A 57329-nucleotide genomic window follows, 5' to 3' on the forward strand; every position below is an offset into this window, starting at 1 on the left:
GCTCATATCAGATACGTTATGAGCTGGACGGGCCGGCAGACGCGCCCGCCTATGTTCTGGTGAACGGGCTCACGCAATACTCCGAACTGTGGGCTACCTATCGAGAGGCGCTGTTGGCGCGTGGTTTCCGCGTCGCGACCTTCGACCTCCTCGGCCAGGGCGTCTCCGATAAACCTGCGCTCTTCATCAGCCAGGATGACCACGTAGCAGCGCTCCACCTGTTGATCGGCGAGCTCGGCGGCGGCCCCATTTTCCTCAGCGGCATCAGCTTCGGCGGGCTGATTGCGCTGCGCTACGCCATCGAGCACGGCGACCGGCTCGTCGGCCTTGTGCCGATGAGCTGCTTTGCGGAGCTGTCGCCGCAGCTCCTTCTGCTCGGCAATGCGCTGCGGACCGGTCTGATCCTCGGCGGCACCAGCTATCTCCAGGATCTCCTGCTGCCGATGAACCTGTCCGATCAATGGTTGAAGCCGCTGCTCGACACGCTTGACAGCGTCAAGCGGCAGGGCTGGCTGGTCAACGACCTCTATGCGCTCCAGAATCTGATGGAGTCGTTTCTCGCCTTCCAGCCATTGACGCCGCGCCTGTCCTCGATCGCCGTGCCGACCATGATCCTGAACGGCGAATTCGACTTCCTGACGCCGCGATCCCTGCATGAGACCCTGCGCGTCGAAATCCCCGACAGCTCGCTCGTGATCATTCCGAAAGCCTATCATGCCTTCACGCTCGAGAAGAGCGCGCTCACGGCCGACCTGCTCGCGCGCTTTGCGGACGACGTGCTGGCCGGTCGCTGGCAAGGCAACAGGTCCGTCTGGATCGCGCCGGAAGAGGCCGGCGGCGAGCTCACGCCATTTCCCCCCGGCTATGATCATTTGCGGGCCATTCCTGTCCGGGCAGCGCTGCCATGAGCCGATTTCTCGGACCGCTCGATTCGGAGGGCCGTATTCCGTCGCACCAGCAGACACGCGTCGCCGCGTTCCTGGTCTCGGCGCACGGCGCATTAGCGCGGCAGTACGCCATGGCCCTACCCATCCGTATCGAGGCCGCCTGGCAGGCCGAGTTGAACGCGCAATTCTACCGGGAGTCCGAGATCGTCTCGCTATTGCAGCGCGCGACGTCCTGGGTACCCGACATTGCCTTGGGTTACATGGCGGCGACGTGGGAGACGGCCTGGTTTCCCAAGCCGTTCGAGGGGGTAACCAATCAACCTCTGGCCCTTTCCATCGAGCTTGCGACGCGGGCTCATGCCATTCACGCCGGCATCCGCCCAGCGGCCCTGCTGCCGGTGGACGCCAATGCCAACGATCCCTTCGTATTGGCATTGCGCCGCATCGAATTCGAGAGCGGCCGGCTGTTGCAGGCGCAAATTCTGTTTCTGAAGAGTGAGAGCCTCGTGCCGTTTCGGGACGCCGTCAGCACGGCCCTTGAACGGCGCCACGCCGAGGTTCGCACCTTATGGGCGGAAGCGCTTGAAAGCGTCGGCATCGCCATCCGGCGCGGGAACGATAGGAATCCTTGACGCAGATCAAAGGCGCCGGCCGACCGTTCGCCAACTTCGTCTCACAGTCGCCTCCCCTTGGTCGCCTGCTGACTGGAGTTCCAATCATGAAGGCCGTTTCCGTCGAAGAAGCAGTCGCGATGATCCCGGCCGGCGCGAGCGTCATGGTCGGCGGCTTCATGGGTGTCGGAACACCGGAGCGCCTGCTGGACGAAGTTACCCGGCAGCGCAAGACCGGCCTGTCATTGATCTGCAACGACGCTGCCGTCCCGGGGAAAGGCGTCGGAAAACTGTTCGACGCTGCGCTGGTCTCGCGCCTGACCGCGACGCATATCGGGCTTAATCCGAAGGCGCAGCAGCAGATGCTGGCGAACCAGATCGACGTCAATCTCGTCCCTCAGGGAACCTTCGTCGAGCGCATTCGCGCCGGCGGATGTGGACTGGGCGGCGTTCTGACACCAACCGGCGTCGGTACGCTGGTCGCCGAAGGTAAGCGCCAGATCGAGGTCGACGGCAAACCCTTCCTGCTCGAGACCGCGTTGCGCGCACAGTTCGCGCTGGTTCACGCCTTCCTGGCCGACTACCTCGGCAATCTCAGCTATGCACTGACATCCCGCAACTTCAATCCGATCATGGCGATGGCCGCCGATACAGTGATCGTAACGGCGGAGCACATCGTGCCCGTCGGCGTCATCGCGCCCGACCACGTTGTGACGCCGGCCCCCCTCGTCGATTACCTTATTATGAACGGGTGATTCCATGGACGCACAGACCATCATTGCCCGGCGCGTCGCCAAGGAGCTCAGGAACGGCGATCTCGTCAATCTCGGTATCGGCATTCCGACGCTGGTCGCGAACTACGTTGCTTCCGATCTCAAGGTGTTCTTCCAGTCGGAGAACGGCTTGATCGGCACCGGGCCGATCCCGGAGCAAGGCATGGCCCATCCTACGCTGACGGACGCCGGTGGGCGCCCAATCAGCGCCCTGCCCGGCGCCAGCACTTTCGACAGCGCCATGTCCTTCGGACTGATCCGTGGCGGCCATGTCGATGTCACCGTTCTCGGTGGACTTCAGGTCGATGCGCAGGGTCATCTCGCCAACTGGATGATCCCCGGCAAGATGGTGCCGGGAATGGGCGGCGCAATGGATCTCGTCACCGGAGCCAAGCGGGTCATCGTCGCCATGCAGCACGCGGCGAAGGGCAAATCGAAGATCGTCGACAGATGCTCACTGCCCCTGACCTCGGCGCGGCCGGTGAACCTCGTCGTGACTGACATGGCGGTGATTGGTTTCCCCGACGGCAGGGCTACTCTGCTCGAAACGGCACCCGGTGTCGGCATCGGCGAGGTGATGGCGGTGACGGAAGCCGAGTTGATCGTTCCCGAGAAGGTCCTGGAAATGAAGATCTGAGTGGGTCGGCATCATGCGGATATTCAGCGACTTCAACGAGATCAAATCCGCCGTCGGCACCGAGATCGGCGTCAGCGACTGGATCGAGGTGACGCAAGATCGCATCAACCGGTTTGCGGAAGCGACCTGCGACGAGCAATGGATCCATGTTGACCAGGAGCGCGCGAAGAAAGAGTTGCCGGGCGGAACCACTATCGCCCACGGCCTGCTGTCGCTCGCCCTTGCGCCGATGTTCATCCGCTCGGTGATGGGCCTGAAGGGACTACGCAACACCCTGAACTACGGCGCGGACAGGATACGCTATCTGGCGCCCGTGCCGGCGGGCTCGAAGCTGCGCGGCCGCGTCACGGTTGCCGAGGTGGAGGATGTGCCGCCCGCTGGCCTGCGCGTCAACTACCATCTCGTGATCGAGATCGAAGGTGGCAAGAAGCCCGCCTGCGTCGCCGAGCTGATCGCGCTGCACTATCGCTGAGCTCGCTCAGTCGATAATGTGATACCCGCCATCAATATAGAGAACGCCTCCGGTGATCAGCTTGGCGCCGTCGAGCGCCAGGAACGCCGTGGCGTTGCCGACGTCGTCGATGCTGACCAGGCTGCGCGACGGCGCCTTCGACTGCGCCTTGTCCATCAGCTCGTCGAATTCTGGAATGCCTGAGGCCGCGCGCGTGGCCAACGGTCCCGGCGAGATGGCATGCACGCGGATGCCTTTCGGGCCCAATTCGGCGGCAGCGTAGCGGACGGCGGCTTCAAGCGCGGCCTTCGCCACACCCATGATGTTGTAGTTCTCCACCACCATCTGGCTTCCGTAGTAGGTCATGGTGAACATCGTGCCGCCATTCTTCATCAGTGGTTCGGCGAGGTGCGCCATCCGCAAGAACGACCAGCAGGAAACGTCCATGGTTCTCAGGAAACCGTCGCGGCCAACATCCACCACGCGTCCATGCAACGCTTCTTTCGGCGAGAAGGCGATCGAGTGCAGCATGAAATCGAGCTGCCCCCATTCCTTCGCGATCCGCTCGAACACCTGCTCGATTTGCCCTTCCGTCATGACGTCCAGTGGCAGGAAAATCGGCGCCTCCAGCGCCTGGGCCAGCGGCTCGACGTGCTTCCTGGCGCGCTCGTTGAGATAGGTGACGGCGAGATCGGCTCCCAGCGCACGAAACGCCCTGGCGCACCCCCAGGCGATGGACTGGTCGTTGGCGATGCCGACGACGAGGCCCTTCTTCCCCTTGAGAGCAATCTTGGTATCAGGAAACACGGGAATCATGACACCCTCTCTTGTCTCGGGTTGGTCGTCGGCCTTGTCATCAACAGCGACAGCGTGTGCTTCGCGATCATCAATTCCTCGTCGGTCGGCACGACGTAAATGGGAATGCGGCTGTCGGAGCCCGAGATCAGCCTCGAATTGCGCGAATTCTCGGCCGGATCGAGCGCACCCCCGAGCCATCCGAGCTGCTCGACCACACGGGCGCGAATGTTCGCGGAGTTCTCGCCGATGCCGGCCGTAAAGACGAAGGCATCCAGGCCCTGCAGCGCCGCCGCGAGCATCCCGGCATTGAGACCGATCCGGTAGACGAAATAATCGATCGCCAGCTTCGCCTTGGGGTCTACGCTTGCTTCCAGCTCGCGCATATCGTTGCTGACGCCGGAGAGCCCCTTCAAGCCGCAGTCGCGATAAAGGAAGTTCTGAACGTTCGCCGCAGACATCCCCTTCTCGGAGATCAGATAGAGCACGACGCCGGGGTCGAGCTGCCCCGGGCGCGTTCCCATCGGTAGTCCGTCCAGCGCAGTGAAGCCCATGGTGCTCTCGACGCTCCGCCCCTGGTTCATCGCGCACATCGAAGCGCCGCTCCCGAGATGGGCAACGATGACCCGACGTTTGGCGATTTCCGGCGCGATTTGCGTAAGGGCACTTGCGACATACTCGTAGGACAGTCCGTGGAAGCCGTAGCGCCGAACACCTTCGGCATGAAGCTGATGCGGGATAGCGTAGTGGTCCGCAAGCGGGCTGTGCGTGCGATGAAACGCGGTGTCGAAACAGGCGACCTGCGGAAGCGTCGGGAAGCCCGCAAGGATCGAACGGATCGGCGCCAGGTTGTGCGGCTGATGCAGTGGTGCCAGCGTCACGAAGCGTTCGAGGCGGGCAACAACGCCGTGATCGATCAACACTGGCCGGTCATAATCGGGCCCGCCATGCACGACACGATGCCCGACAGCGATCGGGTGGATGCGAAGCTCGTTCCGCAGCCATTCGCCAGCGGTGCCCATCGCGGCCGGAACATCCGGGATCGCCTCGATCGGATAGGCGCGGTCGGCGATCGGATCGCCATTCGCGCCACTCGCCCGCAGCCGCGGACGACTGCCGATGCCGTCGATCTGGCCCTTGATCTGGCGCCGGAGCCTGCCCTCTCCCTCGACGGAATAGACCTGGAACTTGACGCTGGAGGAGCCTGCGTTGACGACGAGGATCGTATCCATGGCGATCACGCGGCAACTGTTGGAGCGCGTTGGCGCCTGGCGTTGGCATAGAGCGAGGCCACCGCGCAAGAGGCCATGCGGGCACGCGGCGAGTCCGAGCGCGAGGTCAGGACGACCGGAACCCGGGCACCGAGCACAAGGCCGGCACCATCAGCCTTGGCGAAATAGGCCAGATTCTTCGCCAGCATGTTACCGGACTCGAGATCGGGCACGACCAGGATCTGCGCCCGGCCGGCGACCTCGGATTTGATGCCCTTGATGCGCGCCGCCTCGACATCGATGGCGTTGTCAAAGGCCAGCGGTCCGTCGAGCACCCCGCCGGTGATCTGGCCGCGGTCGGCCATCTTGCAGAGTGCCGCGGCTTCGATCGTCGATGGAATCTTGGAGGTCACGGTCTCGACCGCAGAGAGGATCGCGACTCGCGGCGAAGTACCGAAGCCGGCCTGCATGTAGAGATCGATCGCGTTCTGGATGATGTCCCGCTTGGCATCGAGATCGGGAAAGATGTTGATAGCGGCATCCGTCACGAACAGGGTCTCGACATAGGCCGGCACATCCATCACGAACACGTGGCTGATGCGCCGATCGGTGCGCAGACCACCCACTTTTGCGGTGACGGCACGCATCAGCTCGTCGGTGTGCAAGCTGCCCTTCATCAGCATCTCGCCCTTGGCCGCGTGAATGAGCTCGACGCTCTTGGCAGCCGCTTCGTCGCTGTGCGCGGCGTTGACCATCTCGAAGCCGGCGATGTCGAGGCCGTGCCTTCCCGCGATCTCCCTGATCTTGTTTTCGGGCCCGACCAGGATCGGGCGGATGATGCCGGCTTGTGCGCTGTCGACAGCGCCGCGCAGCGAGATCTCGTCGCAGGGATGCACAACGATTGTCTGAACCGGCGGCACCGCCTTGGCGGCTGCGACCAACCGGTCATACTTGCTGGGCGACGATGTTTGCCTTAGTTCGGCTGACATGATGTTGCTCCCGATCCTGCCGGACAGCCTTACGACGCTTTCGCCTTTGGATCGAAAGGGGCAACGTTCGACGCCCCTTCCTCCGCATCGACACCGAACAAGGCGGCAACACGCTGCAGGCGGTTTGCGCGCTCGCCCGTGATCTCGCCGCTGGCCGACAGCACCTCGTGCATTGCCGAGAAGGCTGCGCGCCGCTGGTCGACATCGTCCGGCAGCAGCTTCTGAATGGCCGCCAGGGCGCCCTCCCGATCGATCAGCAGCATGAAGAACTGCTCGCGGACCAGCATCTTGAACTCAGGCAGCGTCATTCGCTGTCCACTGTAGTCGCGGCGGATCCGGCGCAGGGCCTCGATGCTGCGTTCATCGACCATTCCGCGCGCTGATCCGATATAGAGCAGGCTGCGGATGGCCGCCTCGCGCAGGCCGCCGTCGCCGATCGCCGATTTCAGCTGCGCAACCCGCTTCTCCAGCATCGCGCGATGCTCAGACGACATCTCGCGCCAACGCGATGGTTCGGACTTCGGATCGATTCCGACGGCCGCCTGCAACGTGGGCGAGCCGTAGACGTTAAGGAAGATCGTTTCGCTCAGCGTTTCCTGTGCGTCGCGCCAGCTATCCAGGGCATGCACAATCTGCTTGGACATCCGATTCTGGAACGCGACGAAGGGATTGTCCCCGGAAGCCGGCTTGCGGTTGTCCTCGATCTCGCCGGCGGCCGACTTCACCGCCGCCATCCACGGATTTTGGCTGCTCATGGCTTCATATTGCAGTCGCAGCGGATGCAGATTGCGCATCATATCAGCCATCTGCGGCGTCACCATGCCCTTGATCCAGGGCCGGACGAACTTCTGGTAGGCGGCGAGGTTGAGCTCCGAGACGCGCTTGGCGGCGGCAAAGCGCCGCTCATCCTCCGGCGAGTTGCCGCCCATGGCGCGGATGTCGTCGAGCGTCCGTGCCTCGCAGCGCATCACCCACTGGCCGACGACGAGATCGGAGCTCTTGGTCTCATCGTCCTTGGCCTCGAACGTCGCTTCGTAGAGCCCGGGCGGCAGCACGTCGATCAGGTCGATATTGCTGGAGAACTCGGCGTGCTCCTTCTTCGCGACGCCGCCAGACACGAAGATGCCGAGATGGCCGATGCTTTTGTGCACCGTGTAGACGATGGTCTGCCCATAGGCCCTGATCTCGTCGACATCGGCGTAGCAATCCAGGATCCAGTCCAGCGCCTGTTGCGGCGGAGTGACATTGTCGCCTTCGGAGCAGAACACCACGATCGGCGATCTGATGTTGCGCAAGTCCACCTTCTGGCCGTCTGACATCTCGATCTTGCCGGCAGCGAGATTGTTGCCGATGAAGAGCTCATCGACGATGAACTGAATCTCTTCGGCGTTGAGGTTGACGTGCCCACCCCACCAGCGCTCGAACTCCAAATAACGATCGGCCTCGGTGTCGACCTTGGAATAGACGTTGTACTGCTTGGTCCAGAGCGTGTTCGACGGATTCTGGTTCTCGAAATTCTGCACCAGCCATGCGCCGTCGAACTTGCCGGCGCCGAGGTCGCTGGTCAGCGCGGTCAGCCAGCTTCCGCCCAAGAGGCCACCGGAATAGCGCATCGGATATTTGCCATGCACGCCGGCCCAATAGGCGAGCGGCGCGCCGGCAATAATGAGCGGCCCAAACAATTCCGGCCGCAGCGATGCCAGGATCATGACGGCCCAGCCGGCCTGGCAGTTGCCTATTACGCAGGGCTTGCCGTCAGCCTTGGGATGCAGGCCGATGACCTTCTCAATGAACAACGCTTCGGCCCGCGCAATGCGCTCGATGGTCTGTCCCGGCATCGGTTCCGGCAGGAAGCCGATGAAGTAGCAGGGATGCCCGGCCTTCATCGCAACGCCGATCTCGCTGTCCGCCTTGAAGCCGCCGATGCCCGGACCGTGACCGGCGCGGGGGTCGATCACGACGAATGGCCGCCGCTCCGGATCGATCACGACGCCCTTGGGCGGAATGATGCGCACCAGCGCATAGTTGACCGGCTCGTCGAGCTTGCGGCCGTCGACGATCAATTCGGCGGCATATTGCAGGACATGCGGTGCTGTCTGCGCGATATGTTCCCGGTACTGGTCGCCGCGGCGGCGCATGATGTCCAGGAACAGGACGCTCCGCTGCCCCGCATCGACCATGTATTCGAGCGCCGAGGCGACAAGTCCGGACAAAGGGCCGCCTGGCACGCTTGGTTTTTCCATCGACATATTCCGACCTCATCGTCGCGTGGTTTCATCCAAGGCGCTCCGGGATGGCCGACGTTGATTTAGGTCAACGGTCTACGGCCGCTTGCCGCGCCGGGACGGCGCGGTCGGTCCTGATCCAGGCCACCGCGAGCTCCCAGGCCACCGACAGGACGACGGGTCCGATGAAGAGGCCGACGATTCCGTGCCCCAGCGTGCCCCCAATCACGCCGATGAGGATGATGAGTGTCGGCGTCGTCAGGCCGCGCCCCATCACCAGCGGCTTCAATATGTTGTCGAGAATGCTGACGATTCCCAGAAAAAGCGTCAGCAGCAACGCTGTAGTGACGTCCTTGTCGGTCCAGATCCAGATGATCACGGGCAGCATGATGATGGTCCCGCCGATCTGCACGACGGATAGCAGCAGCACGAGGAACGCTAGCAGCCCGGCAATCGGGATGCCCGCCAGCTTGAAGCCGATGCCGGCCAGCAGCGCTTGGATGACGGCGATACCGATCACGCCTTGGGATACCGCACGAATGGTGGCGCCTGCCAGATCCAGGAAGTGCTCGCTCTGCTCGGGCACGATTCGCGACAGAAAAACCCTGACCGCCGCGACGAGCTGCGGTCCATAGGGAAAGAGACAGCCGGCGACCGCGACCGACAGCAGGAACTTGATCGTACCCACGCCGGCGTCGCCCGCGACGCCAAGCAGCGTACCGGCAAACGGCTTCAGATACGGCACAGTCCGTTGCAGAACCGAACGGAGATTGGTCGAGGCCTGATCCCAGAAATCGTAGAGCTGCTCTCCGATCAGCGGCCATGTCTTGATCACCGCGGGCGGCGAAGGAACCGCCAGATCGCCCGCGGCCAGCTCGCCGGCGAAATCCCTGATCCCGTCCACCGCACCGAGTCCGAGCCAGGCCGCCGGTCCGATGACGATGGCGAGATTAATTACGGTGAGAACCACCGCAGCGAGCTTCGGCCGCCCGCCGAGTAGCTTGGCAAACAGGACGAAGACCGGATTGAACGCGACCGCGAGCACGACGGCCCAGACCAGAATCGTGACGAATGGGCGGATCAGATAGAATGTCCAGAAGATCAACAGAGCGAGCAATCCGAGCCGGATCACGAGCTGGATCACGTCCTCTCCGGTGAGAAGCTGGCGAAGTGTCTTCAAGGGCGCGTCCGGTTCCAGACCAAAAGCGAGCGTAGTCGGCGCTTTGACGCTGCGATCTTGATCTGGATCAAGCGTCCCGGGGCGACGTGGAGACCTGATCGGCCGACGCCGGGCGCGATCGGTGCCTGGCCTGCCTGCATGGGAGCCGTGATGTTGGAGGCCGACAGCTACAGCGTACGCGAGCACTTGCGCGACGGCAGCCCGGTCGAGATCCGGGCGCTCCGGTCGGAGGATGAGGTCGGCATGCTCGCCGCGGTGGAAGGGACCAGTGCGCAATCATTGCAGCGCCGCTTCTTCGCGATGAAGCGCCATTTCTCCGACCGAGAACGCGCTTTCTTCGTGGACGTCGACTTCAAGACCCACGTCGCGCTGGTGGCGCTCGCCGGGGAAGCCGGCCAGACTGCCATCGTCGGCGGCGGCCGCTACATCGTCTTCGAACCGGGCCGCGCCGAGATGGCCTTCATGGTAGTCGATGCCTGGCAGGGACGTGGCGTCGGCTCGATCCTGATGCGCCACCTCATCAACCTCGCCGGCGAAGCCGAATTGCGTGAGCTCTCAGCAGAAGTCCTGCCTGAGAATGCGACCATGCTGAGCGTGTTCGGCAAGTTCGGCTTCGAGCCGGCGGCGCGCCGCGACCCGCAGACGGTGCATTTGGTCTTGAAGCTCAATGAGCGGTGACGCCGATACACGTGATGCCACCTTAGGCCATGAGTAGCCGTTCGACGTCCGGCCCGCTTCGCCCGCTTCACGGGACGCTGAAAGCAGCCGCCACGAACAGACATGCAAATGTCGCGACCAGCAGCAACGAGCTGCTGGACGCTATCGCGCGACGACCGTGACGATGGTTCGGCAGAAATCGAAAATGAACCGGCCATAGAGAGCGCCGGATCCTGGATCTGAAGATGCCAGGCGATAGGAGTTGCCGAGAGCACGGGCGATCTCCAGCGCGCCCGTGAGTTCTTGTTGCGCCATCGCCAGATGAATGCCGGCCAGCGGCAGCATCAGGACCTCAATACCGATACTGCTCATGACGGCCCCACTTCGGCGCGAGGCAGCGGCAGGAATTGCGCAAGGTGGGCACTCCTCCATTGATACGGCGTGTCGCCGGCGAAACGCTTGAATACCGTCGTGAAATGCGCCTGTGTCTGGAATCCGACGGTCAAGGCAACGTCGACGAGCGAGACGTCGGCGCGCCTCAGCAGTTCCTGTGCGCGTTCGATCCGCCGATTCAGCAGATAGTCGTGAGGCCGCATGCCGACCGCGACCCGGAACTGCGCGGCAAAGTGCATGCGGCTGAGGCCGGCGACCGCCGCCAGATCCTGCAAGGTGATCTTGCCAGCCAGATTCTCGTCGACATATTGCAGCACGCGCTTGAGGCGCCATTTTTGCAACGATCGCACAGACCGGCAGCGCTCGTCGTCGGCCTGGTCGATCTCGACGGCCGTCGGCCGGCTGGCCCTGCGGGTCAGGATGGCAAGACGCAAGGCGTCCGCAAGGATGGCGGAGTGAGGATGATGGGCCGCTTCGGTTGCAGCGAGCGCATCGGAGAGGTGTCGCATCACCGGGTCCGGGAACTCGCCTGCACCGGCCTCCCGATCGGTCTCAACCGAGACGCGCGCGAGGCGTTTCGCCGATACCCTGAAGCTGGGCCCGTCGCCGGTGGATCTCCGCACACCCGGCTGGGACGTCTCGATGGCCAGAGCCACATCGAGGTGAACGAGGGAAAGCGTCATCGCTTTTTCGCCGGCGCGATCCTGACGTTCCGCAAGCCCCGACTGCCGACCATCGATGGCGGAGACGCCGATCGAGCCGACGACATGATCCTTCGCGCCTAGCGGGTGTGACATCTGTAGCGACATCGTCGAACTCCTTGTCCCGTTTTCGATCCGGCGAGACCCAATTTCTCGTCCGAATGTGGGAGCAGAGTAGTTCGGCGGTCCCCGCGCTCCATTCTACGCGCGGGTGCACCGGATAGGTTCTCGGGTTGATCGCGTCATACCTAGGTATGACCGCGGCGTCGCGGGCCGCGCGGACGTCCCGTTCGCAGCGATGGCGGAACTGGTCTCGCCCTGCGGTATGTTGACGCGCTCGCCAGCGGTCGGAAAGTCACGCAAAACCCTGTTTTGCCGGGGAATGTGCCTCATCGGTACTCGCGCGGGATCGAACCGCGGCAACGTCTTTCAAGAGAGCACGAAAATCATGTTGCCGCATGTTGTCGGCCCGATCAAATCGCGGCATCAACGTGACCGGAAAATGAGCAGAGCGACCACCAGCGACGATGACCAGTCTTGATCGGGCCACGGGTTCATCGATGAGTCGCGGCGGCTTGCGGTTCTGGTCTGCCGTCCTCGCTTTCGCGGTTTTCCTGGTCGATGTGCTGACGCCGCTCGAGGGCGCGGTCGCAGTTCTCTACGTCGTTGCGATCCTGCTCGCGGCGAAGACGCACCGGCGCAACGACATCGTCGCCGCCGCTGCCGGCTGCAGCGTCCTGACCATAACCGCCTATCTGCTGTCGCACGATCTGGAGGCGATCGCCTCGCCTGCCCTTCGTGCGCTGGTGAGCCTCGCCGCCATCGGAATCACGACCTTGCTGGCGCTCCAGAATCACGCGGCGACGAAGCGCCTCGCGGCGCAGGCGCGGCTGCTCAATCTCTCGCATGACATGATCTTCGTCAGGGATCGCCGCGGCGTGATCACATTCTGGAACAGGGCCGCGGAACACGCCTACGGCTGGTCGGCCGACGAGGCGGTCGGGCAACACGCCGACGCGCTGCTGAGAACCGCATATCCCGACCGGCGAGAGGTCATCGAGGCCGGCTTGCTCGACATCGGCCGATGGGAAGGCAGGCTGGAGCAGCGGACGAAGGCCGGCGGCGCACTCACCGTCGATGCTCGATGGGCGCTCCAGCACGACCATCTCGGCAAACCCGTCGGAGTGCTTGAAACGCACACCGACGTCACGGACCGCGTAGCGGCACATAACGCGCTGGTGCTAAGCGAGCAACGATACCGCCGGATGTTCGACGCGAGCCGCGTCGGCGTCGTCGAAGAGGACTGGAGCGCAGTGCGGACCGCGCTGAATTCGCTGGAGACCGGAGGCGCCACCTTACGGGACTATCTTGCACGAAATCCCGAATTCGTGCGGCATGCCCGCCGGCTCGCTGGAATCACCGACGTCAATCCGGCCCTCCAGAAGATGGCGGGAGCAAGCGGCTCTGCGGCCTTCGTGGGGAACGTGGACAGGCTTCTGGGCGAGAACGACCGCAGTTTCCTCGGCGCGCTGGTCGCATTCGCGGAAGGAGAGCGGTTCCACGAAGGCGAGACCGATCTCGTGAGCCTCGACGGACGCAAGGTGCCCGTCCTGTTTACGATCACCTTTCCGGCCGAGCCCGACGGAGATCGCAACGTGCTCGCCTTCGTCATCGACATCACCGAGCGCAAGCAGGCACAGGACGCGCTGCTCGCGGCGCAGGCGGAGCTGGCGCATGCCGCGCGCGTCGCCACGCTTGGCGAACTCAGCGCGTCCATTGCCCACGAGGTGAATCAGCCTCTGGCAGCGATCGTCACCAGCGGCGAAGCTGGCTTACGGTGGCTGCGCCGCGACGTGCCCGATCTCAAGGAGGTTGCGACGACGATCGGTCACGTCGTTGCTCAGGGCCGCCGCGCCAGCGAGATCGTGACCCGCATCCGGACTTTCCTGAAGAAGGCCTCGCCCCAGCAGGATCTGCTGCAGATCGACGAGATCATCGAGGAAGCGACCCTCCTGATCGCGCGCGAGCTCGCCAAGGACGACGTCGCCCTCATCGTCAAGACGGAGCATGGCCTGCCGCCGGTTCGCGGCGACCGGATCCAGCTTCAGCAGGTCCTGGTCAATCTTCTGATCAATGCCGGCCAGGCCATGTCAGGCCGGCCCGGTTCCCGCACCGTCACGCTGCGCGCCGGAACCGTCGACGGTGAAAACCTTGCCATCACGGTCGAGGACAGCGGCCCGGGCATCCAGCCTGACGACCTGCCGCGCCTGTTTGATCCGTTCTTCACCACCAAGGGCGGCGGCATGGGCATGGGACTTGCGATCTGTCGAACGACGGTGGAAGCTCACGGCGGCCGATTGTCCGTGGAGAGCTCTCCGGGATCGGGCGCGACATTCCACCTGACACTGCCATTCAGCCAAGAACACGCCTTGCCATGACACGACCAAACCAAGCGCAACCGCCGGCCCAGTCCTCCAGTTCAGTCGTCATCATCGTTGATGACGACGCGAGCATTCGTGCCTCGCTCGACAGCCTGTTCCGATCCGTCGGTCTCGATACACGCCTGTTCGGCTCGCCGGCCGAGCTGCTTGGCGGCACGATGCCCGACGGCCCGGCCTGCATCGTGCTGGACGTTCGGCTCCCGGGCGTGAGCGGCCTCGATCTCCAGGGTCAACTGACCCGCCAGGGCATCAGATATCCAATCATCTTCATGACCGGTCATGGGGACATTCCAATGTCGGTGCGCGCCATGAAGGCTGGCGCCGTGGATTTCCTGTCCAAGCCGTTTCGCGATCAGGACATGCTCGACGCCGTGACGGCAGCGCTCGAGCGCGATGCGCAGCGCCGCGCGGAAGCCGCGACGAAGGAAGATATCCGCATCCAGTATGAGAGCCTGACGGCGCGCGAACGCGAGGTGATGGGCCATGTGACCGCCGGCTTGATGAACAAGCAGGTGGCAGGCCTGATCGGCCTCAGCGAGATCACCGTCAAGATCCACCGCGGCAACGTCATGCGCAAGATGGAGGTCCGGTCGCTGGCCGACCTCGTTCGCAAGGCCGAAGCGCTCGAGATTTCCCAGAACCGAAAGACTACGGACCAAACCTGAGTATAATTTCGGCGGGACTGCCGCACGGTGCATAAGGCGCCATCGGCCGCCCAAGGGGAGATATCCTCCCTGCGGAACACAGCGGTCAGGATGTGTGCCAATGGCCAAAACCCCGGTGATTGCGATCGTAGACGACGACGAAGGCGTGCGCGCGTCGCTGGCGAGCCTGGTGCGTTCGCTCGGCTACGAGGCCCACGCCTACGAGTCCGGCGTCGCCTTCCTGCGGGAACCCGCGGGAGAAGATCCGGCCTGCATGATCGCCGACGTTCAGATGCCGGTCATTACCGGCGATGAATTGCAGGCGCGCCTGGTTGCCTCCGGTCGCCATTTCCCGATCATTTTCATGACCGCGTTCCCCAGCGAACCCGTGCGCCAGCGTGTCATGGCGGCTGGCGCGCATTGCTATCTCGGCAAGCCGTCGAGTGGCGACGAGATCATCCGCCGCCTCGAAGAGGCCCTGGCGGGCCACGCGCCGCAATAGTCGGGCCCCGGCTCGGGCCAAGTGCGCCTCCCCGGCGTGCGTTCCCGAAAACAGGTTGGTGGACCGAAAATACCGACCGGCACGGCTCATGCTCCCCTTCGATTTCGCGACGCCGACAGGCTGCACGCTTTGCCGAACATGGAGCGAGCACAATTGCCAGGGGACGCCACCAGCGCTGCCGACGACATCCGCCCGCGGGTCTTCGCCGGCTTCCCGGTGAGTTCCTGGGCGTTCGCGCTGCGCGTCCTGCTGGCAATGCTCCTCGCACTCTATGTGAGCTTCTGGCTCGAGCTCGAATCCCCCTCGTCGGCAGCAATCACCGTGGCAATCCTGGCGCTGCCCACGCGCGCACAGGGCATGGAAAAGGCAGGCTACCGGCTGCTCGCAACCGTCATCGGCGTGATCGCATCGATCGCCCTCGCCGGCACCTTTTCCCAAACCGGCGCGCTCCAGCCCACAATGTTGGGCATCTGGGTCGGACTTTGCGTCTGCGCTGCCGGGATGCTGGACGGCAATCGCGCTTATGCGGCGGCTCTCAGCTGCATCACCGTTGCCCTGATTGCCATTCAGCAGATCGACAGTCCGTTGCAAGTGTTTCCGACAGGCGTCGCCCGGGGCGCCGCCATCGCCATCGGCGTCCTCGCGGTTGCTCTGGTCAACGAGGTGCTCTCCGCGCCGGACTATCATCCGGTTCTGGCGAGCCGCCTCGAAACACTGCATCGCCGGGTCACGGAGTTCGCGCAACGCGCCGTCCGCGGCGACGCTTCATCCGCGACGGCTGCTGCGGACATGTTGCGCGATGTCGCGGCCCTGCATCCGGAGATCGCGAGCCTCGTCACGGAGTCGATCAGCGGCCCGGCCAGATCCTCAGCCGCACGCTCTGCGATGGTGGGCCTCGTCAGCGAGCTGGCGCTCGCCCGTACGCTCGCAGCACTGCCAGCCGCATCCGCGACGTCTCGGGACGACCGAGACCCCGGCGCCTCTGGCCTGGTCGCGATCTGCCGGACCTATCTGCGCGACGAAATCATCCGCAGGAATGCAGACGTGCGCGACAGCCTGGAGGCGCTGCGGGCCGGAAACTATCCACTCCGGCAATGGCGCGCGCCGCTGTACCGCTCGCCTCGCATTGCAGCGGAAGCCGGCGTCAGGGCAGCGATCCACTTCATCCTCATTGCAATCATCTTCGTGATGGCGGGATGGCCGAGCACCGCGCTCTGCCTCTCGCTTGCCGCAGTCATCATCGGCCTGAGCGCGACGGCTCCGGATCCGCGCGCCTTCACGACACTGGCGGTTTTTGCCGTGCCGATCGGATGCCTGCTCGCCGGCATCCTGAAATACCTCGTCTTCAACGGCGTATCCGAGTTTCAACTGCTGGCGATCGGCCTCGCGCCTCTCGTGATCGGCGCAGCGCTCCTGATCACGCTGACGAGCGGCGTCCTGCCGTCGCTCAGCCGGCTCTCTCTCGTGTTCACGCTTGCCGTTCTCGCACCGAGCAATCCGCAGAGCTACGACCCCGAGGTGTTCCTGGTGACGTGTCTGTTTGTCCAACTCTCCTCGGTTCTCGTCTTCGCGGCGCAGCTCCTGCTGCCATCCTTGTCCAGTGAACGGAGGATCCGGCTGCTGCTGGACGAAGCCCATCGCGAGCTGAGCCGCCTCGATTCCGGACGAGCGCGGCATCCTGCGCCGGAGGAAGCCGCGTTTCGCGATGCCGCACGGATCGAGCAGATCCTGACGACCAACGGCGCCACGGCGCCTCCCCCTCGGGTCGTCGCGGAAGCGATGCGCTGCTTCGACGAGGCGGTGGTGCTGCGACGGTGCCGTGCCGAACTGGACCGCCTGGCCGAGACCTTACTCGGCGGGGCGGTGCACGCCGCGCGAGCCGCGCTCACCCTTCGGGATGGAGGCGCAATCCTGACTGCCGCCGAGGCGCTACGCCAGACGGGTGCACAAGGCAATCTGTCTGTCGATCCGGTGCTCGCCGCGCTCGTATCGGCCAGCTTCATCTTCGAATCTTGGCAGAGTTTCGCCGGTTCCGGCCAGGGAAAGCGTCCGTGACGAATACCTATCGTGAACTCGTCGTGGGCGGTGTACTGATCGCCCCGATCGTGTCCTATGCGGCAACGGCGCTGCTCGCATTCCTGCTGCTCCGCCCGGTGCTGCGCTTCGTGGGATTTACAAGAATCTTCAGCAACCCGTCGCTGGCCGAGCTCTGCCTCTACGTGTCGATCTTCGGCCTGCTCGCGCTCTTCTGCTAAGGAGAAAGTCATGGACGCGGCTCTGCCTCGAGATGCGGCCTTTCCGCCCCACGCCGAACCGCCAGCCGAAGCACGGACGGACGCAGCCGACACCGTCGCGTGTTCCAGCCTGACGGAGGCCGCGGCGCGCGCGACCAGCGACCGCGCCGCGAACGACGGCGAACCTTCGAGGCAGGCGACGCCATTGACGCGGTCGCCGCGCAAGGCCGCCGGGCGATTCATGGCCGGCGTCGGCAAGCATTTCGCCACTCTTGCCATTGCCCTGATCGCCATCCTGATATCGGTTGCGACCTGGCAGCACTATGTCACCGCGCCCTGGACGCGCAATGGCAGCGTGCGCGTGCAGGTTGCCAATGTCGCGCCGCAGATTGCAGGCAAAATCGTGGAGCTGCGGGTGGTCGACAACCAGTTCGTCCACAAGGGTGACGTGCTCTACGTCATCGATCCCTTCGACTTCGAGGTAGCCGTTCGCATCGGCAAGGCCCTCGTCGACCAGCGAGCGGCGGACCTGGAGGTAAAGCAGGCCGAATTCGACCGGCGCCGGCGTCTGTCCGACCTGGCGACTACGCCAGAGGAGCAGCAGATCTTCGCCGGCAATGCCGCGCAGGCGAAGGCCGCCTACGCGGCGGCCGCCCACCAGCTAGCACAGGCGGAATTGAACCTGAAGCGCACCAATGTGCTCAGCCCCGTCGACGGCTATGTCACCAATCTCCTGCTGCGTGTCGGCGACTATGCGCTGACCGGCGTCACCAACGTCTCCATCATCGATTCCAACAGCTTCTGGATCGACGGTTATTTCGAGGAAACCAAGATGGCGCATGTCTGCGTCGGCGATCGCGTCGAGGCACAGCTCGTCGGCTACTCCAAGCCGATCCTGGGACACGTGAAAACCGTGACCCGCGGCATCAGCGCGTCAAACGCCGCGGCGGGCACGCAAGGTTTGCCCAACGTGGACCCGATCTACACCTGGGTGCGGCTTGCGCAGCGCATACCGGTTCGCGTCGCCATCGACACGGTGCCGCCGGGCGTGCCGCTGGTCTCCGGCATGACGGCCACGGTGACGATCCGGCAGCCCGATGCGGTCGATCGCCGGCCCTGGTCTCATCGGCTCCGCACGACCTTCGTGGACCCGATGTTCGATGTGTTCGGCGCAGGAGATCCGCCCCGCCCAAACTGCCTCCAATCCGCATCCCAGCAGCCTCCCGAGGTGGCGACGCTTCCCTACGCACGGGTGCCCGCAGTTCCGTCAGCGGAGAAGATCGCGCCCGGCCTCACCCCCGGCATCGATGCCCCGCCACGCCTTCCCTGAATCCAGTCAGATCGGCCGACCTGACGAGAGGCGCCGCGTCGCACCGCAACATCGGAACTCACAGCCCAAGCCTTTGATTCTACTTGCTCAATTGGGAGTTTCGCAACCTTCCGACGCACCTGCAGCTTTTGCAAAATCTAACACCATTTCAGCAACTCTAACGGGCCTTGTGGCGGCATCAGACATATCGTTCGAACGTCAACCAATGGCATTCGGCAGCCGTCACGGCGGCAGCGGAGTCCAACAAACGGGACGAACGATGCTCACCGATATGCAAGCGGCCGGCGCCCGATTGACGCATCAACCCGGCGCCCGCGAACCGGATCTCTCTCAGGGCGCGCTCCCATTCCCCCAAGAACGAAGATGGCGCCAGCCCGAGCAACGCGCGGGCGTTGCGCGCGAGGACATCACGATCTCTCGTTTTACCTATGCGCAGACGGCCATCAGGCGCGAGGAAGCAACGACGCCTCCCGACCGGTACTTCTTCTCCATCGCCCTGAAGAGCACACGTCTCAAGCTGACCAGAGGCAGCCAGACCATTTTCGACGGCACCATGCCGGCGGGCACGCTCTATGTCGGCGCGCCGTCGAAGCCGCTCCGCGTGCAGTTTCATGCGCCGTGCGATTTCCTCCACTTCCACATCTCGGCCAATTGCCTTCCATCTCCGCAACCGGGAACGGAGCCGCTCGCGTCCGAATGCCTGAACGATCTCGTTCTGTTGCGCGACCCGTTCGCCGAGCAGCTCGCAAAGGCGCTGACCGAACAAGGCCATTCGGCCGATCGGGAATTTGCGCGCTGCATTGCCCAAACGCTGGCGATGCACGTCGCTCGGCGCGAGCCCCCGCGCACGAAAGTCAATGCCTTGCCGAAATGGCGTCTCCGACGCGTCGAGGAGTATGTCAAGGCGCGCTTCGACCACTCCATCAGCCTGTCCGACCTTGCCGGCGTCGCGGGATTGTCCCGGATGCACTTTGCAGCGCAGTTTCGCGCCGCGACGGGATACCGGCCGCGCGAATATCTCCTGCAACAGCGCATCGAGCATGCAAAATCTCTCCTGTCGAATACCGAGACGCCGCTGGTCGAGGCGGCGCTGGCCGTCGGTTTCTGCACGCAGGCGCATTTCTCGACTGTCTTCAAACGTCTGACAGGCGACACGCCGGCACGTTGGCGATGCACCAGCCGGAACGCATTGGCGTCACCCAGGCTCGCTGAATGCGCCCCGGTTCCGTCACGCGAGCCGGTGTCTCATGTCCTGCCGGCGGACCTTCGTGAATCATGCGAAATGAGAAACAGCGTGGGGACGTGAAATACTTTGCACGCCGGATCGGCGATGCTGGCAGTGTTAGTGACTGAGACCCCCAAGTCACGGCTCGAGCCTTCTCCTCCCAGGCATCCGCGCATTGGGCCGTCCTCCCCACAAGGACGGCCCCTTTTTTTGACCTCGCCGCACGCCGATCCGGAGCGCCGTCCGTCCGATTCCGGAACGAAACTGTTGCCATTTCAGTCGCTGAGATGGCGCGCAAGCCAGGCACGCACGCCCTGAAGACTCCTGAAATCGTCGAGCGACCGCACGGGAATGCCGGGCGCGATGCTCGCAACCATCCCGCTCAGTGCATGTCCAGGTCCAAATTCGAGAAATGTCGTGGCGCCCGCTTCGAGACAGCTTTGCAGGCAATTTCCCCACTGCACGGTTTGCGAGATCTGCGCGGCAAGCTTGTCGTGGCCCGCCTCGGCGGAGGCGACCGAACCGCCATCGACGCCGCTCAGGATGCGCGCGCCAGCGGCCGGCGGGAACGCCACCGGCGCCGCCCGCAGGACTTCTCGAAACACGACCGATGCTTTGGCGAGCCGTCCGGTGTGGGAGGCAACCTCAACCGGCAGATCGACGATCCTTGCGGCGTGCATCGCTCTCGCGTCTCCCGCAATCCTGTTCAATGCCTCCCGGCCACCGCCGATCACAAAGGCATCGCCAGGATTGACGATGGCGATTGCCGCGCCGTGGCGCTCGCAAAGGCGGGTAACATCGTCGTGTGAAAGACCGCGGACAAAGATCAGCCCGTCACCGGCACAGGTGGCGGCATCCATCGCTTCCGCGCGGCGCACCGCGAGGTCGAGCGTAACGACCGGTTCGAACAAGTCTCCCACGCCCCAGGCCGCCACCTCACCGACGCTGTAGCCGGCGATGACGGCGCCATGTGGAATGACGCCCCTGAGCGCGGCAGCAGCGGCCAGTGCCTGCAACGTGCAAAGAATCTGGCCGGAACGGTTGCGATGCAGAGCATCCTCCGATTCGCTGCGCACGAAATCGCGCGGATCCCTGCCGCCCAGCAACGTTGCCGCGTGTGCAAACAGGTGCGTCGCTTCCGGCGCATCGCCCGTCAGGGCGAACATGTCCCGATGCTGCCTGCCTTGTCCCGAGCACAGGATCGCAAGCGTCATGGTCGCCACCTAGTGCGGAAAGAGCACGGCGATCGCGACCGCCATGGTCGCGACGCTGAATCCGGTGCTCGAAATGACCATCGATCCGACCGCTGCGGAGTCCAGCCGGTAATTGACCGCAAACAGAATGCCGAAAAAGCCAGAAGGCACCGCGGCGAGCAGAATGGCCGTCCTCGCTGTGTCGGGAGCCATTGGAAAGACGTGAGTGACTGCAACGGCCGCGAGTGGCCGTACCATGTCCGCGGCAACCGTTGCGGCCGCGATTTTCCAGTTCAGGCGGAACGATTGTGCCGACAGGATGGCTCCGGTGAGGAACAGCGCGACGCCGGCGGCCGAACTCCCGATCAGCGCGAGGCAGGCATGAGCGACCGCGTCGAGGCTCAGATCCGACACCGAAAACAGGATGCCGAATACGGGCGCGAGCACGACCGGCTTGGTGATCGCACGCCCCACTGCCGTCAGCATCTGCCGCGCCGCCATTTCCTCGCCACGGGACCTGGCGGCGTCCATTTCCGCCATGATCAGGGTCACCGGGCTGATAAGGACCGAACCGGTCGCCAATGCGACGGCGACCGGAACGGCGCCTGCCTGTCCCGCGATGGATGTCAGGATTGGAAGACCGACGCCGGCAAGATTTGGAAAGCCGACCGTGAGTGCCTGAATCGACGCATCGGGCCGCGACACCTTGAACAATTTGCGCGCGGCAAGATACCAGACGGCATAGAGCAACGACATCGTTATGCCGAGCACCAGAAAGAGCGGAACCTGCTCGATCATCTCGCTGCGCGACGCCGAGGCAGTCGCGGCGAACAGCGACGCCGGCACGGCGAAATCCATCACGAGAGCGTTGAGAGCATCGACATGGAGATTGTCGACGACATGAAACCTTCCCGCGGTGTATCCCAGCAGCAAGACGAAGAACACCGGCACCAGCGCCATCAGGATTGCATTGGACATCATGGCCCCGGCGCGTCGTGGGCATCGACGAAGAGCGACATCGCAAGCAGGTCAGCCGAGCCACCGGGACTGAGACGACGCGCGACGAAGCTTTCATGGATCCATCGCGCGCTGGCGCGCCAGCCGGGAGCGCGCACGCCGCCGGCGTCGATGAAGCGACGCGCCGCGCGACGCGCAAAGCGAAGCCCCTCGAGCCCGCCACGATGCAACAGATTGGTGTCTTCCACGGACGCAATCAGTGCAAAGCACGCTTCGACCCGCGCCGCTTCCGCATCTTCGGGCGTGGCAGGCATTGTTCTCCGCAAGGCCGGCAAGCCGATCCGGTAGACGCTGGGAAACCCACTCGCCGCCTCGAGACGGGCTCCGCCTGCGTGAAAGCGGCGGCGAGCAGCGCTGCCATGGCTGTGCAGCAACACCGGACCGTGGAGTATGCCGGCGCCCCAAAGGCGTGCCACGACGTCGCCGAGCGGAAGTGCCGGATCGACCAACCCGCCGGCCCTCGCACCGGCCGCCGCGCACAACAGGCCAAGGCCGAAGATCGCGCCGCGATGCGTATTGACGCCTGAGGTCGCCTCGAGCATCGCACGTTCGGCCTCCAGGCCGATGACCCGCAGCAGTCCCAGGCCGCAACCGAGCGCGCCCGCATCGGCAAGACTTTGAAGGTAGGGCCTGATGGCCGCGGCGCTGCGACGAAACGTGCCGGCATCCATGTCGTCGTGACTACCATTGTCGACATGGCTCACCAGCCCCGGCTTGGGCCAGGTTTCCAGCTCCATGGCGAGGCAATCGGCGGCGAAACCACCGATGGACCAGATGCAGGACGCCATCTGCCCCCGGGGTGAAACGAGTGGTTCGGTGCTTCGCGCAGCCGCTGTGATCATGATCCCGTCGCTCCCGAAATGAATCGATCCCTGTCGAGCAGGGTTACGCACCGGATGGTCTTGACCAGAAGCTGGTCCGTGCCGGCGTGGAATTCGCGCCAGTTCACCGCTGCACCATCCGCGCGCATCAATTCACCGTCGAGCCGCATCGGCGCATCGGTCTCGATCGCCGCCACGTCGGCGGCGAGACGCTCCAGATCGGTCTCGCGGGAGAACGCGAACAGGACATCGAGGTCGGAACAAGCGGTCACGTAATCGAGCCCGGTCAGCGATTGCCATGCGAGGCTGCCGAACACGCGCACGTCCACCGAATGACGAAGCGCGAGCTCATCGAGCCGATCGAGCGTCGGCCACCAGTTGCGCGGCGCCGAGGCGCGCGCCTCCCGCAGCGAGGGCGGCCTCGCGACCGAGGTGATGTGGTCGATATCCGCGAGAAGCGACACCCGCTTCTTGCCGGCGGAGGGCGGCAACGGCAGGCCGAGCGCAAGGCCGGTCGCTTCGCAAGGCAGAGCGCGCCGCCTGATCGTCGGCCATCCCATTTCGGACCAGCGCGAAACCAGCGGGTCGGCTGCGAGATCGCCGCGCATCCCGATCATCGCGCGCCAACCCTGCGGGCTGACAAAGACGAGGTCGTGGCGACTGGCCGGCGGTTCACCGGGTTTGCAGGGCGAGATCACGAACGCGCTCCGCGATATCGGCGGCCTTCGGCCGGCCGCCACGCTCCTTGCCGAGCGCATCTCTTCGATCCCGCGCAGCCGGCATGTCGGCGAGCAGCGTCTCCAGCTGGTCTGCAAGTGAGGTGGAATCGCTCCATGTCATATGAACGGCACCCATCTGCTCGAGATTGGAGAGCCCCGGCGCGAAAACCGGCGTCGATTTGGCTTTCTCCTCAAGGGCCGTCATCGACAATTTGGTGACCTTCGCCATCGACGGCAGATCCATCACCGCGGGAGAGGCGCCGGGCAATCCGACCAGCACGCGCGTCGCCAGGCCTGTCGCAAGCAGGGCCCCCGCAGCCGAGTGGCCATAGAGAAGACCGATGGTCGGGCGGCCGTGCATGTCCGCGTGGATCAGCACCTTCGCCAGATGCGCGAGAAATTCGTTGAGCCCGAGCATCTCGTCACGCTTGCTCATGCGCTGGCTGTCGCTGTCGACGAGCACCAGGATCGGTCCGCTCCCCCGGTCGATCGACTTCAGGACGTGCGCGGAAAGTCTGATCGCCTCGTCGACGCCGAGCGCGGTCCGATCCGCAACACCAATCACGAGTATCCTGCCGCCGGACCGCAGCGTTGCCGCGCCGGCAAGGACGCCATTATCGTTCCTGACCTCATGGCCGTCGGGGAACAGCGATGCGAGAATGTCATCGAGCGTCACGGCTGCTCCTCCCGATCCTGCTAGCGAGCGCAATGAACTGGTCGGCCGGCAATTCCGGAACCGTTTCCGCATCCGCAACACCTTCCACGGTCCAGATATCGACGGCGTCCTGGCAAGCGCCAAAGCGGCGCAACCTGTCAGCCAGACGCCCCTGCTCCGCCCTGAGCCGGTCGAGGCCGAAGGGGCCGATCAACCCGATCAGCTCGCGTGCGGCCTCGCGAAAATCCTGCACGGTGTCATCGGCGAAGACGTCGGCTGCACCGAGCAGCCGCCGGTGCTTGCCGCCCATGGTGCGCCAGACCAAGGCACGGTCACGGGAGTCGAACTCCTCGACGCCGCGATTGGTCTCGATCACCTCGGGGCCCGAAACCGCGACGCGTCCCGCCTCCGACACGGCGAGCGCGGAGCAACAGCCAGCGATCAGACCGCCGCCGCCATAACAGCCGGAGCGCCCGCCAATCAGGCCGATGACCTTCACGCCGGCGCTGCGCGCCTCCATCACTGCGCGCATGATCTCGGCGATGGCGAGCTCACCGGCATTGGCCTCCTGCAACCGGACGCCGCCAGTATCGAACAGGATCAGAACGGGGATTGATCCGATCTCGCGCGCTGCGCGGAGCAGGCCCGTCAGCTTGGCGCCGTGCACCTCACCGAAGGCGCCACCCATGAAGCGTCCTTCCTGCGCGGCGACGAATACCGGCGCACCGCCGAGGCGGCCATGGCCGACAACGATGCCGTCATCGAACTGCTCGGGAAGGTCGAATATCTCCAGATGCGGACTGACCTCGCGCTGTTCCGGCCCGATGAACTCGACCAGGCTGCCGGCATCAAGCAGCAGATCAAGCCTCGTCCGCGCCGATGCCTCGTTGAAGCTTGTGCTGCGGGCCCGTTCGGCCGGGGCGACGTGCTGGAGCGGCGCGGTCATCGGTCGCTCCCCGCGATCAATCGCACCGCCTGCGCCAGCCGAAGCGACACCGTGTCGGGGCGCGCGCCGCCGTCATTGATGGAAAATTTCAGCCCGCCGGGCGAATAGCGCTCGACGAAATCGCCAATGACAGCGCTCCAGACTTCGCCGAAGCCCATCGCCGCGGTTTTGATCTCGACCGCGCATTCCGCATCCGGCAGGACGCGCTCCACCAGCACTTCAAGATTGCCCGAGGCGACCACACCCACGATCGCGCTCTGCCTGATACCGCCCGCGCGCTCGCGAACCGGGTGATGAAAGCTGAGATCTTCCATGGCCTGTCCTCACCAGTTCCTGAATTTCGATGGCGGCGCGTAGAGCCCGCCCGACCAGCGCACGAGATCCTTGATCGAGCGCGCCGCCAGCATGTTGCGATCCGCATCGAGCGGATTGATGCCGATATCTTCCGGCCGCCGGATCACGCCGCGCTCGCGCAGCAGCGCGACCATGCTGCGATCCCGCCCGCGACCGACGTCGGTGTATCCGGCGATGCCGCGGATCGCCTGCTCGCGTTCTTGCGCCGTACGGCACAACAGGAGGTTCGCCACCCCCTCCTCGGTGACGATGTGCGTGACGTCGTCGCCGTAGATCATTACGGGGGCGAGTTCGAGGTTCAGCTTCTCGGCGAGTTCGATCGCATCGAGCTTCTCGACGAACAACGGGACGTTCTTGTCGCCGAAGGTCTCGCCAATCTGCACCACCAGCTTGCGGCCCCGGCGCAATGGCGCCGGGCTGTCCGGATCGGCCTCCGCGCCGGCCTTGAGCCAGGGCTCGCTCGGATGCCTGCGTCCGCGCGCATCCGCGCCCATGTTCGGCGCGCCGCCGAACCCAGCGATGCGCGAGGTGGTGACGGTCGAAGAATTTCCCTGGAGATCGATCTGCAGCGTGGAGCCGATGAACATGTCGCAGGCATAGAGCCCGGCGGTCTGGCAAAAGGCCCGGTTGGAGCGTAGCGAGCCGTCGGGGCCGGTGAAATAGACGTCGGATCTGGCCCGGATGTACTCGTCCATGCCGACCTCCGAGCCGAACGAGTGAATCTGCCGGACCCAACCGGACTCGATTGCGGGAATGAGCGCGGGATGCGGATTCAAGGCGAAGTGGGTTGCGATCCTGCCCTTCAGGCCCAGCCTCTCGCCGAACGTCGGCAGCAGAAGCTCGATCGCGGCCGTGCTGAAGCCGATCCCGTGATTGATCCGCTGCACGCCATAGGGCGCGTAGATCCCCTTGATCGCGAGCATTGCGGTCAGGATCTGCCCCTCCGTGATCGCTGCCGGATCGCGCGTGAACAGCGGCTCGACGAAGAACGGCTTGTCGGACTTGACGACGAAATGGACGCGGTCCGCCGGGATGTCGACCCGCGGAACCGTCTCGACGATGTCGTTGACCTGGGCGATCACGACGCCGTCCTTGAACGCCGTTGCCTCCACGACGGTGGGCGTGTCCTCGGTGTTCGGACCGGTGTAGAGGTTGCCGTCGCGGTCGGCGCTGACGGCGGCGATCAGCGCGACGTGCGGGGTGAGATCGATGAAGTAGCGCGCGAACAGCTCGAGGTAAGTGTGAACCGCTCCCAGCTCGATCTTGCCGCCGAACAGCATGCGCGCGATGCGCGCCGATTGCGGCCCGGAATAGGCATAGTCCAGCCGCTTCGCGACCCCGCGGTCGAACAGGTCCAGATGTTCGGGGAGAACGACGCCCGACTGCACCATGTGCAGATCGTTGACCTTGGACAGATCGACCGCCAGCAGCGCGCGGCTCAAGAGATCCGCCTGCTTCTGGTTGTCGCCTTCGAGGCAAACCCGGTCGCCAGGCCGGATCACGGCCTCCAGCAGACGCGTGGCGTCGGGCGCTTCCACGACCTTGCCGTGGGCAAGTCCGGCACCGGCCGCGATGCGGGCATCGCGCGCGGCGCGGTTGTTCCGCCAGCTGGTCACGACGTTTGCTCCTTTGCGGCGTTGGCTCCACTCCAGAGTGCGCCGGCATTGGCCCGATCGGGATAGAGCTCCGGCATCGCCTCGCAGAACTCGAAAAGGACTACTTCCCGCTCGTCGCGGATCAGCGTCGAAGAGTTCGCGATCCACATCAGGTCCGGATTGCCGGACGGCAAGTCGCGGCTGAGTCCGGCTCGCTTCATGGTGGCCACGCTCCAATCCGGAACTATGCCGGTCGCCTCGATCATGCTCATGGAATTCTCCGGAGGGGCAGTCGGGCCGGCGGGAGTGCTGTCTCTCCCGCCGTCCTTCCTTCTGCCGGCCGTGCGTCAGGACCGGCAAAACGCGTCAGCGGGTGGCCGGTTGATCGATGCTGCGTGCGGCACGGGTGATGATCGCCGCCACTTCCTTCGGATGCGACTCGTAGACCGAGTGGCTCGCGCCCGGGATCACGGTGGTGTGGCTCTTGGCGCGCTCGTAATACCAGCGCTCGAGATCCGGATTGATGATCTGGTCGTTGCCGGCGACGATGCCCCAGCTCGGCTTGGTCTTCCACGCGGCCGCCGTCAACGGCGTGCTGAATACCTGCGTCGCGGCCAGCACCTGGGAGCGCGCGACGAATTCGGCCTGCTCACGCGGCAGATCGGGCGCGAACAGCTTGGGGAATTGCACGGGATCGAGATAGGTGAACTTGTCCGGCGTGACCTTGATGACGCCCTCGGTCTTTCCAAGCACGCTTGGCGTCTTCTTGCCCAGCGCCGATTCGTCCTCGCCGACGTCGGGCGCATGCGCAGCAACGTAGACCAGACCAACCACGTTGGGATGGACGCCCGCCTCGGTGATGATCGAACCACCGTAGCTGTGGCCGACGAGAAGCGTCGGGCCATCCTGAAGATCGAGAATCCGTTTCGCCGCCGTGACGTCATCGGCAAACGACGTCTCGGGCTCCTGCACCATGCTGACGCGGAAGCCTTCCTTGGTCAGGATCTCGTAGACCGGCTTCCAGCCGGACGCATCGACCCAGGCACCGTGCACCAGGACGATGTTCTTCGGGGGCTCAGCGCGCGCCGGGGCGACGGTCGCGAACAAGGAGAGAGCGGCGGCAAAGGCCAGGCCAGCGTTGAGTTGTTTCATGTCAGGATCACTCCGGGTTGGAATGATGCGACAGTAGTGTCGACGCTTGGGCGCGTATTTCGGCAAACAACGGCCCTTGCCACTTCGCACGTTGGGACATGCCGATCGCGACAACGGCTGCTCGTGCATCCTCGGGACACTGTCTAGCTAAGGCGCGCACTTCAAAACGCAGCGCATATGTCAGGCGTACAGACCTCTCATGACTGTGAACGGTCGGCGTTCATACGCGAAAGACGAACGATCCGCTTTGTTATTCAAGAGGTCGCATCTGATGCTGCTTGAAATCCATGCATGGGATCGGACACATGACATCCACGGCAAATCTCCAGATCGCGCTTCTCATCCTGTTGTGCGCAGCTTCGCCCGCGCGTGCAGGCACTTGTGCGGACGACATCGCGAAAACCCAGATCCAGCTGGATCAAGCCATCGAAAAAGACGCGGGCGCCCACGGCTGGCAGCGGGAAAGCCTCAGCGCGCTGCGCAGTCATCAACCGACGCCTCGCTCGATTGCAGAAGCCGAAGGCGGCCGCGGAGCGGTTTTCACGGATGCGCTAGATTCGCTTGATCGCGCGCGTACCGCCGATCAAATCGGCGACACAGGCACATGCAGCCGCGAACTCGCGCATGTGCGGGACATTCTGAAATAGCGAAGCCAAAGCCGGCCAACGGTGCTGTCATCGGCGAGGCAACTCGGCGACGCGGCCGGACGAAGACGAATGCCCGCTCACGATGCGTCGAATGCCCTTGTCGTCGTGCTGCCGGGTAGCGGGACGTGCGTTCTGGAAATACCCCGCCGTTCCGCATCTCTCTAGTGCTCGACAGCATTCAGCCGGAGCATTTTCCATGCGAGAGCAGCACTCATCGAACGACGTCGGCTCGGGAAGATCCGGATCGCGCCGGCTCACCCTGATGCAGCCCGCCGTGGCACTCATGGCCGGCATGCTTTGGCTCGTCCCGGCTGCGACGTCCGCTCAAACGACCATGCCCGGAATACAGCCCTCCACCGGCATGCTTGCAACGTCGCCGCTCAATCCGCAATCCACGCGGCCCGTCGGCGTTCCATTGGGATCGACCGAGATCGCAACGCCCGGCATTTCGCCACTTAATCCAGCGCAAGACATGGCGGGTTGTGCCGGAACGGGCAATACCGCCTCGCCCGGAGCGTTGTTCGACGGCGGCGGACTGTCCGGAGGCTCATCCGTCACCTGCAACGGCAGCATCATGGCGGCGTCTCCGCTGCCTTCAGCATCGACGGTCGGACGCGTCGGGATACCGCTCGGAGCCACCGAACTCGGCGGCGCCGGAATCAGTCCGTCCATCCCGGTGCAAGGCCCTGCCGCAACGGACAGCACGCCTTCGATCGGCGGCCCAAGCAATCCCTGACGTCCAGGACGATCTCATGAAACGAACTCTCGCCATCGCGCTTGTCGCTCTCGCCACGATCCTCGTCGGAGCCGGCCTCTGGTTCTTCGCCGCGGACCGGAAGCCGGTCGTCGCCGCCGCGCCAGTGCCCGCGGCCGTACCGGTGGTCACCGCCGCGGTCACCGGCAAGGACGTTCCGATCTATCTGCGCGGCATCGGCACCGTGATCGCCTACAACACCGATGTCGTCCGCAGCCAGATCCAGGGACAGATCGTCAAGATCGCCTTCAACGAGGGACAGACCGTCAAGGCCGGCGATCTGCTCGCCCAGATCGACCCGCGTCCCTACGAGGCTCAGATCGAGCAGTTGACGGCCAATCGCGATCGGGATCAGGCGCAGCTCGCCAATGCCGAAGCCAATCTCTCCCGCTACAATAAACTTGGCGACAAGGGCTATGCGACCCCGCAGCTGATCGACACGCAGACCGCGCAGGTGGCCCAACTCAAGGCGGCCGTGAAAGCGGACCAGGCGCAGATCGACGAGGCCAACGTCCAACTCAGCTACACGCGCCTGACATCGGCCATTCCCGGTATCACCGGCGTCCGTCAGATCGATGTCGGCAACGTGATTCATCCGACCGACCCGAACGGTCTCGTCGTCGTCACCCAGATCGAGCCGATCTCGCTGTTGTTCACCCTTCCGCAGACGGATCTGCCCGTGATCCAGGACCACACCGCAAAAGGACCATTGAAAGTCATCGCCTACAGCCAAGACAACAAGATGAAGCTCGGCGAAGGCACGCTGCTGCTCGTCAACAACGAGATCGCAGGGACGACCGGCACCGTCCAGCTCAAGGCCGAATTCGCCAATCACGAGCACCGGCTATGGCCGGGACAGCTGGTGAATGCCCGGCTGCTGCTGAAGATTCAGAAGGATGCGCTGACGGTCGCCGGCTCCGCAGTCCAGCAGGGCCCGAACGGCAGCTATGTCTATGTCGTCTCGCCGGACCAGACCGCTTCCTTGCGTCCCGTTCACGTCGCGCAGATCAGCGAGGGGCAGGCCCTGATCGACCAGGGACTGAAATCAGGTGATACCGTCGTCGTCGACGGACAGTATCGGCTGACGGAAGGAAGCCGGGTTCGGGAGTTGCACGGGAAGGCCGCGCGCGAGGCCGATCTGCAAAGCGCCGTGCAGGACGCGATCCCGTGAACCTTTCCGCGCCCTTCATCCTGCGTCCGATTGCAACCGCTCTGCTGATGGCGGGACTGCTGCTGTGCGGGCTTGCGGCCTATCCGCTGCTGCCGGTCGGCGCGCTGCCGAACGTCAATTACCCGACGATCCAGATCTCGGCGCAACTACCCGGCGCCGATCCGGCAACTATCGCGTCATCACTGGCGACGCCGCTCGAACAGCAACTGAGCCAAATCCCCGGCGTTACGCAGCTCACATCGTCGAGCGCGCTCGGCGTAGCCCAGCTCACGGTACAATTCGAGCTCTCGCGCACGGTGGACAGCGCGGCGGTGGACGTGCTGGCCGCAATCAACGCCGCCAGCCCCTTTCTGCCGCCGAACATCCCCTACCCGCCGACGATCAGGAAGGTAAATCCCGCAGAGACGCCGATCATGCTGATCGCGCTGACGTCGGATTCGCTGCCGCTGACCACGGTCGATGCCTACGCGGAAAACATCCTGCTGCCCAAGATTTCGCAGATTCCAGGCGTCGGCCTTGTCGGAATCGGCGGCCAGCAAAAGCCTGCGATCCGCATCCGCGTCAATCCGCAGGCACTTGCCGCCCGCGGCATCGGCCTCGAAGACGTCCGCAACGTGATCGCCGGCGCCAATGTCGACCTGCCGAAGGGCACGCTCAACAGCCCGCGCGTGACCTATACGCTGAATACCAACGATCAGTTGCTGAAGCCCTCGGCCTACGAAAACCTCATCATCGCCTATCGCAACGGCTCGCCGGTGCGGCTCCGCGACATCGGCACGGCGATCGAAGCGCCCGAAAACGACCTGCTGGCCGGCTGGTACGGCAAGGACCCCGCCATCATCCTGGCCGTCCAGCGCGTCCCTGGCGCCAACGTTATCGAAACCGTCGATCGCATCAAGAAACTGCTGCCGCAACTGCAAGCCTCGGTTCCACCGGCGATCAAGGTGACGATCGCCGCGGACCGTACCGCCACCATTCGCGCCGCAGTCTCCGACGTTCAATTCACCCTGCTGCTGACGGTCGCATTGGTGGTGATGGTGATATTCCTGTTCCTGCGGAATTTCTGGGCCACCGTCATCCCGGCGATCACTGTTCCCCTGGCGCTGATCGGCACCTTCGCGGTCCTCTATGTGCTCGGGTACAGCCTCGACAACCTCTCTCTGATGGCGCTGTCGATCGCGGTCGGATTCGTGGTCGACGATGCCGTGGTGGTCATCGAGAACATCGTGCGCCATCTCGAGCAAGGCATGACCCCGATGGAGGCGGCGCTCAAGGGCTCCAGCGAGATCGGCTTCACGATCGTCTCCATCACCCTGTCGCTGATCGCAGTGTTCCTCCCGCTGTTCCTGATGGGCGGCTACGTCGGAAAACTGTTCCAGGAATTCGCCGTCACGATCACCGCATCGCTGCTGCTGTCGCTGGTCATCTCGCTCACTTTGACCCCGATGATGTGCGCGCGCCTCCTGAAGGACGAATCGCGGAGAAAGCACGGCCAGCTCTATCTCCTGTTCGAGCGCGGCTTCGATGACCTGCTTGCGCTGTACGCGCGCGGCCTGCGCGTCGTCCTGCGCCATCGCTTTGCGACGCTGCTCGTGATGCTCTCGACCATCGTGCTGACCGGCTATCTCTACGTGATCATCCCGAAAGGCTTCTTCCCGCAACAGGACACCGGACAGATCGTCGGCATCACCGAGGCTGCCCAGGACATCTCCTTCCCCGCCATGTCCGAACGCCAGCAGGCGATCGTCGACGTCCTGTCAAAGGACCCGGCGATCCAATCGGTGGCCAGCTATATCGGTCCAGGCGGGCCGACAGCCACCCTCAACCAGGGGCGCATCTTCATCGTCCTCAAGCCGAAGCCCGAGCGCAAGGCAAGCGCCGACCAGGTGATCGCGCGGCTGGGGCCCCGGCTCGCCCACATCCAGGGCATCACACTTTATATGCAGGCGGCCCAGGACATCACGATCGGCGCACGCCTGTCGAAGACCCAGTATCAGTTCACTCTGACGGATGCCGATTCCAACGAGCTCACCCATTGGTCGGCGATCTTCCTGGAGAAGCTCCGCGCCCTGGATCTCATCACCGACGTCGCCAGCGACCAGGCCAATGCCGGCCCGAGGCTGGAGGTCACCGTCAATCGCGAGATCGCCTCGAGCTTCGGCATTCTGCCCACGACGATCGACAATACTCTCGACGACGCCTTCGGCCAGCGCATCGTCTCCACCATGTTCACCTCGCTGAACCAGTACCACGTGGTCATGGAGGTCGATCCAGCCTTCCAGTATGGGCCTGACGCGCTCAAGGACATCTATCTCAACTCGGCCACCGGCCAGCAGGTCCCCTTGAGCACGCTGGTTCACAGCGTCATCAAGCCCGCGCCCATTCTGATCAATCACCAGAGCCTGTTTCCCTCGGTGACGATCTCGTTCAACCTGCGGCCCGGCGTAGCGCTTGGCAACGCGGTGACGGCGATCCAGAAGATCGAGAAGGACACCGGCAAGCCCGCCTCACTGTCGACCTCGTTCCAGGGCAACGCGCAAGCGTTCCAGTCCTCCCTGTCCGGCACGCCGTTGCTGATCGGCGCGGCGCTGATCGTGATCTACATCATCCTCGGCGTCCTCTATGAGAGCCTGATCCATCCGATCACGATCCTGTCGACGCTGCCCTCCGCCGGCATTGGCGCGCTGCTGCTGCTGCTGGCGGTTCACATGGATCTCAGCGTCATCGCCATCATCGGCATCATCCTGCTGATCGGCATCGTCAAGAAGAATGGCATCATGCTGGTCGACTTCGCCCTCGAGGTGGAGCGCAAACAAGGGCTGAGCCCTGTGGAAGCGATCTACCAGGCCTGCACGCTCCGCTTTCGTCCGATCCTGATGACGACCATGGCCGCGCTGCTCGGCGGTGTGCCTCTGATGCTCGGCAACGGCACCGGCGCCGAACTGCGCCAGCCGCTCGGCTATACGATCGTCGGCGGCTTGATGGTCTCGCAGATCCTGACGCTCTACACCACGCCCGTGGTCTATCTCTATCTCGACCGGCTCGGCAATTGGCTCACCAAGCGCAAGCCGCATGCAGTCGAGACATCCACCCCCTCCACGAGCGAAGCAGATGCGGGACTGGGTCATGAGTCCGCTTGATCAGGTGACCGTCGGCATGACGGCGGAAAAGCTCGTGACCATCACGGCGGAGATGACGGTCGGCCACGTAGTGCCGGGAATGCCTGAAGTCTACGGCACGCCGATGATGATCCTGCACATGGAGATGGCGGCGGGATCGGCAATCCAGCCGTCCCTGCCGACCGGCTATGTCAGCGTCGGGATGATGGTCGACGTCCGTCATCTGGCGGCGACCCCAGTCGGCCGCACCGTGCGCGCGGTCGCACGGGTCGTCGCCGTCGAAGCCAGGAGCGTCCTGTTCGAAGTCGAGGCCTGGGACGGCGGCCGCAAGATCGGCGACGGGGCCCATCGGCGCGGCGTTGTCGACGTCGCCGAGTTCGAAAGGCGATTCGGGGTGACGAGGCCCGCCGCGGCGTTGGCTTAAGGTCGCGGAATCCTTCCCGCGGCAACATCCCGGATCTGCATGCAGGCTCGCAGGGTGACGCCGTGCGTTTTGACAAAGGGTCCGCGAAAACGCAAAAGACCGATTTTCCACGGTGCGGTACATCGCTTGCATCCTTCGTCCGGACATCCGGGCTCGGGAATTGGTCTCATGCCCGGCGAGTATCTCTTGGACCTCTTCAATCTGCTGGCCCAACTCGGACTCGCTCACGGAGGCAAGGAACCCGCGACGGTCCGTCACACGGGGATGGTCTGTCGCGCATCGTGGCCCGACCATTCGCGTTACGCCCATCCCGCCCTTTGGGTCCTGGGAGGCGTCGCGCTCGGCGTGTTGTCCTTCACTTGTTTCCTGCTCGGGATCGACCTCACCACCAGCGCCCTCGCCCTGGAGGCCGTCATTTTCGTGTTGTCGCTGCTTGCGATCGCGAGCCTGGTCAGGCGGCAGCACCGGCTCGAGCGAGAGGACGTCTTGCGGCGGCGTCAGGTCGCCTATCTCGCCGAGGCCCAGAAGCTCAGCCACACCGGCAGCTTTGGCTGGAACGTCGCCAGCGGCGAGCTGTTCTGGTCCGAAGAGACGTTCAGGATCTTCGATCTCGAGCCGACCTTGCCGCCGTCGCTCGACACAATCCTGAAGCGTACGCATCCCGACGATCTCAATGCCGTGCGCGAGGCGCTCGATCGCGCCGCGAACGACAGGAACGACTTTTCCCTGGAATATCGACTGATCCTGAACGATGGCTCGATCAGGCACATTCGCGTGGTCGCCCGTGGAATGTCTGAAGATCGCGGGCAATTTCGGTTCATCGGCGCGGTCATGGATATCACCGCCCAGAAGAAGGACCACACCGAGCTGGAGCGGAGCGAGCAGCGCTACCGCCATCTGTTCGGCCGCATGCCGATCGCCCTCCGTCAACTCGACGCCAGCAGACTGGTGGTGCTGTTCCGAAAACTGCGAGCCGAGGGCATCAAGGATCTCGGCAGCTATTTCGACAGCCATCCCGACTTTCTCCGGACCTGCATGGACGCGCTCTCGTTTCAGGAAGCCAACGAACGAGCCATCCAGATGTTCGGAGGAGGCGTCGACGGCTATGTCGGGCGTTCCATGTCCGACACCTGGAAGGCACGCCCGGATACGTTTCGGCGGGCCATGGAGTCCCGCTTTCGCGGTGAAACGAACTTCGAGGAAGAAACCAAGATGGTGACGTGGGACGGCCGCGTCGTCGACGTTCTCTTCGCCACGGCCCGCGTCGGTCCAATCAATGATCTCGAAATAAGCCTGGTCGCCACCATCGACATCTCGCAACACGTCCGTGCCCAGGAGAGGCTTCGGCAGGTGCAAGCGGAGTTCGCCCATGCGGCGCGCGTCTCGATGCTCGGCGAGCTCACCGCTTCCATCGCGCACGAAGTCAACCAGCCTTTGGCCGCCATCGCGACCAACGCCGCTGCCGGACTGCGCTGGCTGAACAGGCCCATTCCCGACATGGCCGAAGTCCGCAGCGCAATCGAAAATATGGTCACGGATACGAGGCGGGCCGCGAACATCGTGGCGCGCGTTCACGGGATGGCTTCGCGCAAGGCGCCGGAGCGTGCCGTTCTGTCGCTTGACGATGTCATCCGGGAGGCGCTTCTGTTCCTGCGCCACGAGATGGAATCCCGCGGCGTAACGATCCTGCACCGTCGCGATACGGAAGCTGCACTCGTGCTCGGCGATCGCACCCAGCTCCAGCAGGTGATCGTCAATCTGGCCATCAACGCCGTGCAGGCGATGACACAGGCGGGACGCGACCATGGCAGGATCGTCATCACCACCGCCACGCAGGACGCGACGACCCTGTGCTGCTCCGTGGAGGACAACGGTCCCGGCATCTCCGCCGAACATGCCGGTCGGCTGTTCGAAAGCTTTTTCACGACCAAAGAGTCCGGCATGGGCATGGGACTGCCGATCTGCCGGTCCATCGTCGAAGCGCATGGCGGCCGGATCGACGCCCAAGGCCTTGGCGCCGAAGGACTTAGCACCGATCGCGGCGCCCGGTTCTGGTTCACGCTGCCGATCGCGACGCCGGCGTCATCGCCACCATCCAGTCGGGACGCCGGAGCCTGACCCCGCCTGCCCTAGCGCGCCGGGGCCTTGGAGCGCACCAGGCGGATCGGGATGCCCTTGAATGACGGCGTGAAGCTTAGGGGATCGCGGGCGTAGAGCGGCACCAGCGGATTGGTCTCCGGATAGTACGCGGCACAGCAGCCGGTCGGAAACGAATACGCCACCACGCGGAAGTTGCACACGATCCGCTCGGCGCCATCGGTCGACTCCGTGATCAGGTCGACGCGATCGCCATCCGCGAGCCCGCGCTTCTTCAGTTCATATTCGTTGAGGAAGACCACATCGCGCTGGCCGAAGACGCCGCGATAGCGGTCCGACAGCGAGTAGAGCGTCGTGTTGTACTGATCGTGGCTGCGTATCGTGCTGAGCCACAGAAAATCCGGATCGGCCTGCGGCGGGTCCTCGCCGCACCCCTCGAACACCAGGAAATTGGCTTTGCCGGACGGCGTTGCCCAGACGCGCTCCCGCGCGGTCGAGGTCAGATGGAAGCCGCCGGGAATGCGGATACGGGCATTGTAGCTCTCGAAGGTGGGGAAGACTGCCTCGATCGCATCCCTGATGCGATCGTAGTCGCCCACAAAGACGTCCCAATCGACCACCGTGCGCTCGCCGAGCGTTGCCTTGGCGAGGCCTGCGATGATCGCGACCTCGCTGAGAAGATGCTCCGATGCCGGCTTGTTGCGACCGCCGGAAGCGTGGACCATCGACATCGAATCCTCGACCGTGATCGACTGCGGCCCCGATTCCTGAATGTCGATCTCGGTTCGCCCGAGGCACGGCAGGATCAGGGCGGCGCGGCCATGGATCAGATGGCTGCGGTTGAGCTTCGTGGAGACGTGGACGGTCAGATCGAGCTTGCGCAGCGCGGCCTGCGTCGCCTGCCAGTCGGGTATGGCCGCGGCAAAGTTGCCGCCCATCGCGAAAAAGACCTTCACTTCGCCACGGATCATTGCCTCCAATGCCGTCACGACGTTGTGCCCCGGCGCGCTCGGCGGTTTGAAGCCGAAGCGGTGCTCGAGGCGCTCGAGGAAATCCGCCTTGGGGATCTCCGTGATCCCCACGGTTCGGTCGCCCTGCACGTTGGAATGACCGCGAACCGGGCAAACGCCGGCGCCGTCGCGTCCCACATTGCCGCGCAAGAGCGCAAGATTGGCGATCTGTTGCACGTTGTGCGCACCACGCTGGTGCTGGGTAATGCCCATGCCGTAGACAAGGATGGCGCGCTCCGCCTTCATATAGGCGCCGGCGGCATATTCCAGGTCCTCGCGCGTCAGGCCGGACTGGCGTTCGATATCGGGCCATTGCGTTCGCTTGAGATCGTCGATCAGTCCTTCGATGCCGGCGGTGTGCCCGCGAATGAAATCCCAGTCCAGGATCTCCGGCTCCTCGGCAGCACGGGCGGCGTCGTCCGCTTCGACCAGGATCTTCATGATCCCCTTGAGGACGGCGACGTCGCCACCGACACGCACCTGGAACAGTTTCGAACTGATCGTCGTCGCCGACAGCGTGATCATCTCAACCGGACTCTGCGGCGCCTGGAAGCGTTCCAGCGCCCGCTCGCGGAACGGATTGAACGAGATGATCGAGGCCCCTCGGCGCGCCGCGTTGCGCAGACTGGTCATCATCCGAGGACTGTTGGTGCCCGGATTCTGGCCGAAGATGAAAATGCAGTCGGCCTTGTCGAAATCCTCCAACAGCACGGTCCCCTTGCCGACACCGAGCGATTGCGGCAGGCCAACGCTGGTCGCCTCATGGCACATGTTGGAACAGTCGGGAAAGTTGTTGGTGCCATACTCGCGCACGAAGAGCTGATAGAGGAAGGCGGCTTCGTTCGAGGTTCGCCCGGACGTATAGAACTCCGCCATGTTCGGATCCGGCAGCGCCTTCAGCTTGCGCCCGATCATTTCGAACGCATCGCTCCACTGCACCGGCAGATAGCGGTCGGATGCGGCGTCATAGGCTACCGGATGGGTGAGCCGACCGACCATTTCGAGGTCGTAATCGTTCCAGCTCGCGAGTTCCGTGACGGTATGCTCGGCGAAGAATTCAGGCGTGCAGCGCTTCGATGTCGTCTCCCAGGCGATCGCCTTGCCCCCGTTCTCGCAGAACTCGAATGACGATGTGTGCTTCGGATCGGGCCAGGCGCAGCCGGGGCAATCAAAGCCCTCCGGCTGGTTCATCCTGCTGAGCGTCGCTGCGCCCTTCAGCGGTGCCCGCTGCACCAGAAGCGCCTCGCTGAGCGCCTTGAGTGCGCCCCAGCCGCCGGCGGGTTCACGGTAGGGACGAACCGATTTCGTGGTCATCTCGATATCTCTCGATATGGCAATTCTCCGGGCCAGTTAAGGATCGCGCTGGCAGAGCCGTCTTTTCAAAACGAAGCCGAATTTCCCAATTGCACACGTTCGGAGCCCGTCGGCCGGCCGCAGCAGCCAGTGCATTCCCGCAAAAAGAGCGCCGTTCGCGGAAGCTGAAACGGCAACCAGAAACTAGGTTTGTCAGTTGGAGCCGTCGCTACGGGGGCTTTCGACATTTTCAGGAGCGACCCAAGATGTTTTCAAGACGTGATTTGCTGGCCATGTCCGCGGCAGGCGCCGCCATGGTCGGCTCCAGCGCGCAGGCCGCAACTTTCGGCAATCCGGACGAGCCGCCGCAGGGCGCCGTGAACGCCAAGAGCCCCGGAAGCCTGACCGATCCCGGTCCGCAAAATCCCGCGTTGGCCAAACAATTTCCCTCCGCGCAAACTCCGCCGGCGACTGACGTCGGCGGCCTGCCGATGGATTGGGCCTCGTTCAACAACGCACCGAGGCGCATCCAGGACGGTGGCTGGGCCCGTCAGGTCACGGTCGAGGATTTCGCCATCTCGAAGGAGATCTCCGGCGTCAACATGCGGCTGTCCGCCGGCGGCATCCGCGAGCTGCATTGGCACCAGGCGGCCGAATGGGCGATCATGACCTACGGCTCCTGCCGCATCACCGTGCTCGACACGCAGGGCCGTCCCTATATCGGCGACCTCAAAGCCGGCGACCTCTGGTATTTTCCGGCGGGCGCGCCGCATTCGCTCCAGGGCTTGGGTCCCGATGGTTGCGAGTTCGTGATCTGCTTCGACGACGGCCACGCCAATGAATTCAACACACTCCTGGTGACCGACTGGTTAGCCCATACGCCGCCCGAGGTGCTGGCGAAGAATTTCGGTGTTCCGGCGGAAGCCTTCGCCAAGATTCCGCTGCACAACCGGTGGATCTTCCAGGGGGCGGTGCCCGGCGATCTCGCCGCCGATCGCGCCGCAGTCGCCAAACATGCCGAAACGCCGCCCTACCCCTTCGTCCACTCGCTCGGCGGCTCGGCGCCAGTCAAGGAGAGTTCTGCCGGCAGCATCCGTGTCGCCGATAGCACCAACTTCAAAGTGGCCACCACCGTCGCTGCGGCGCTGGTGACGATGCCGCCGGGAGCTGTCAGGGAGATGCACTGGCATCCGAATGCCGACGAGTGGCAGTACTATATCAAGGGCAAGGCGCGGATGACGGTGTTCGACACCGGCCCCAATGCGCTGACGACGGACTTCTCGGCCGGCGACATCGGCTATGTCCGGCGCAATCTCGGCCACTATGTCGAGAACGTCGGCGACACCGAATTGCAGTTCATCGGTGTGTTTCGCGCGCCCCGCTACGAGGAGGTGTCGCTGTCCAATTGGCTGACGCACACGCCACCCCAACTCGTCGCCCAGCACTTCAACATAGACGAGAAGCTGATCGCGCAATGGCCGGACAACAGTCCCGGCGTCATGCCCAAATCCTGAACCGGGCCCGCAAGAGGTCTGAACGAAAAAGGCGCCGAAACCGGCGCCTTTCCTTTTTATCCGTGACAGCTCACGGCAACTCCGAGCGTGCAGCCGTTAGTAGTGATCGGCAGCAGGCGCCGTCTTGCCGCGGAAGACGCGATAACCGACCGCCACATAGAGTAGCATTAGCGGGAACATGAACAGACCGGCGCCCCAGAACATGAATGCGAGACTTGCATGAGGTGCCGCGGCGTCGTCGATCGTGACGACGAACGGAATCATGTAGGGCCAGAACGACAAGGCGAGCGTGGCAAAGGCTGCCACGAAGATCAGCGCGACCATATTGAACGGCCAATAGTCGTCATGGCGCAGCATGCTCTTGGCCAGCACCGCGGCCGCACCGGCGCCGATCACGGGAAACACGAACAGATAGGGCCGGTCGGTCCAGCGCTGCAGAATCGGAAGATGTTCGACAAGCGCATACGCAAAGACGAAGACCAGGAAGACTAAGACGCCGATCGCGAGCGGCGGGATCTGGCGCCGTGCGGAATCCCGAACGGGACCTTCGCACTTCCGCACCAGCCAGCAGGCGCCGAGCAGCGAATAGCCGAAGCAGAGCCCGATCCCGCACAGCGCGGAAAAGGCGGTCAGCCAGCCGAGCGTTCCGCCGGTATAATCGCCGTTGGAGAACTGGAGTCCTTCGACCAGAGCGCCGACCATCGCACCCTGCATGAAGCTGGCGGCAAACGAGCCCGCGACGAAGCTGACATCCCAGACCCAGCGCGAACGGAGCGCCTTCCCGCGAAACTCGAACGCCACGCCGCGCAGGATCAATCCGAGCAGCATCACGAGAACCGGGATATAGAAGGCCGACATCACCATGGCGTAGACCACGGGAAACGAGCCCCACATGATCACGCCCGTGACGATCAGCCAGGTTTCATTGCCGTCCCAGACCGGCGCGACCGTGCTCAGCATGGCATCCCGCTGCGCCTCGCCGCCGGCCACGCCGAACAGCATGCCGACGCCGAGATCGAACCCGTCGAGGAGGAGATAGATCAGGATGCTGATGGCAAGAAGGGCAACCCAGTACATCACCATGGCTATTCTCCCGCCTCGAGATAGCCGCGCGTGGCCGGCAACTGATCGGCGAGCGACATCGGCCGATTGGGCACGGGAACGTGGAGTGGCTTGCCGCCGAGTCCCGCCGGACCGGCACGCAGCAGCCGATAGATGTAATACGTCCCGAACGAAAAGATGAAGGCGTAGACCGCCACGAACAGTATCAAGGAGGTCATCGCAGCCGACGCCGTCAGGAACGGCGTCACGGCGTCCGCAGTCCGCAACACACCATAGACCGTCCATGGCTGGCGCCCCACTTCCGCGGTGTACCAGCCGGTAAGGATCGCGACCCACGGCAGCGGGAAGCTGAGGAAAATGCCCCACAGCAGCAGGCGGTTCCGATCGAGCCGATGCTTGAGACCGAGCCAGGTCCCGAGCCAGGCCAGCCCCAGCATCACGAAGCCGCAGCCGACCATGATGCGGAAGGCAAAGAACGGGATCAGCACCGGCGGCCGGTCCTGCGGCGCGAAGCTGGTGAGGCCGACCTCTTTCGACGTCAGGCTCATGCTGCCGATGATGCTTCCGAGCACGGGAATCGATATCGCATATCTGTTCGATTCAGTTGTGGAATCGGGGATCGCGATCAGCACCTCCGAGGCCGGCTGCTCGTCATGCCAGCGCGCCTCGATCGCGGCGAACTTGGCCGGCTGGTAATCGTGGACATAGTCTCCGACGAGATGCCCGATGAAGAACTGGACCGGCAGCAGTACCGCCGCAAGCGCAAGGCCCATCCGCAACATGACATGGGCCTCGGCGCGATAGGTCCGCCGCAGCAGATACCACGCGCCGGTTGCCGCCACGCAGAACGCGCCGGTCAGGTAGGACGCGAGCAGCATATGCGGAAACCGGACCCAGACCACGCGATTGAAGATGATCTGCGGCCAGTCATCAGGCACGAACTGGTCGTTCTGCAGGACGTAGCCGGTTGGCACCTGCATCCAGCTGTTGTTGACCATGATCCAGAACGCCGAAAGCGTCGTCCCGAGCGCGACCATCGCCGTCGAGAACAGGTAGAACCACGGCGGCACCCGGGGGCGACCGAAGATGAGGATGCCGAAAAAGCCCGCCTCCAGCATGAAGGCGGTGAACGTCTCGTAGGAGAGAAGCGGGCCCTGGATCGGACCCGACATCTTCGAGAGCACGCTCCAGTTCGTTCCGAACTGAAACGCCATCACCACGCCCGACACGACGCCCATGCCGAACGCCACGCCGAAGATCTTCAGCCAGAACGCGAACAAGGTCCGGTAGACGGGCTTACCACTGTACTGGTGCATCGCTTCGAGCACGGTGAGCCAGGCGGCAAGCCCGATCGTGAACGCCGGGAAGATGATGTGGAACGAGATGGTGAAAGCGAATTGCAGCCGTGACAGAAGGAGCGCCGTCGGGTCCATCTGACATTCTCCCGTTCGTTCACGCCCGCTTCGCGGCCGCCGGCGCGCGTGCGGCCGGCTGCGGAATGTTGTCGACCCTGAGGACCGCGGCCGTCGCTGCACGAATCTGGCGACAGAAATCCGCATCGTCGATCAGCGACACGCCATAGGACGGGATGATCTGCTTCAGCTTGGGCAGCCAGGCGCTTGCCGTAAGCTCTCCGGCGAAGCACTTCTCCAGCACGCTGATGGCGATGAACGCGGCGGTGGAAGCTCCCGGTGAAGCACCGAGCAGGGCCACCAGCGAATGATCGTCCGCGCCGACGAGCTCGGTCCCGAACTCGAGCAACCCACCACGCTTGACGTCGGGCTTGATGATCTGGACGCGCTGGCCCGCGACCTGCAGCCTCCAGTCTTTCGGGTCGGCCTTCGGGAAATATTCGTCGAGCGCCGCAAGTCGGTGGCTCTCGGATTGCAGCACCTGCCCGACCAAATATTCTGTGAGATCGAAATTGTCGCGCGCCACTGAAAGCAACGGCTCGACGTTGGCGGGACGGATGGACTCGAAGAGATCCAGCAGCGAGCCGTGCTTGAGGAATTTGCTCGAGAATCCGGCATAGGGACCGAACAACAGCGAATGCTGGCCGCCGATCACCCGCGTATCGAGATGCGGCACCGACATCGGCGGCGAGCCAACTGCGGCCTTGCCGTAGACCTTGGCATGGTGACGCTTGTTGATCTCGGGATCGTCGCAGCGCAGCCAGATCCCGCTGACCGGGAAACCGCCATAGCCGCGCCCCTCCGGGATGCCAGATTTCTCCAGCAGCGGCAGCGCACCGCCGCCGGCACCGATGAAGACGAATTTTGCGCGCACCGACCGCGTCTCGCCGCTCGCGGTGTCCCGCACTTCGACGCGCCACCGGCCGCCCTGCTCCCGGTCAAGACCGGTGACGCAGCTGTTGTAGTGGACCGCGCAGCCCGGCTGGCTGACCAGATGCTTGACCAGCAGATGCGTCAACGAGCCGTAATCGACGTCGGTGCCGGTGACGATCCGCGTTGCAGCAACCGGCTCGTCGACACTCCTTCCGTCCATTACCAGCGGCGCCCATTCGGCAATCTGCCTGGGATCCTCGGTATGCTCCATGCCCTCATAGCAATGATGGGCCGACATCGCCTTGAACCGTTTCCGGAGAAATTCGACGTTCTCCGCACCGTGCACGAAGCTCATATGCGGCACCGGATGGATGAAGGCCCGCGGATCCGCAATCGCTCCGCGCCCGATCAGGTAAGACCAGAACTGCCGAGACAGATCGAACTCCACGTTGACCTGGAGCGCCTTGGAGATGTCGATGCTGCCGTCGGGCCGCTGCGGGGTATAGTTCATCTCGCAGTTCGCCGCGTGGCCGGTACCGGCATTATTCCAGGAGTCGGAGCTCTCCTGCGCGCAATCCCCGAGAATCTCGTGCGTCTGGATCGACAGAGAAGGCTCAAGCTCCTTGAGAAAGACACCGAGGGTCGCGCTCATGATGCCGGCGCCAATCAGGACGACGTCGGTTTCGCGGTCGGAAGCTGCTGACATGGCTTTTTCCTTCGTTCGGCGTTGCTGCTTGGAATGGTTCGATCAGGCCCGCACCGCTTGCCGCGCCTTAGCGCGGAACGGTACGTCCGCTCCCGGCCGCAGGATCACGTAGGCACGGCGCCAGGACGCATCGTCGGTCAGTTTCCAGCTGTGCCCGGAGCCCGCGGTGTCCTCCGCAAGCAGGACATTGCCGGGGTGAATCAGGAAGTGCTGGCCATCACGAGTCTGGAAATCCAGCGTTCCGCTCAGCGTGATCACGAGCTGCCGGATCGGCGCCGTGTGCCAGGCGAAAGCTCCACCCGATTCCGTCTCCTGGAAGGAGACGCTGATGGCATCGATCTTGTCGGTCAGAAAGTCGCCGCGCTGGCCCGGCTCCAGCTCAATGAAGCCTTCCTCGAAATGCGAATTATTGTCCTCTCCGGTCCATAGACGCACACAACGGATCATCGTGTCTCTCCTTGCATTGTAGTTGCGTTGCTTGCACGGCATCCGGATGCCAGCCGAGCTTCGGATCGACATCGGTTTCGCGGAACGATGCGGCGTTGATCGGGAGCGCTCCGCTAAGGGCGTGGCCCCTCGCCTCGCGTGCGAGCTCGACCACGCCTTCCTCGAAGCGCGACTTGCCATCCGCACCCGTCCAGAGTCTGACGCACCGGATCATTGTCGCCGCCCCTCTTCAGCCGGCCTTCGCGCCGATTGCGAGCGGCACCTTGATCTCGGCAACATAGGGCTTGACCATCTTGGCGGGATCCACGATGCGATCGAACTCCGGCTCGGTCACGAAACCGAGCTTGAGCGCCGCCGACTTCAGCGTGAGATCGTTGTCCATCGCATAGTGCGCGATCCGCGACGCCTTGTCGTAGCCGATCACGGGCGCCAGCGCGGTCACGAGCATCAGCGACCTCTCGACATATTCCTTGATCTTCCTGTGGTTCGGCTCGGTGCCCTCGACGAGGAAGGTGCGGAAATTGGTGCAACCATCGGTCAGGATGGTGACGGACTGCGCGATGTTGTGGATGATCAGCGGCTTGTAGACGTTCATTTCCAGATAGCCGCCGGCTCCGCCGAAACCGACGGCGATGTCGTTCGCCATCACCTGCACGGCGATCATCGTCAGTGCTTCGGCCTGCGTCGGGTTGACCTTGCCCGGCATGATCGACGAACCCGGCTCGTTCTCGGGGATCAGCAATTCGGCGAAGCCCGCGCGCGGGCCACAGGACATCAGACGGATGTCGTTCGCGATCTTGTAGAGCGACCCCGCGAGCGTGCGCAGCGTGCCGGATAGCTGCACCAGCGCGTCATGCGCACCCTGGACGGCAAATTTGTTCGGTGCGCTGACGAAGGGCAGCCCCGTCAGCCGCGCGATCTCCGCGGCGACGGCCTCGGCGAAGCCCGGCGCGGCATTGATTCCGGTGCCGACGGCCGTGCCGCCCAGGGCGAGCCGAAAGGCGCCCTTGAGCGCGTCGTCGATGCGCGCCAGATCGTCGGCGAGCATGCCGGCGTAGCCGGACCATTCCTGCCCAAGCGTCAGGGGGGTCGCGTCCTGCATGTGGGTTCTGCCGATCTTGACGACGTCGTCCCACTGGCTCGATTTTTCCGCGATTGCGTCGTGCAACGCCTCGACCGCCGGAACGAGGCGGCCGGTCACGTTCATCGCGGCTGCGATGTACATGGCCGAGGGAAAGCTGTCGTTCGAGGATTGCGACATATTGACGTGGTCGTTCGGGTGAACCGGGTGCTTGCTCCCGAGCGGCGTGCCTGCGAGCTGGCAGCACCGGTTCGAGATCACCTCGTTCACGTTCATGTTGAACTGCGTTCCGCTACCCGTCATCCAGACGTGAAGCGGAAACATGTCCTGATGCTGACCCGAGAGGATCTCGTCGCAGACATGCGCGATCAGCTTGTGGAGCTTGCCGTCGAGACGGCCGCCAGCCCAATTGGCGTTCGCGGCCGCCTTCTTCAGGATCGCGTAGGACTGGATCATCTCGCGCGGCATCAGGTCCTTGCCGATGCTGAAATGCTCGAGCGAACGCTGCGTCTGCGCTCCCCAGAGCTTGTCCGCGGCAACGTCCACTCCGCCCAAGCTGTCCGTCTCTTTGCGAAGATTATTCATCCTTGCCTCTTGGCAGTTGACGTGGAAGGTCATCTCGGTGCTGCTAGAAAGTGTAAGCACCGCCTGACGCGCACGCTTCCGCGAATGAACGTCCTTTTGTCGAATGGCATGGTGCGCGCTCCACACCATCAATGAGCGAATTCATGGGATTTGGATCAACGGTTCAGCTTCGCCGCTGTGGCCGGCAGAGCCCGAGAACGCACACCGACGATGCGATCGGCAGGACAAGGCTCCAGGCGTGCAGCCATTTCGTCACGCAGGCCCCGATGGCGGCGCCCGACAGGAACATCAGGCAGACCAGAAGCATGACCACGGTGCCGCGCGCCGCATCGCGATCGGACGCAACTGATTGATCGAGGGCACGGAGCATGTTGCCGGTGACGGTGACGGAGAGATATTTCCAGCGCTCGGCCTGCCTGAAACTGGCCGACTGCAGCGCGGCGCCGAAGGAGACTCCGAGAATCGTGATCATGTCCGGAACCCGATGCAGCAACAGCATCACCGCGACCAGGCAGACGATCTCTCCGGCGAGGCAGAGCAGCGGCGACTTGAGGCGGATTGCCAGCGATGCGCCGAGCAGAAAAGCGGCAAGCGGAAGCAGATGATGGGTGGCCTGCCGCCATTGTCCGGACATGGCGTTGATGCCGAGGAAGACGACATTGCCGGTTTGGGAGCTTGCAAACACGCCGCCGAGGGAGAGCCATGTAAAGGCGTCGAGAAAGCCGCCCGTCATGCTCAGGAGCGACGCCACGAGAAGCGATCGCTCCGGAGCATGGGCGACGCTGCCGGTCTCGGCGACCGGTTCCGGAGATACGGCTTGCATCGTCATGTGCGCTGGCCCGCGAGGTCAGCGGCCGGCATGCGTCGCGGCCTCATCCGGCAGCCGAACGCGACGCGGGTGCGTGAATACGCCGTATCCGTCATCGCGCGCGATCGCCAGCAGCGTGATCCCCGCTTCCTCCGCGGTCTTGATCGCGAGTGCGGTGGGTGCGGATACGGCAACGACGACCGGTGCGCCGAGCATTGCCGCTTTCTGCACCATCTCGACCGAAACGCGGCTCGTCAGCAGCACCGCGCCATCGCACGCCGATCTCCTCTCGCGTACGAGCGCACCGGCGAGCTTGTCGAGCGCGTTGTGCCGGCCGACGTCCTCTCTGACCGGGCCGATGCCAGTGCGCGGATGCCAAAAGGCCGCCGCGTGGACGGCCCGCGTTTGCTGATTCAGAATTTGGTGCGGAGAAAGGGCCTGCATGGCACCCAGCAGGTCGCGCGCGTGAAAAACGATGCCCCGGCCCTTCACCCGCGCCGGCGCACGGCGAGCCTGTTCGAGGCTCTCGATGCCACATAGCCCGCAGCCAACGGGGCCGCTGATGGTCCGGCGCCGTGCGGCCAGGGATGCCGCGCGGTCGCCATCGAGCCACATCCGAACCTCGACGCCGAGGTCGTTCGGGATCAGCTCAATGCTGCTGATCTCGCTCGCGCGTTCGACGATGGCCTCTGTGAGGCTGAAACCGATGCCGAAATCCTCCAGATCTCCCGGCGTGCCCATCATCACCGCATGGGTCGAGCCGTTATAGGTGAGCGCGATCGCGGTCTCCTCGGCAACCAGCCGCGAGGTCGACTTCGTCTGACCGCCGCGCCAGGCAATCTCCCAATGTCGCGTGAATGTCGAGCCTTTCGCCATGACTCATACCGTCGCCGGCTGGGACGAATGGCGGGACACTCGGCTCTTGAGCGCAATCCCGAATGCAATGAATCCCCATCCCTGGAAGATCAGGTCGACGACCAGCATCACACCAAGCAGCCACAAACCGATGGCGGGCCAGGCCGCAACCAGCATGACACCGACGCAGAAGGTCAGGACGCCCGCAGCCACGATCCAACGCCAGCCCGCGGCCGGCCGCATATGGAAACCGGCCCAGATCCTTATCATCCCGGCTACGACCAGGAAGGCACACACTGCGAGAGACAGTGTGAACGAAGCCAGGATCGGATCGTAGAGTATGATGGCCCCTGCGGCCGCATAGACGATCCCGGCTAGCAGCCAAAGCAGGAATCCCCGCAAGACGCGTACTGAAAACGCTTGCACGATCTGGAAAATTCCGGCGACCGCCATGGTGGCGCCGATGACAAGTACGGACGCGAGGCTCGCCGCCATCAGATTGACAGATGCAACACCACCGAGGATCAGTTCGCCGACACCCAGCGCAACGAACCAACCCCATTTTCCGGTGATGGCGTGGATGGCCCATCCAAGCGAGGCCTTCGAGTTCGACATGTCCGTCATGGCTTGACCCTTGTTCGCACGAACGATCCGCAGATCATCAACAGGGGCAAGCGTATCGAGATCTGTCCCAAGTCATCTTTCGAGGACGCAGCGATATTATTTGATCCGCACGATACGGATCGTTGCGCGAGAGTCGCGACTAGCGCGGGATGGTCACGACGGTTTTGAACCCGTCGGGGCCCCCGCGGACGTCGACGGTCCCGTGCAGACGCGCCGCAAGCGTCTCGACGATGGAGCGGTCCTCTTCCCGGTACCGACTTTCGTCGGAAGAGCCGTTGTCCATGATGCTGCACGCAACCGACGTCGCCGTGAGCCACACTTCGAGACGAATGGCGCCTGCTCCGCTGTGGGACACGTGGCGCACCGCACCGGTGATCAATTCGAAGACGATCATCCCCAGCAGCCAGCAGCGCTCGGAGCTCATCTGCAGCGGATGCAGCAGCAGCGAGAGCGCAATACCCTTGTCCTCGAGGCTCGAGCGGCTGATCGAGCGGCACAATTGCTGAAGATAGGCGCCCAGATCGACGGTGGTGGTGAACTGCGGCATTTGCAGCGCATGGTGAAGTTGCGCATGCCCCTCCAGCCGATCCTGCACAGAAGCGAGGGTCGCCCTCGCTTCGATGCCGTCGCAACGATCGGCCGCCTGCGCCACCAGATCAATGGCCGAGGCGAGCTCGTCGTCGATCCGATGCGCGAGCTCACGCAGCAGCAGTCGCTCCGCCCTGACGCCGCCATCCGACAGGAGTTCCGAGAGGCTGCTCATCCTTCACCTGCCTCCCGGCCCAACGGCGTGCTTTGCGCTTACGAGTTCTGGTCGCTTCGGCCGGTCTCGTAGAGGAACCAGATGCGCCGTTCCGTCTCGTCGATCCAGTTTTCCAGGACGCTCGCGGTGGCGACATCGCCGTATTCATCGCAGAGCTCGTGGACCCGGCGCATTTCCCGCGTCAGCTGCTGGTTGTCGCTGCGCAGTTCGGCGAGCATGTCTTGCGGGTCGACAAAATCGGCATCGTTGTCGAGAATGCGCTGCTCGCGCGCGATGTGGCCGATCGAGCGTAGCGTCGTGCCGCCGATCTTGCGTGCGCGTTCGGCGATGTCGTCAGTCATGGCGAAGATCTGGTCGGCCTGCTCGTCCAGCATAAGGTGGTAGTCGCGAAAGTGGCTGCCCGACACGTGCCAGTGGAAGTTCTTGGTCTTCAGGTAGAGCGCAAAGACGTCGGCAAGCAGCGCTCTCAGCGCAGCTGGAATATCACGGTTCGCATTCGCTCCGAGATCCGTCGGGCTTTGGAGGTCTGCTTTGGTCATGGTCGGCGTCCTTGTTGGAGGTTGAAAACATCTAGCCGCGGGGTGCGCGAGGAATCTTTCCAGCGCGAAAGATCCTTTTTGGATCGCACGCCTGTGAGGGGCGCCTGCCGGCGCGCAGCGGGCTCATTTCGCTTGGGTCACCTTGTCCCGCAGCGGCAGAAGCGAGATCGACCCGAATACGCCATCGCGACGGATCAACGCGTGGAACAGCCCCGCCGCCACATGCAGCAGCACGAGGGCAAAGAACGCGAAACCCAGATAGATGTGGGCATTCCAGAGTAGCGTGTGCAGCAAGTCGTTCTGCGGCAGCAGCGCGGAAATTCGAATCCCGCCATACAGGACGACCGGATAAGCCGCAGCCCAGAGCATGCCGAGGCCGAGCAACGGCATGACGATCATTAGGGCATACAAGAGCTGATGCGACAATCTTGCTCCCAACTTCATGGGTCTCGAAAGATCGGCCGGCAATGGCGGTGCACCGTAATACAGTCGCAACGCCAGCCTGATCAGAACGAGGACCAGCAGGGTGAACCCGACAGTCTTGTGCACCAGGATGAGCGGCAGATATTTCGGCGCGACGGTGGAGACCATGCCGACGCCGATGAACAGCATGGCAAGGATGCAGACCGCCATCAGCCAGTGCAGAACGCGCTGGATCAGGGCAAAACGATGAGGAGCGCTGGTCATGGCTTGACGGTCTCGGTTCGCGGATAGTCCCTGGCTTCGGCCGCGCGCAGATCGTAGGATTTGCGGTAGACTGACGAGCGTGCAGCCGGGAACGGATCGTCCGACACCCGGATTCCCTGCGGCAGGACGGTCGGATCAAAATTGATGTCGCGGCATGGTCCATCGCGCTCCGGCTCGATCCGCTGCACGATCAGCGTTCCGACCTGCACCTTGCGACGGTTCTCCGGCCAGGCCTTGCTCGGATCCGCGGTCGGGTCGCGGGGATCGGCCACGGTCGTAACCATGGTCCATCGTAGCGGACCGGCGGTCCGGACCCGTTCGGTGATCTCCTGCTCGAGATAATCCGGACCGCGCTTTTCAAGGTCAGCCTGCGAGACCGGAATAGGTTGCGCCGCGGGCAACAGCGACCATCGCACGGCGTGCTCGCCTCCCCCGGCGTCCGTGAAGACGAAGCTGTTGAGGCTGTTATAGGGCTCCTCCGCATAACTGCCGGTCCAGGGCGCCGCCTTGGCCCAGGCCGCGAAGGGGCTGAATTCCGGGTTGGCCTGAATGAACGCCTTCATCGCCTGCGGATCCTTCTTGCCGGATGCGATCAGCAGGTCGTGAAATGCCTGCGGCGTGGAAACCGCAAAGAACGGCGGGTTGATCATCGCCATGCGCCACTCTTCGCCGTCTGCCGTCGTGATCTGCAATCCCAGGCCGCGGACGCGCACGGTCGCATCGACCGCGTTCGGATCAGCCGTGCCGAGATTGAAACGGCCCAGGGCCGGATAGCGCCCCCGCACGAAGACCCTCGCCCGGGAGAGCTCCGCGCCGTTTCCATTCGCCTCGAAGGTCCCGGTGAAGCAGATTCCCTTGGCATGATTTCGCCGGTGCCCGAGCGGCGCGCCGCTCGGAGGCGTCAGCGCCGTGATCATCCCTTCCGGCGTCAGACGCCCCGGCGAGAGCCATCCCGCGGTGTATGCGAAGGCAGCCGCGCCACCGCCGAGCACGGCTGCAATCAGGACGAGGGATCCAAGCCCCGAACGTGGTAGCTTGCCTTGATTCATTCGGTCTCCTTTGCGATGCCCGGACCGCGTGCCCTCGGGTGCGCGCGGCACTCTTTCGAGCGACGCTGCTTCCTTGTAGCCGGCGACCAGAGCCCGATCTTTTCGAACCCACCGCCAATTTCGGGAAGGCACGCTTGAGCTTTCCTCGGCATTCTCCGGATCCGGCTTCGGGCATTCTCGAAATTTTTCGTGCAATTTGAAAATCGATCGTGATGCCCGAAAAGACCCACCCTGCGCCCCGCCCTATTTCAGATGCGCTTCGTACGACGGCGGCGGTCGACTCCCGAACGATGGACCGTGTCGCGACGGGGCCGCCAGCGCCGCAGAGGCTGGAATGCGATTGGGAATCGAATGAGCAAAGTGATCATCGTCACGGGTGCTGCAAACAGCATCGGACGAACCACCTGCCGGCAACTGATGCAGGCAGGCCACACGGTCTACGTTTCAAGCCGGGAAGTGAATGGCCCTATTGCGCAGGAGATCGAGGAGGCTGGATCAAATCCCGGCCGGTCTGGCCCCGATCTCCGCACGATCGAGTTCGACGTCTCGTCGGAATCCTCAGTGACCTCGGCCGTTGAGACCATCATCGCCGAAAACAGCCGTCTCGACGTGGTCGTGCACAATGCCCGGCAAGTCGTTTACGGACCCGCAGAAGCCTTCACGCCGGAGCAGCTCGCCGAGCTCTACGATAGCAACGTCCTGATAGCACAACGCGTCAATCGCGCGGCGTTGCCACAATTGCGCAAGCAGGGTCAGGGCTTGCTGATATGGATCACGTCAAGCAGCGCGCGGGGCAGCTCGGTTCCGTTCCTCGGCGCCTGTGCTTCAACGGAAGCGGCCCGGGATTCGCTGGCACTCAGTTACGCCGGCGAGCTCGCACGTTGGGGCGTCGAGACGACCATCATCGTTCCCAGCGCTCTCGGACCCGGCCACTATGTCCGCTCCGGCCGGCCGCAGGATACTGTTCGGGCAGAAGAATATGCGGATGGTCCGACCGCCGATTTGAGTGAAATCGCGCTTGCGGGACTGGCGCAGCTTTCACCGAAGGATACGGCCCCGCAAGATGTCGCAAGCACAGTTGCGAATGTCGTGAACATGCCGTTCGGACAACGTCCGATGAAAGTTCATTTCGGCCCGGATGACGATGGGGCGGCAGCCGTCGACGCCGTCGCCGACCGCGCTCGCACGGAACTGTTCCGCCGGATCGGCCTGGAGGATATTCTCAAGCCGGTGTTGATCCGATGAGATTACCCATTGGCGGAGATTTCCCCAATCGACGGTCGTTTCCTGAAAAATCAGGACTCTCCCTGGAGTTCCCTTCCCTCCGGACGAAAGTGATCAGCGACATCCATCGGTGATTCTTTACCGCGATACTGTCGGATGTTACGTTTGAAGCTCCCACTGCGGTTATACGTTTCGGCACGAACCCAAATCATAGAGCGCGACGAGTCGGTCGTCGGATTTGATATTTCCAAATGGTCCCGCGCGGGCAGAGCAACGCCACAACAGCCACTGCCGGACCCTCTCTCCCGGAGAGCTCCGCTCAAGAGATTTTCGTCTTTGGGCCGTTTCGTCTGGACGCCTTGCAGAGACGGATCGAGAAAGATGGCAATCCGGTCCAACTGTCGGCTCGCGCATTTGACCTTCTGCTGACACTGATCCGGCATGCGGGCGAAGTCGTCGGCAAGAGCGATCTGATAGCCAGGACATGGCCAGACGCCAGCGCCGATGACAACAGCCTGCGCGTCCATATCGCCGCACTCCGCAAGGCGCTCGGGGACGGCAATGCCGGCGCCAAATATCTGAGCACCGTCTCGGGACAGGGTTATTGTTTCGTCGGTTCGATCGCGAGCCCGAAGCAGAATCAACCTGAACCGACCAAGCCTGTTCGCGCGCACAACCTGCCGGCACATCCGTGGCAGATGGTGGGCCGCGAGCAAACCATCGAGGATATATCGGAAAGGCTCAAAGCCCGGCGTTTCATCACGGTCGTCGGCCCGGGCGGCATCGGCAAGACTACGGTCGCTGTTTCCGCGGGCCACGCCCTTCTCGCGGAATTCGCCGGCCAGGTTCACTTCGTCAGTCTCGGCGAGACCCGCGATGCCGCTCTGTTGCCGGCCATTGCAGCATCTTCGCTCGGACTGCGGGCGCGATCGGAAGATCCCTCAAACAGCCTTGTGGCGTTCCTGCGCGACCGGCGGATGCTGCTCATTCTGGATTGCTGCGAGCATGTCGTCGACGCCGCGGCGACGCTGGCCGAACGGCTCCACCAAGAGGCACCGCAACTGCACATCTTGGCCACGAGCCGGGAGCCGCTGCGGGTCGAGGGCGAGCACACATATCGCCTCTCGCCCCTGACAAGCCCGCCGGAAGATGCCGTACTGACGGCCGAGAGCGCGATTGCCTACCCCTCCGTAAAGCTCTTCGTGGAGCGCGCTGCCGCGTCTGGAGGCGAGTTCGGATTGACGGATACGAACGCGTCGGACGTCGGCAATCTCTGCCGTCGGCTCAATGGCATCCCGCTCGCGATCGAGCTCACCGCCGGCCATGTGTCCGCATACGGCGTCAAGGCGATGGTCCAACTCATCGACAAACACTTCAATCTTCTGTGGGAAGGACGACGCACGGCGCTGCCCCGGCACCGGACGCTTCGCGCAACCATCGAGTGGAGCTACGATCTTCTATCCGAGCCCGAACAGGTGGTTCTCAGCCAGCTATCCGTGTTCGTCGGCAGCTTCACCGCCGAAGCGGCCCGAGCGATCGCCGGCAGCGATGCGACCAGCGACGACACGACCATGGCTGCGCTCGACAACCTCGTCGCCAAGTCGATGCTTGCCCTGAACCAAGGTTCGCAATCGATTCGCTACAGGCTCGCGGACGCGACGCGGGCCTACGCGCAGGAGAAGCTCGCCGCCAGCACCGACGCCGAAATCGTGCCGCTACGCCACGCCTCCTACTTTCGGGATTTGCTTGAAAAGACGGCCGACGAGCCGAATGGGGGCCTGTCGTCGATGGCCGATCAATTCGGCGACATACGCAGCGCGCTCGCATGGTGCTTCTCGGATCGAGGCGACCGCAGAACCGGCGTCGGCCTCGCTGCTGCGGCGATCCCCCTGTTCTTCAAGCTGTCGCTCTTCACCGAATGCCAGCTCTGGGTCACGCGCGCAATCGAAGCGCTTCATGAGACGGACGGAAGTGTCAGGCACGACCTCGCACTTCATGCCGCGCTGGCGTCCGCGCGGATGCTGATGGGACAAATCGACGAATTGGGCGTCGGCTATCTCGACAGAGCGGTCGGGTTGGCCGAGACAATTGGCGATGTCGCCGGCCAAATCCGTCTGATCGGCCGACTGCATCTGCTCCAATTGCTCGTCGGCAATTTTGACGATGCGCTGGCCACCGCAAGGCGCGGCGAAGCGATTGCCCTCGCCAGCAACGATTCCGTCGGGGTGGCGCGCATGCGCATGTTGCTCGGCACGTCGTGCCACTATCTGGGCGAGGTTGCCGCGTCTCGCTCGTACGTCGAAGCGGCGCTGTCCCATCCGGGCCTGGAAGGCGACTCCCGTGGCGGCCTGACGTCCGATTACCCGAGGCGTCCTCAAATCACCCTCGCCCGCATCTTATGGCTCGAGGGACATCCCGATCAGGCCACGGCGACGGCGCGCCAAGCCATCTCCGATGTGATCGCCATCAACCATCCGACCATACTGTGCATCGCGCTGCCCTGGGCCTTCGGCGTTTTTCTTTGGAACGAAGATGTGGGCGTGTGCGAAGAGCACATTGACAGGCTCCTCGTGGAGACCCGCAAGCACAATCTCGCCACCCTCCAGACGGTCGGCGACGCCATGAAAGGGATTGCGCTGTTGGCCCGAGGCGAAAGTGATGTCGGGCTGGCCATGCTGAACGGCTCCGTCAAGAAGCTGCAGAGCCAGCGCTACGGCGCGGCGGCCGGACTTTGTGTGCCGCTCGCGGAAGCTCTGGCGGCGACAGGTCGTGGAGATGAAGCACTCGACATCCTCGATCAGGCGATTGCTCGGGGCCAGCGTCGCAACTTCATGGTGGAGATGCCGGACATGTTGCGGGCAAGGGCGGAAGTGCTGATCCGCAAAGACAATCCCGACTTCTTGGAGGCGGAGCGGAGCCTGGCGCAGTCACTCGACCTGGCCCGACATCAGGGGGCGCTCGGTTTTGAGTTGCGCACGGCAATCAGTCTTGCAGGGCTATTGCGGCGGCGGGGCCGCCGCAGAGAGGCGCAAGACGTGCTTGCGCCAATCTATGGACGATTCACCGAGGGGTTCAATACGCCCGTCCTGAAAGCGGCCAGCGAATTGCTGACCGAATTGGCGTCTCCGCCTTCGGGCTCGCTCGCCGCGAGTTGATAGCCCCGCGACGGGCGCGCCGAACCCGCAGCGACATGCGGCGTGATCGCCGTGGCCCACGTCGTGCGGCTGGCCGCGATGCCGTGCAATCCGGATAGAAGCGCGCGGCGCGGAAAGACCGCGTCGAGTGGCCGGCGCATTCTAGGTCCGGCAAAAGGACTTCGAAGCCAATGTTCTGGAGCACGGGGGATGCGGCGCTCGCCGAGGCCGCACCTGCGTCCGACGACATGTATCGGACGCCGCCCCCGGGGCATCCTGTAGCACCGTTCGTCGGTCCTATGAGGTCGAAAACTCCGTCATCATCGCTCTCGCGAGCCTGAGATCCGCGGTCTCGAAACCCTCGGTGAATTGGCCGTACACAAGAGCCAGGATTTGGTGCGCATCGGCGGGACGGCTCTGACTCATCCTCAACCGCGCCAGGCTGATCGCAGCCCTCAGCTCCCAGAACAGCGCACCTTGGCCGCGCGCCACTTCGAACGCCTTGTCGAAGCACTGCTCGGCGGCGATAGCCGAGCGACGCTCGCCGGGATGCCGGAGCAACTCGCCCTTGATGCGCCAGAGCTCGGCCGCGTACCACCGCTCATCCCTCGCCTCGCAGCGCGCAAGCGCCTCATCCGCGGTCGCGAGCCCCAACGATACTTCGCCGACCTCTCCGAGACATGCCGCCAGTTCGCCGAGTGGAAGCAGGAAGCGCGGCAGGAAACGCGCCTCGCCCGCCAGCTCCAGCGCCTTGCGCAGCAACGTCAGTCCGGCGGCGACATCGCCGCGTCGCGCCATCACCATGCCCCTGAAGGCGCGCGCCCACACGTTCCACAGACGGATCGGATGACGTTCGGTATGCTCGAGCAGCATGGTGCAATAGCCTTCCGCCGCATCGAGATCGCCGGCCAGGAAAGCAATCGGACAGGCCCCCTGGCCAAGCACGCTGCAGAAGGTCAGAGCGTGACCACTCGCACGGCCCTCCTCGACATTGCGCTCGACGACGTTCAGTGCCTGATCCGCCAACCCGAGCAGCCACAGGATGCGCGCCTGGAAATAGCGGGCCGAGGCTCGCAGGTCGAACCTGAAACGGATCACCTGCGGCTTCGCCGC

General features: G+C 63.9%; 53 protein-coding genes (2 of these 53 only partly in view). 21 read left to right on the plus strand and 32 right to left on the minus strand.

Features of this window, described 5'->3' with window-relative positions; all coding sequences use genetic code 11:
• The 5 genes from JQ627_RS02085 to JQ627_RS02105 all read left to right on the plus strand — a co-directional run.
• Positions 1 to 908 carry the 3' portion of an alpha/beta fold hydrolase gene (locus tag JQ627_RS02085; protein WP_212482486.1) on the plus strand. The gene continues 19 nt to the left of window position 1, outside the view, so 908 of the gene's 927 nt are visible here — the last part of the coding sequence; the start codon falls outside the window, past its left edge; its stop codon occupies positions 906 to 908.
• Positions 905 to 1519 (plus strand): hypothetical protein, encoded by a 615-nt coding sequence (locus tag JQ627_RS02090; RefSeq protein ID WP_212482487.1) that lies wholly within the window; start codon positions 905 to 907, stop codon positions 1517 to 1519. Before JQ627_RS02085 ends, JQ627_RS02090 begins: the two co-directional genes overlap by 4 nt.
• 86 nt (positions 1520 to 1605) lie before the next feature.
• Complete coding sequence (locus tag JQ627_RS02095; RefSeq protein ID WP_212482488.1) at positions 1606 to 2253, plus strand: CoA transferase subunit A; 648 nt, start codon at positions 1606 to 1608, stop codon at positions 2251 to 2253.
• A gap of 4 nt (positions 2254 to 2257) precedes the next feature.
• A complete protein-coding gene (locus tag JQ627_RS02100; RefSeq protein ID WP_212482489.1) occupies positions 2258 to 2908 on the plus strand; it encodes a 3-oxoacid CoA-transferase subunit B in 651 nt (216 codons plus the stop codon).
• Positions 2909 to 2921: 13 nt separating this feature from the next.
• Positions 2922 to 3380: a MaoC family dehydratase gene (locus tag JQ627_RS02105; RefSeq protein ID WP_212482490.1), complete on the plus strand. Its 459-nt coding sequence runs from the start codon at positions 2922 to 2924 to the stop codon at positions 3378 to 3380.
• A gap of 6 nt (positions 3381 to 3386) precedes the next feature.
• On the opposite strand, the gene fabI is transcribed toward JQ627_RS02105, so the two are convergent.
• The 5 genes from fabI to JQ627_RS02130 all read right to left on the minus strand — a co-directional run bounded on the left by fabI (position 3387) and on the right by JQ627_RS02130 (position 9759).
• Positions 3387 to 4175, minus strand: coding sequence for an enoyl-ACP reductase FabI (fabI, locus tag JQ627_RS02110; RefSeq protein WP_212482491.1), 789 nt, complete (start codon positions 4173 to 4175; stop codon positions 3387 to 3389).
• A complete protein-coding gene (locus JQ627_RS02115) occupies positions 4172 to 5386 on the minus strand; it encodes an acetate/propionate family kinase (protein WP_212482492.1) in 1215 nt (404 codons plus the stop codon). Before JQ627_RS02115 ends, fabI begins: the two co-directional genes overlap by 4 nt.
• A gap of 5 nt (positions 5387 to 5391) precedes the next feature.
• Positions 5392 to 6354, minus strand: a complete 963-nt coding sequence (locus JQ627_RS02120; protein WP_212482493.1) for a phosphate acetyltransferase — start codon at positions 6352 to 6354, stop codon at positions 5392 to 5394.
• A 29-nt stretch (positions 6355 to 6383) separates the two neighbouring features.
• Positions 6384 to 8603 carry a TerB family tellurite resistance protein gene (locus JQ627_RS02125; RefSeq protein ID WP_212482494.1) on the minus strand — a complete coding sequence of 740 codons (2220 nt, stop codon included), beginning with the start codon at positions 8601 to 8603 and terminating at the stop codon, positions 6384 to 6386.
• Positions 8604 to 8667: 64 nt separating this feature from the next.
• On the minus strand, positions 8668 to 9759 hold the full coding sequence (locus tag JQ627_RS02130; protein ID WP_212482495.1) for an AI-2E family transporter: 1092 nt from the start codon (positions 9757 to 9759) through the stop codon (positions 8668 to 8670).
• A gap of 150 nt (positions 9760 to 9909) precedes the next feature.
• On the opposite strand from JQ627_RS02130, the gene JQ627_RS02135 reads away from it, so the two are divergent.
• The gene (locus JQ627_RS02135; protein ID WP_212482496.1) at positions 9910 to 10437 is read left to right on the plus strand and encodes a GNAT family N-acetyltransferase; all 528 of its coding nucleotides are present in this window, start codon (positions 9910 to 9912) and stop codon (positions 10435 to 10437) included.
• 141 nt (positions 10438 to 10578) lie between these two features.
• Here the strand turns inward: JQ627_RS02135 and JQ627_RS02140 are convergent, their stop codons facing one another.
• Positions 10579 to 10788, minus strand: coding sequence for a hypothetical protein (locus tag JQ627_RS02140; RefSeq protein WP_212482497.1), 210 nt, complete (start codon positions 10786 to 10788; stop codon positions 10579 to 10581).
• Positions 10785 to 11618 (minus strand): helix-turn-helix domain-containing protein, encoded by an 834-nt coding sequence (locus JQ627_RS02145; RefSeq protein ID WP_212482498.1) that lies wholly within the window; start codon positions 11616 to 11618, stop codon positions 10785 to 10787. The genes JQ627_RS02140 and JQ627_RS02145 overlap by 4 nt, the downstream gene beginning before the upstream one ends.
• A 452-nt stretch (positions 11619 to 12070) precedes the next feature.
• Here JQ627_RS02145 and JQ627_RS02150 point away from each other — a divergent pair, with 452 nt between their 5' ends.
• The 7 genes from JQ627_RS02150 to JQ627_RS02180 all read left to right on the plus strand — a co-directional run bounded on the left by JQ627_RS02150 (position 12071) and on the right by JQ627_RS02180 (position 19967).
• Positions 12071 to 13948, plus strand: a complete 1878-nt coding sequence (locus JQ627_RS02150) for a PAS domain-containing sensor histidine kinase (RefSeq protein WP_249142829.1) — start codon at positions 12071 to 12073, stop codon at positions 13946 to 13948.
• The gene (locus JQ627_RS02155; protein ID WP_212482500.1) at positions 13945 to 14616 is read left to right on the plus strand and encodes a response regulator transcription factor; all 672 of its coding nucleotides are present in this window, start codon (positions 13945 to 13947) and stop codon (positions 14614 to 14616) included. Before JQ627_RS02150 ends, JQ627_RS02155 begins: the two co-directional genes overlap by 4 nt.
• A 100-nt stretch (positions 14617 to 14716) precedes the next feature.
• Entirely contained in the window at positions 14717 to 15097 is a 381-nt protein-coding gene (locus JQ627_RS02160) for a response regulator transcription factor (protein ID WP_038955794.1), read from the plus strand.
• A gap of 138 nt (positions 15098 to 15235) precedes the next feature.
• Positions 15236 to 17152, plus strand: coding sequence for an FUSC family protein (locus JQ627_RS02165; RefSeq protein ID WP_409363793.1), 1917 nt, complete (start codon positions 15236 to 15238; stop codon positions 17150 to 17152).
• A complete protein-coding gene (locus JQ627_RS02170; RefSeq protein WP_028155834.1) occupies positions 17149 to 17352 on the plus strand; it encodes a DUF1656 domain-containing protein in 204 nt (67 codons plus the stop codon). Before JQ627_RS02165 ends, JQ627_RS02170 begins: the two co-directional genes overlap by 4 nt.
• Positions 17353 to 17362: 10 nt before the next feature.
• Positions 17363 to 18661, plus strand: a complete 1299-nt coding sequence (locus tag JQ627_RS02175; RefSeq protein WP_212482502.1) for an HlyD family secretion protein — start codon at positions 17363 to 17365, stop codon at positions 18659 to 18661.
• A gap of 259 nt (positions 18662 to 18920) precedes the next feature.
• Entirely contained in the window at positions 18921 to 19967 is a 1047-nt protein-coding gene (locus tag JQ627_RS02180; protein ID WP_212482503.1) for a helix-turn-helix domain-containing protein, read from the plus strand.
• Positions 19968 to 20161: 194 nt separating this feature from the next.
• Here the strand turns inward: JQ627_RS02180 and JQ627_RS02185 are convergent, their stop codons facing one another.
• From JQ627_RS02185 to JQ627_RS02230, 10 genes are all read right to left on the minus strand, one after another.
• Positions 20162 to 21100 carry an acyltransferase domain-containing protein gene (locus tag JQ627_RS02185; protein WP_212482504.1) on the minus strand — a complete coding sequence of 313 codons (939 nt, stop codon included), beginning with the start codon at positions 21098 to 21100 and terminating at the stop codon, positions 20162 to 20164.
• 9 nt (positions 21101 to 21109) lie between these two features.
• Entirely contained in the window at positions 21110 to 22060 is a 951-nt protein-coding gene (locus tag JQ627_RS02190) for an AEC family transporter (RefSeq protein WP_212482505.1), read from the minus strand.
• Positions 22057 to 22938 (minus strand): triphosphoribosyl-dephospho-CoA synthase MdcB, encoded by an 882-nt coding sequence (gene mdcB, locus JQ627_RS02195; protein ID WP_212482506.1) that lies wholly within the window; start codon positions 22936 to 22938, stop codon positions 22057 to 22059. The genes JQ627_RS02190 and mdcB overlap by 4 nt, the downstream gene beginning before the upstream one ends.
• Entirely contained in the window at positions 22935 to 23615 is a 681-nt protein-coding gene (mdcG, locus tag JQ627_RS02200; protein WP_212482507.1) for a malonate decarboxylase holo-[acyl-carrier-protein] synthase, read from the minus strand. Before mdcG ends, mdcB begins: the two co-directional genes overlap by 4 nt.
• Positions 23590 to 24312: a biotin-independent malonate decarboxylase subunit gamma gene (gene mdcE / locus JQ627_RS02205; protein WP_212482508.1), complete on the minus strand. Its 723-nt coding sequence runs from the start codon at positions 24310 to 24312 to the stop codon at positions 23590 to 23592. The genes mdcG and mdcE overlap by 26 nt, the downstream gene beginning before the upstream one ends.
• A complete protein-coding gene (locus tag JQ627_RS02210; RefSeq protein WP_212482509.1) occupies positions 24299 to 25237 on the minus strand; it encodes a biotin-independent malonate decarboxylase subunit beta in 939 nt (312 codons plus the stop codon). The genes mdcE and JQ627_RS02210 overlap by 14 nt, the downstream gene beginning before the upstream one ends.
• Positions 25234 to 25551 (minus strand): malonate decarboxylase acyl carrier protein, encoded by a 318-nt coding sequence (mdcC, locus tag JQ627_RS02215; RefSeq protein WP_014496337.1) that lies wholly within the window; start codon positions 25549 to 25551, stop codon positions 25234 to 25236. Before mdcC ends, JQ627_RS02210 begins: the two co-directional genes overlap by 4 nt.
• 9 nt (positions 25552 to 25560) lie before the next feature.
• Positions 25561 to 27207 (minus strand): malonate decarboxylase subunit alpha, encoded by a 1647-nt coding sequence (gene mdcA / locus JQ627_RS02220; protein WP_212482510.1) that lies wholly within the window; start codon positions 27205 to 27207, stop codon positions 25561 to 25563.
• A complete protein-coding gene (locus tag JQ627_RS02225; protein ID WP_212482511.1) occupies positions 27204 to 27458 on the minus strand; it encodes a hypothetical protein in 255 nt (84 codons plus the stop codon). Before JQ627_RS02225 ends, mdcA begins: the two co-directional genes overlap by 4 nt.
• Before the next feature lie 94 nt (positions 27459 to 27552).
• On the minus strand, positions 27553 to 28338 hold the full coding sequence (locus tag JQ627_RS02230; RefSeq protein WP_212482512.1) for an alpha/beta hydrolase: 786 nt from the start codon (positions 28336 to 28338) through the stop codon (positions 27553 to 27555).
• A gap of 305 nt (positions 28339 to 28643) precedes the next feature.
• Between JQ627_RS02230 and JQ627_RS02235 the strand changes: the two genes are divergently transcribed.
• The gene (locus JQ627_RS02235) at positions 28644 to 28985 is read left to right on the plus strand and encodes a hypothetical protein (protein WP_212482513.1); all 342 of its coding nucleotides are present in this window, start codon (positions 28644 to 28646) and stop codon (positions 28983 to 28985) included.
• Positions 28986 to 29309: 324 nt separating this feature from the next.
• Here JQ627_RS02235 and JQ627_RS38930 read toward each other — a convergent pair whose 3' ends face one another.
• On the minus strand, positions 29310 to 29561 hold the full coding sequence (locus tag JQ627_RS38930) for a hypothetical protein (RefSeq protein WP_249142832.1): 252 nt from the start codon (positions 29559 to 29561) through the stop codon (positions 29310 to 29312).
• A gap of 176 nt (positions 29562 to 29737) precedes the next feature.
• Between JQ627_RS38930 and JQ627_RS02245 the strand changes: the two genes are divergently transcribed.
• The 4 genes from JQ627_RS02245 to JQ627_RS02260 all read left to right on the plus strand — a co-directional run bounded on the left by JQ627_RS02245 (position 29738) and on the right by JQ627_RS02260 (position 36571).
• Positions 29738 to 30910 (plus strand): efflux RND transporter periplasmic adaptor subunit, encoded by a 1173-nt coding sequence (locus tag JQ627_RS02245; RefSeq protein ID WP_212482515.1) that lies wholly within the window; start codon positions 29738 to 29740, stop codon positions 30908 to 30910.
• Entirely contained in the window at positions 30907 to 34050 is a 3144-nt protein-coding gene (locus JQ627_RS02250; protein WP_212482516.1) for an efflux RND transporter permease subunit, read from the plus strand. The genes JQ627_RS02245 and JQ627_RS02250 overlap by 4 nt, the downstream gene beginning before the upstream one ends.
• Complete coding sequence (locus JQ627_RS02255) at positions 34037 to 34453, plus strand: thioesterase family protein (RefSeq protein WP_212482517.1); 417 nt, start codon at positions 34037 to 34039, stop codon at positions 34451 to 34453. Before JQ627_RS02250 ends, JQ627_RS02255 begins: the two co-directional genes overlap by 14 nt.
• A gap of 168 nt (positions 34454 to 34621) precedes the next feature.
• Positions 34622 to 36571, plus strand: coding sequence for an ATP-binding protein (locus JQ627_RS02260; RefSeq protein WP_249142833.1), 1950 nt, complete (start codon positions 34622 to 34624; stop codon positions 36569 to 36571).
• A gap of 11 nt (positions 36572 to 36582) precedes the next feature.
• Here the strand turns inward: JQ627_RS02260 and JQ627_RS02265 are convergent, their stop codons facing one another.
• A complete protein-coding gene (locus tag JQ627_RS02265) occupies positions 36583 to 38874 on the minus strand; it encodes an FdhF/YdeP family oxidoreductase (RefSeq protein WP_212482518.1) in 2292 nt (763 codons plus the stop codon).
• 245 nt (positions 38875 to 39119) lie between these two features.
• Between JQ627_RS02265 and JQ627_RS02270 the strand changes: the two genes are divergently transcribed.
• Complete coding sequence (locus JQ627_RS02270; protein WP_212482519.1) at positions 39120 to 40367, plus strand: oxalate decarboxylase family bicupin; 1248 nt, start codon at positions 39120 to 39122, stop codon at positions 40365 to 40367.
• Between the two features lie 96 nt (positions 40368 to 40463).
• On the opposite strand, the gene cydB is transcribed toward JQ627_RS02270, so the two are convergent.
• The 12 genes from cydB to JQ627_RS02330 form a co-directional block, all read right to left on the minus strand.
• Positions 40464 to 41450 (minus strand): cytochrome d ubiquinol oxidase subunit II, encoded by a 987-nt coding sequence (gene cydB, locus JQ627_RS02275; protein WP_212482520.1) that lies wholly within the window; start codon positions 41448 to 41450, stop codon positions 40464 to 40466.
• Positions 41451 to 41452: 2 nt separating this feature from the next.
• Complete coding sequence (locus tag JQ627_RS02280) at positions 41453 to 42862, minus strand: cytochrome ubiquinol oxidase subunit I (protein WP_212482521.1); 1410 nt, start codon at positions 42860 to 42862, stop codon at positions 41453 to 41455.
• A gap of 19 nt (positions 42863 to 42881) precedes the next feature.
• Complete coding sequence (mqo, locus tag JQ627_RS02285; protein WP_212482522.1) at positions 42882 to 44420, minus strand: malate dehydrogenase (quinone); 1539 nt, start codon at positions 44418 to 44420, stop codon at positions 42882 to 42884.
• Positions 44421 to 44462: 42 nt separating this feature from the next.
• Positions 44463 to 44867 carry a hypothetical protein gene (locus JQ627_RS02290; protein WP_212482523.1) on the minus strand — a complete coding sequence of 135 codons (405 nt, stop codon included), beginning with the start codon at positions 44865 to 44867 and terminating at the stop codon, positions 44463 to 44465.
• Between the two features lie 229 nt (positions 44868 to 45096).
• The gene (fumC, locus tag JQ627_RS02295; RefSeq protein ID WP_212482524.1) at positions 45097 to 46533 is read right to left on the minus strand and encodes a class II fumarate hydratase; all 1437 of its coding nucleotides are present in this window, start codon (positions 46531 to 46533) and stop codon (positions 45097 to 45099) included.
• Positions 46534 to 46696: 163 nt separating this feature from the next.
• Positions 46697 to 47362 carry a YoaK family protein gene (locus tag JQ627_RS02300; protein ID WP_212482525.1) on the minus strand — a complete coding sequence of 222 codons (666 nt, stop codon included), beginning with the start codon at positions 47360 to 47362 and terminating at the stop codon, positions 46697 to 46699.
• 18 nt (positions 47363 to 47380) lie between these two features.
• Positions 47381 to 48217, minus strand: a complete 837-nt coding sequence (fdhD, locus tag JQ627_RS02305; protein WP_212482526.1) for a formate dehydrogenase accessory sulfurtransferase FdhD — start codon at positions 48215 to 48217, stop codon at positions 47381 to 47383.
• A gap of 3 nt (positions 48218 to 48220) precedes the next feature.
• Entirely contained in the window at positions 48221 to 48820 is a 600-nt protein-coding gene (locus JQ627_RS02310; RefSeq protein ID WP_212482527.1) for an HdeD family acid-resistance protein, read from the minus strand.
• Between the two features lie 139 nt (positions 48821 to 48959).
• Positions 48960 to 49583: a sensor histidine kinase gene (locus JQ627_RS02315; protein ID WP_212482528.1), complete on the minus strand. Its 624-nt coding sequence runs from the start codon at positions 49581 to 49583 to the stop codon at positions 48960 to 48962.
• 38 nt (positions 49584 to 49621) lie between these two features.
• Positions 49622 to 50122, minus strand: coding sequence for a Dps family protein (locus JQ627_RS02320; protein ID WP_212482529.1), 501 nt, complete (start codon positions 50120 to 50122; stop codon positions 49622 to 49624).
• Between the two features lie 123 nt (positions 50123 to 50245).
• A complete protein-coding gene (locus JQ627_RS02325; RefSeq protein WP_212482530.1) occupies positions 50246 to 50809 on the minus strand; it encodes a cytochrome b in 564 nt (187 codons plus the stop codon).
• Positions 50806 to 51858 (minus strand): catalase family peroxidase, encoded by a 1053-nt coding sequence (locus JQ627_RS02330; protein WP_212482531.1) that lies wholly within the window; start codon positions 51856 to 51858, stop codon positions 50806 to 50808. Before JQ627_RS02330 ends, JQ627_RS02325 begins: the two co-directional genes overlap by 4 nt.
• Before the next feature lie 351 nt (positions 51859 to 52209).
• Between JQ627_RS02330 and JQ627_RS02335 the strand changes: the two genes are divergently transcribed.
• Positions 52210 to 53103, plus strand: coding sequence for an SDR family NAD(P)-dependent oxidoreductase (locus JQ627_RS02335; protein WP_212482532.1), 894 nt, complete (start codon positions 52210 to 52212; stop codon positions 53101 to 53103).
• Between the two features lie 230 nt (positions 53104 to 53333).
• Positions 53334 to 56237, plus strand: coding sequence for a winged helix-turn-helix domain-containing protein (locus JQ627_RS02340; RefSeq protein ID WP_212482533.1), 2904 nt, complete (start codon positions 53334 to 53336; stop codon positions 56235 to 56237).
• Between the two features lie 276 nt (positions 56238 to 56513).
• Here the strand turns inward: JQ627_RS02340 and JQ627_RS02345 are convergent, their stop codons facing one another.
• Positions 56514 to 57329, minus strand: partial view of a winged helix-turn-helix domain-containing protein gene (locus JQ627_RS02345; RefSeq protein WP_212482534.1) — the 3' end only. It continues 2046 nt past the right edge of the window; only the last 816 of its 2862 coding nucleotides appear in the window; the start codon falls outside the window, past its right edge; it ends in the stop codon at positions 56514 to 56516.

The sequence above is a fragment of the Bradyrhizobium liaoningense genome (assembly GCF_018130785.1).
GTDB classification, from domain to species: domain Bacteria; phylum Pseudomonadota; class Alphaproteobacteria; order Rhizobiales; family Xanthobacteraceae; genus Bradyrhizobium; species Bradyrhizobium liaoningense_A.

What these genes read in the sequence shown, in the direction of transcription:
- JQ627_RS02090 (WP_212482487.1), top strand. Translation starts at nt 905, where the DNA reads ATGAGCCGATTTCTCGGACCGCTCGATTCGGAGGGCCGTATTCCGTCG.
- JQ627_RS02160 (WP_038955794.1), top strand. Translation starts at nt 14,717, where the DNA reads ATGGCCAAAACCCCGGTGATTGCGATCGTAGACGACGACGAAGGCGTG.
- JQ627_RS02100 (WP_212482489.1), top strand. Translation starts at nt 2,258, where the DNA reads ATGGACGCACAGACCATCATTGCCCGGCGCGTCGCCAAGGAGCTCAGG.
- JQ627_RS02105 (WP_212482490.1), top strand. Translation starts at nt 2,922, where the DNA reads ATGCGGATATTCAGCGACTTCAACGAGATCAAATCCGCCGTCGGCACC.
- JQ627_RS02320 (WP_212482529.1), bottom strand. Translation starts at nt 50,122, where the DNA reads ATGACCAAAGCAGACCTCCAAAGCCCGACGGATCTCGGAGCGAATGCG.
- JQ627_RS02155 (WP_212482500.1), top strand. Translation starts at nt 13,945, where the DNA reads ATGACACGACCAAACCAAGCGCAACCGCCGGCCCAGTCCTCCAGTTCA.
- JQ627_RS02340 (WP_212482533.1), top strand. Translation starts at nt 53,334, where the DNA reads ATGGTCCCGCGCGGGCAGAGCAACGCCACAACAGCCACTGCCGGACCC.
- JQ627_RS02230 (WP_212482512.1), bottom strand. Translation starts at nt 28,338, where the DNA reads ATGAAACAACTCAACGCTGGCCTGGCCTTTGCCGCCGCTCTCTCCTTG.
- JQ627_RS02315 (WP_212482528.1), bottom strand. Translation starts at nt 49,583, where the DNA reads ATGAGCAGCCTCTCGGAACTCCTGTCGGATGGCGGCGTCAGGGCGGAG.
- JQ627_RS02325 (WP_212482530.1), bottom strand. Translation starts at nt 50,809, where the DNA reads ATGACCAGCGCTCCTCATCGTTTTGCCCTGATCCAGCGCGTTCTGCAC.
- JQ627_RS02310 (WP_212482527.1), bottom strand. Translation starts at nt 48,820, where the DNA reads ATGACGGACATGTCGAACTCGAAGGCCTCGCTTGGATGGGCCATCCAC.
- JQ627_RS02265 (WP_212482518.1), bottom strand. Translation starts at nt 38,874, where the DNA reads ATGACCACGAAATCGGTTCGTCCCTACCGTGAACCCGCCGGCGGCTGG.
- JQ627_RS02125 (WP_212482494.1), bottom strand. Translation starts at nt 8,603, where the DNA reads ATGTCGATGGAAAAACCAAGCGTGCCAGGCGGCCCTTTGTCCGGACTT.
- fdhD (WP_212482526.1), bottom strand. Translation starts at nt 48,217, where the DNA reads ATGGCGAAAGGCTCGACATTCACGCGACATTGGGAGATTGCCTGGCGC.
- JQ627_RS02150 (WP_249142829.1), top strand. Translation starts at nt 12,071, where the DNA reads ATGAGTCGCGGCGGCTTGCGGTTCTGGTCTGCCGTCCTCGCTTTCGCG.
- JQ627_RS02280 (WP_212482521.1), bottom strand. Translation starts at nt 42,862, where the DNA reads ATGGACCCGACGGCGCTCCTTCTGTCACGGCTGCAATTCGCTTTCACC.
- JQ627_RS02185 (WP_212482504.1), bottom strand. Translation starts at nt 21,100, where the DNA reads ATGACGCTTGCGATCCTGTGCTCGGGACAAGGCAGGCAGCATCGGGAC.
- JQ627_RS02255 (WP_212482517.1), top strand. Translation starts at nt 34,037, where the DNA reads ATGAGTCCGCTTGATCAGGTGACCGTCGGCATGACGGCGGAAAAGCTC.
- mdcB (WP_212482506.1), bottom strand. Translation starts at nt 22,938, where the DNA reads ATGATCACAGCGGCTGCGCGAAGCACCGAACCACTCGTTTCACCCCGG.
- JQ627_RS02140 (WP_212482497.1), bottom strand. Translation starts at nt 10,788, where the DNA reads ATGAGCAGTATCGGTATTGAGGTCCTGATGCTGCCGCTGGCCGGCATT.
- JQ627_RS02145 (WP_212482498.1), bottom strand. Translation starts at nt 11,618, where the DNA reads ATGTCGCTACAGATGTCACACCCGCTAGGCGCGAAGGATCATGTCGTC.
- JQ627_RS02245 (WP_212482515.1), top strand. Translation starts at nt 29,738, where the DNA reads ATGAAACGAACTCTCGCCATCGCGCTTGTCGCTCTCGCCACGATCCTC.
- JQ627_RS38930 (WP_249142832.1), bottom strand. Translation starts at nt 29,561, where the DNA reads ATGATGCTGCCGTTGCAGGTGACGGATGAGCCTCCGGACAGTCCGCCG.
- JQ627_RS02335 (WP_212482532.1), top strand. Translation starts at nt 52,210, where the DNA reads ATGAGCAAAGTGATCATCGTCACGGGTGCTGCAAACAGCATCGGACGA.
- mdcC (WP_014496337.1), bottom strand. Translation starts at nt 25,551, where the DNA reads ATGGAAGATCTCAGCTTTCATCACCCGGTTCGCGAGCGCGCGGGCGGT.
- JQ627_RS02225 (WP_212482511.1), bottom strand. Translation starts at nt 27,458, where the DNA reads ATGAGCATGATCGAGGCGACCGGCATAGTTCCGGATTGGAGCGTGGCC.
- JQ627_RS02175 (WP_212482502.1), top strand. Translation starts at nt 17,363, where the DNA reads ATGGACGCGGCTCTGCCTCGAGATGCGGCCTTTCCGCCCCACGCCGAA.
- JQ627_RS02290 (WP_212482523.1), bottom strand. Translation starts at nt 44,867, where the DNA reads ATGATCCGTTGTGTGCGTCTATGGACCGGAGAGGACAATAATTCGCAT.
- JQ627_RS02300 (WP_212482525.1), bottom strand. Translation starts at nt 47,362, where the DNA reads ATGACGATGCAAGCCGTATCTCCGGAACCGGTCGCCGAGACCGGCAGC.
- JQ627_RS02095 (WP_212482488.1), top strand. Translation starts at nt 1,606, where the DNA reads ATGAAGGCCGTTTCCGTCGAAGAAGCAGTCGCGATGATCCCGGCCGGC.
- mqo (WP_212482522.1), bottom strand. Translation starts at nt 44,420, where the DNA reads ATGTCAGCAGCTTCCGACCGCGAAACCGACGTCGTCCTGATTGGCGCC.
- JQ627_RS02235 (WP_212482513.1), top strand. Translation starts at nt 28,644, where the DNA reads ATGACATCCACGGCAAATCTCCAGATCGCGCTTCTCATCCTGTTGTGC.
- JQ627_RS02135 (WP_212482496.1), top strand. Translation starts at nt 9,910, where the DNA reads ATGTTGGAGGCCGACAGCTACAGCGTACGCGAGCACTTGCGCGACGGC.
- cydB (WP_212482520.1), bottom strand. Translation starts at nt 41,450, where the DNA reads ATGGTGATGTACTGGGTTGCCCTTCTTGCCATCAGCATCCTGATCTAT.
- JQ627_RS02115 (WP_212482492.1), bottom strand. Translation starts at nt 5,386, where the DNA reads ATGGATACGATCCTCGTCGTCAACGCAGGCTCCTCCAGCGTCAAGTTC.
- JQ627_RS02260 (WP_249142833.1), top strand. Translation starts at nt 34,622, where the DNA reads ATGCCCGGCGAGTATCTCTTGGACCTCTTCAATCTGCTGGCCCAACTC.
- JQ627_RS02165 (WP_409363793.1), top strand. Translation starts at nt 15,236, where the DNA reads ATGGAGCGAGCACAATTGCCAGGGGACGCCACCAGCGCTGCCGACGAC.
- fabI (WP_212482491.1), bottom strand. Translation starts at nt 4,175, where the DNA reads ATGATTCCCGTGTTTCCTGATACCAAGATTGCTCTCAAGGGGAAGAAG.
- JQ627_RS02190 (WP_212482505.1), bottom strand. Translation starts at nt 22,060, where the DNA reads ATGATGTCCAATGCAATCCTGATGGCGCTGGTGCCGGTGTTCTTCGTC.
- JQ627_RS02330 (WP_212482531.1), bottom strand. Translation starts at nt 51,858, where the DNA reads ATGAATCAAGGCAAGCTACCACGTTCGGGGCTTGGATCCCTCGTCCTG.
- JQ627_RS02120 (WP_212482493.1), bottom strand. Translation starts at nt 6,354, where the DNA reads ATGTCAGCCGAACTAAGGCAAACATCGTCGCCCAGCAAGTATGACCGG.
- fumC (WP_212482524.1), bottom strand. Translation starts at nt 46,533, where the DNA reads ATGAATAATCTTCGCAAAGAGACGGACAGCTTGGGCGGAGTGGACGTT.
- JQ627_RS02270 (WP_212482519.1), top strand. Translation starts at nt 39,120, where the DNA reads ATGTTTTCAAGACGTGATTTGCTGGCCATGTCCGCGGCAGGCGCCGCC.
- JQ627_RS02210 (WP_212482509.1), bottom strand. Translation starts at nt 25,237, where the DNA reads ATGACCGCGCCGCTCCAGCACGTCGCCCCGGCCGAACGGGCCCGCAGC.
- JQ627_RS02180 (WP_212482503.1), top strand. Translation starts at nt 18,921, where the DNA reads ATGCTCACCGATATGCAAGCGGCCGGCGCCCGATTGACGCATCAACCC.